The sequence below is a fragment of the Kribbella alba genome (assembly GCF_039529635.1).
Lineage (GTDB): Bacteria > Actinomycetota > Actinomycetes > Propionibacteriales > Kribbellaceae > Kribbella > Kribbella alba.
Map to the genome: position 1 here is coordinate 456,079 of NZ_BAAANE010000007.1, position 57,671 is coordinate 513,749.

A 57,671-nucleotide genomic window follows, 5' to 3' on the forward strand; every position below is an offset into this window, starting at 1 on the left:
ACACGCTGTTGCTCAACTACGACGACGAGTCGGTGGTCGTCATCCCGTCCCTGTCCCTGGATCGGGCGTCGACCGCTGGGACCGGGACCATGATGCAGGCCTACGAAGAGCGGTTCCTCTTCATGCTGGTGCTGCTGCGTCAGCCGAATCTGCGGATGGTCTACGTGACCTCGATGCCGATCGCGCCGGAGATCATCGAGTACTACCTCGGACTGTTGCCCGGCGTCATCCCCAGCCATGCGCGGGCGCGGCTGTCGCTGGTGGCCGTGAACGATGGCACCCCACGCTCGCTGAGCGAGAAGCTGCTCGAGCGGCCACGGCTGCTGCGGCGGATCGCGGCGATGATCCCGAATCGCGCCCGCTCCCATCTGATGCCTTACAACACCACCGATCTCGAACGCGACATCGCGCTCAGCCTGGGCATCCCCATGTACGGCGCTGACCCGCGGCTGGCGGAACTCGGCACCAAGTCCGGGTGCCGTCGCCTGTTCGCCGAAGTCGGGGTGCCCTACCCGCTGGGTGCGGAGAACCTGCACAGCCTGGACGACATCGCGGACGCCGTCGTCGCGATGCGCGCCGAACGGCCCTCGATGGACAGCGCGATCGTGAAGCTCAACGACGGGGTTTCCGGCGAAGGGAACGCCGTGGTCCGGCTGGGCGGGTTGCCTGCCCCGGGGGCGGCGGACGAGAGGGCCGAGGTGATGAACCGCCTTCAGGTGATGGAGCTGGAGTCGCGGACGACGCCGTTCGAGGTCTACCTGGCCAAGTTCGCCGAGGGCGGCGGGATCGTGGAGGAGCGCATCGTCGGCGAGGAACTGCGCAGCCCGAGCGTTCAACTGCGCGTCCTCCCGACCGGAACCGTCGAACTGTTGTCCACGCATGACCAGTTGCTCGGCGGCGCCAGCGGCCAGAGCTACCTGGGTTGCGTGTTCCCCGCCGCTGCCGAGTACGCCCGGCTGATCACGGTTCATGCCGAGAAGATCGGTCAGCGGGTGGCCAGGGAGGGGGCGCTGGGGCGGTTCGCGGTGGACTTCGTGGTGGTGCGCGGAGCAGGCGGCGACTGGACGCCGTACGCGATCGAGCTCAACCTCCGCAAGGGCGGCACCACGCACCCGTTCCTGACGCTGCAGTTCCTCACCGACGGGCGGTACGACCCGGTCACCGCCTTGTTCCTGACCCCGGCCGGCCACGAGAAGCACCTGGTCGCCACCGACCATCTCGAGGCGGAAGTGCTGAAGGGACTGGTGCCGTCCGACCTGTTCGACATCGTCGCGCGGCACGGGCTGCACTTCGACCAGTCGCGTCAGGTCGGTGTTGTCTTCCACATGATGAGCTGCCTGACCGAACGGGGCCGGGTCGGGCTGACAGCCGTCGGAGACACCCCCGACGAGGCCGACCGCCGCTACCGCGATGCATCCCGCATCCTGCTCGAGGAGGCCCAGCTAGCCTTGGGTGAACGTCCGCTACCGGTCTAAGAGGTCGTGTGAAGCGAGTTTGGTACGTCGCGTACGGGTCCAACCTCGCGCTGGAGCGGTTCCGCTGCTACCTGGCCGGCGGACGTCCGCTGGGCGGCGCGCGCGAGTACGCCGGTTGTCGCGACCCGCGGGATCCCGCGCAGATCGTGAGCCTCGAGGTCCCCGGCGGTCTGGTGTTCGCGGGGGAGTCGAGGGTGTGGACCGGCGGAATGGCGTTCTTCGACGCCGAGGCGGCCGGGCAGGTGGCCTGCCGGGCGTATCTGGTGACGACTGATCAGTTCGCGGATGTGGTCGCGCAGGAGATGCGGCGGCCGCCCGGCGGGGAGTTCGCGCGGGCGCTGAGTGAGGCGGCAAGCCGCGTGGAGACGGTGCACGCGATGGGCACGGGGCGGTACGAGACGATCACCCGGGTGGCGGTGCGGAACGGCGTACCGATGTTGACCATGACGCATGGCGACGCCTCGACCCTCGATCCCGCCGCGCCGAGTGCCGCCTACCTGGCCTGGATCGCGGCCGGTCTGCGGGAGTCCCACGGATGGGACGGGGAGCAGATCGCCGGCTATCTGGCCGCGGCGCCGGGTGTGAAGGGTGCTTGGACCCAGGACGAACTCGCGACGATCGCCGCCTGAGGAGGCCCATCCGGAGCCGTAGGTCGAGACAGCGCGTTCGGGTGATGCCGGGATCAGGAGCTGCTCGGACACTGGCGGAGGAGACGTCCTGAGCGAGGAGACCTGAAATGGCTGACCCGCGGGAGTTGATCATCGTCGGTGTCGATCCGGCCTGGAAGCGCAGCCGCGCGCTCGACTGGGCGGTGCACGAGGCGCTGGTCCGGGGACGGCCGTTGCGCGCGATCCATGTCGTCGACGAGGAAGTCCGCAACGACGACGTCTACGACGCTGTGGACATCGACGGCTTCAAGGTCATCCCGCTGAAGATCGACGAGGCGGCCGACCGGCTCATCGAGGAGGTCGGTCAGCACTTGGCGAAGATCGACACCAAGTTGGACCTGAAGGCGGATCTGCGGGCCGGCAAGCCGGTCGAAGTCCTCGTCGAGCTCAGCGGGACTGCCCTGATGCTGGTCCTGGGCAGGCATGGGCACGGCGTCTTCCGCCGTCTCCTGATCGGCTCGACCTCGGACGCGGTCGCCAACAAGGCGAAGGGCCCAGTTGTGGTGATTCCCGACGGTTGGCAGGCGGCTGAGCACGGCGACGAGCCGGTCCTGGTCGGGGTGGACTGGACCGAGCCGAGTGAGGACACGGTTCTGGACTTCGCGCTCGACTTCGCCGCGGTGCACGGCGTACCGCTGCAGCTCGTGGTCGTGTGGGACGCGCCATGGGCGTTCGCCTTCCACAACCCGGCGTCCGAGCAACAGCTCGAGCGATGGCGGGGGCTGGCCGAGCAGCGCGCCCGCGAGCTGACCGAACAGTGGGGAAGCAAGCGCCCGGATGTCGAGGTGCGGTACGAGCTCAGGCGTGGCCATCCGGTGGAGCGACTGGTCGAGGCGGCGGAGGAATCCAAGGCCCAGTTGCTGACCGTCGGTGGCCGACGGCGGAGCCGCGCGTCCGAGTTGATCGGGCTCGGGTCGGTGGCCGACGGCGTTCTGCATCACGCGGCCCGTCCGCTGGCGGTCGTGAACGAGCGTCGCTAGCCCGGCGGGTGTGGGGTCGTGCGGATCCACCACGCGGCGAAGAGCGCGTGCACCACGGAAGTACGCGATCCAGGGATGCCCGCTGACCAGCAGGACGTTTCACCGACCTGACGACTCGTACTGCGGGCCGTGGGCTAGACCGTGACCACGACTTTGCCGCCCGGGTGGCCGTGGCGCAGGAGGCGGACGGCGTCCGCGGCCTCGGCGAGCTGGAAGGTCCTGCCGACGACCGGGGTGAGTTCGCCGTTCTCGATGATCGTGCGGAGGCGGTCGAGATCCGCGGCGTTCTCCTTGACCAGCAGGCCGAGGAGTTTCTGACTGACGAACGGCGTGAGCAGGGCGGCCCGCAGTACGCGATCGAGGCCGCCGTGCAGGCTGCCACCGCCCTCGCCGCCGACGATGACGAGGGTGCCTTCCTGGGCCAGAGAACGCCGGAGAACCTTGAGAGAGCGGTTTCCGGCGGTGTCCAGGATGAAGTCGTAGCGGCCGTCACCGAGGTCCTCACGGGTGTAGTCGACGACCTCGTCGGCTCCGAGCGAGCGGACCAGAGCGAGCTTCGTCGTGCTGCAGACACCGGTGACGTGCGCGCCGAAGGACTTGGCCAGCTGGACCGCGAAGGTCCCGACCCCGCCGGCCGCACCGATGATGAGCGCCCGTTGGCCCTCCTGCAGGCGCTGAAGGCCTTGCAGCGCAGTGGTTCCGGAGATCGGGACGACGGCCGCCTGGTTGAAGGTGAGATTGGCCGGTTTCAGCGCAAGCTTGCTCGGGCGGGCGACGGCATACTCGGCGAACGAGCCGTCGCAGATGCCGAACACCTCGTCGCCGGGCTTGAACTCGGTGACGTTCTTGCCGGCCACCTCGACCCGTCCCGCGACCTCCCGGCCACGCGTCGGAATCTTGGGACCGCGCAGGCCGAAGCCCAGGCGCAGCAGGTATGGCTTGCCTGCCATCAGGTGCCAGGTGCCGATGTCGACGCCTGCAGCCTTCACCCGCAGCAGCACCTCGTCGTCGCCGGCCACCGGTCTGTCGATGTCGGCGAACCGGAGGACCTCGGCTTCGCCGTACGTGGTCTGGATCATTGCCTTCATCGCGTGTCTCCCGGCTACTGGAAACCACCTCGAGCGGTAGCCCGAACGCTCCGGCGAGCTGGAACGCCACCTCAAGGAGGGTGAGGAGCGTTGCCGGCCACACTGCCAGAGATCTGACCCGAGTGTGATGCTCAGAGAATGAGCAGCCGTCTCGATGGGAGAGACTACTGTATACAGTATGTGTTGGAGTGGATAACCTGGCCCGCACTGTCTGAGAACGGAGGGCTCGTTCCCCATGTACACAGTCACCGACCCGGCGACGGGTGAGTTGATCGAAGAAGTCCCGAACTCGACCGACGAACAGGTCCAGGCCGCGATCGACCGCGTCCACCGCGGCTACGCGTCCTGGCGGAGTCGTCCGGTTGCCGAGCGGGCCAGGATCGTGGCGCGAGCGGCGGAGCTTTTCGCCGAGCGGTCCGACGAACTGGCCGCGATCATGACGCTGGAGATGGGCAAGCGGATCAACGAGGGCCGCGGCGAGATCGGCATCGTGGTCGACATCTTCAACTACTACGCCGACAACGGTCCGGCGCTCCTCGCGGACGAGCCGCTGTCGATCAAGGGCGGGGACGCGGTCATCACCAAGGGCCCGATCGGCCCGCTGCTCGGCATCATGCCGTGGAACTTCCCCTGCTACCAGGTCGCCAGATTCGTGGCGCCGAACCTGGTGCTGGGCAACACGATCCTGCTGAAACACGCCTCCATCTGCCCGCGGTCGGCTGCCGCGATCGAGTCCGTACTGCGGGACGCCGGGGTGCCGGAGGACGTGTACGTGAACACGTTCGCGTCTTCGAAGCAGATCCCGGCCATTCTCGCGGACCCGCGGATCCAGGGCGTGTCCCTGACCGGTAGCGAGCAGGCCGGCATCTCGGTCGCCGCCGACGCCGGGAAGAACCTGAAGAAGTCCGTGCTGGAGCTGGGCGGGTCCGATCCGCTGATCGTGCTCGACACCGACGACCTGGACGAGACGGTCAAGGCCGTCGCGACGGCCCGGATGCGCAACTGCGGCCAGTCCTGCAACGCGCCCAAACGGATGATCGTGCTGGCCGACCTCTACGACGACTTCGTCGACCGGCTGACCAAGCGGGTGGCGTCCGTCTATCTACCCGGAGATCCCGCGGACCCCGAGACCAAGCTGCCGCCGCTGGCATCGGTCGCGGCGGCCGACGAGGTTGCCGCGCAGGTCGAGACCGCCGTTCGGCAGGGCGCGACCTTGCGGACAGGCGGGCATCGGATCGAGCCGGGCGCCTACCTGGAGGCCACCGTGCTGACCGACGTGACGCCGCAGATGGATGCGTATTACGAGGAGATCTTCGGCCCGGTCGTCATCGTGTTCCGCGCCGAGACCGAGGAGCAGGCGATCGCGATCGCGAACGACTCGCCGTTCGGCCTGGGCGCCAGTGTGTGGGGGACCGATCCCGAGCGGGGCCGCCGGGTCGCTGAGCAGATCGAGGCCGGCATGGTCTACCTGAACAGCGCCGGCGGTTCGCAGGCCGACCTGCCGTTCGGTGGCATCAAGCGCTCCGGCATGGGCCGCGAGCTCGGCCCGGCGGGGATCGAGGAGTTCATGAACAAGAAGTCCATCCGGCTGTAGTCCTGCTCGCCGACGAGCCGCGGTCATCCCGACTGGATGACCGCGGCTCGACCGCGCTTTAAGGCCACTTTAAGACCCCCGAGGTTCGCTGAGGTCGCCAGCTTCGAGGTAGGGGGAGATCGGCCATGTCAGCCACGGATTCCACCAAGACCAAGTTCGAGCTCAGCCGGCGCCAGGCTCTCGTGGCGTTCGGCCTGGCGGGGGCGGCCGGCGTCGAGGCGGTCAGGGGCACGCCGAGCGCGTTCGCCACCGACCACATCGACGTACCGTCGATCAGCGGACGGGTCGTCGCCATCGGGATTCCCGGTGCCTCGGCCCTCGCTCCGGTCGGCACGTTCCTGCCGGGTGGCCCGATCCATGACAAGCCCGAGCTTGCGGCCTTCACCCAGCCGGGCCGGGTCTGCGACCCGACCAGGATCCTCGTCGGGAGCACCTCGAACTTCGGCGCCCCGAAGGCCAATGCGGACCAGGCGGCGGGCTCGTTCCTCTCCATCGACCCGAGCGGCGCCGACCTCGCAGTACCGGGGCGGTTCGCGGACTCGGGCGGCCAGGCGTCCGCCCTGGGTGGAGCCGTCCAGCTGTACAGCGCGCAGAGCCCGAACTGGCGGAACGGCGTTTACACGCCTGGAGCTGTCACCGCGGATCAGACGGCCGTCGCGAACCCGCTCGGCATGTCGATCAACAATGCCTTCGGGCGGTTCTGGCCTGCCAACGCGCCGTACGGTCTGAACGGCCCCGGCTCGTCGTCGATCGCCGATCCGGACGGTCGTCCACTGAACAACGCGCTCAACCCGAGTACTGGCGGGGTGTACTACGACGGTGTCACCGGCCGTACTCCGACGCAGGTTATCGCCGGCGCGATCGCCAAGGCCGCGGTCGGTACCGCTCTGATCGGCCGATCACCGGATGGCAGCGGGCGAGCGGTCTTCGCTGTCGTGGTTGCCGACGGCAGCGTCGTCCAGGAACACACGGTGAAGGCACTCGACGGCATCGCGCCGCCTGGCACGGTCCAGCCACTCGTTCACCGCTCGTGGGGCCGATCGCGTGTCCCGCTTCCGCGGCTCGGGGTCGTGCTGAACTATGCGCCCGAGCTCATCCTGTACGTGAGCCAACCCTTCGACGATTCGATCAAGGTGATCAGGCTGACGACCGGTGGGCCGCCAGGCAGCGAGGTCTTCATGCCCGCCGGAACTCGGACGATCAGGTCCTCCAGTCTGGATCAGCCGCTCGACCTTGCGCCGGTGCGAATCGAGACGGCGCATCCCGATCGGGCAAGCAACACCACACTGCAGCCGAACACCGACTTCTATGCCTGCAACCGCGGCAACGACACGATTGTCCGGATGCGTCAGGACGGCACGGTCGTGGCCGTCCGTCGGGTTCTGCTGCGGCATCGCTCGCTCGGCTCCGCCCGGCTGAACGGCATCGCGACGTCGACCGACGGATCAAGGATCTGGGTGACCTTTGTCGGCTCACTGCCTGGCGGCCACGATCAGCACGGAGGCGTCCTCGAACTGCCCGCATTCTGAGCGACCGTCGTCGTTGGCGATCGCGAGCCAAGAAAGCTCGACGCCACCGACGCCCGGATGGGCCGGGTTGTGCGACGCTCAGGGAAGGACCGGGGCTCGAGCTGACCGGTTCCGGTGAAGCCGTGTAGACGGAGGGGTGGAGATCGCAGCGACAGTCCAGCCGCCTTGGGGCCTCCGGCGCCGTCTGATCGTGCTCGGTGCGGCGGTGGTCCTCGGCTCGGCCTTTGCTGGATGCCAGGCTGAGCCGACGCCGGCGCCGACGCTGCCGACGCCGCCAACGCTGCCGCCGAGTTCGGCACCGGCCACGGTGGGCAGCAGCCGACCGAGTCCGGCCACGAAGGGGGCTGTGTTGGTCGGAGCGGGCGATATCGGCGTCTGCGGCGAGACAGAGGACGAGGCCACGGCTGCCCTGCTCGACCGGACTCCTGGTGTCGTCTTCACCGCCGGCGACAACGTCTACGACGACGGGTCGGCGAAGGACTTCGGCAGGTGCTTCCAGCCATCGTGGGGCAAGCACCGGGATCGGATCCGCCCCGCGGCGGGCAATCACGACTATCAGACCGGCCATGCACGCGGGTATTTCGACTACTTCGGTGCTGCGGCCGGCGACCCCGGGAAAGGCTATTACTCGTACAACGTCGGTGCGTGGCACCTCGTTGTGCTGAACTCGAACTGCGACGACATCGGCGGCTGCGGAGCCGATTCCGACCAGGTGCGCTGGCTCCGCGCCGACCTGGCCGCCACCCCGACCCGCTGCACCCTGGCGTACTGGCACCACCCGTACTTCACCTCGGGCGACAACCACGAGCCTGCACAGTGGATGCGACCGCTGGTCGAGATCCTGTACCGGGGCGGCGTCGACGTGGTCGTTGCCGCGCACAACCACAACTACGAGCGCTTCGCCCCGCAGACCCCGGACAACGTCCGCGACGACTCGAACGGTCTCCGCGCCTTCGTCGTCGGCACCGGCGGCGCCGGCCTGTACGGCTTCCGCGATCCGGAGCCGAACAGCGAGGTCCGCAACGACGACACCCACGGCGTCATCAAGTTCATGCTGAACCCCACGTCGTACAGCTGGCAGTTCCTGCCCGTCCCCGGCAAGACCTTCACCGACAACGGCACCGACCGCTGCCACTGACACCGGCCGGTACGCCGCCGTGGTACCGCTGATCGACATGCCGCCACTGAGCGCCTCGCCGCCGGCGAATGCGCCGCGCGGGCGTACCCACGAACCAACCACTCGCCACCCAGGCGCTAGGGGTGGAGTGGGCAACGACTGCGGGTCGGAGCGGGGGACATCCACCATGTGCGCCGGGCTCCGCGCGAGCAGGATCTGAGTCATGGCTACTGGGGACAACTGGTAGCGGTTCACGCGGAACGCCGGGTCCGCGTCGGGTGGAGGTGGACGGTCATGACAGTCGTGGCAGAGTTGGCCGGCAGTCCGGCCATCGTGGCTCCCGGACGACTGGTGGCCGGCCGTTACCGGCTTGGAGCGCTCCTCGGGCGCGGTGGTATGGGCCGGGTCTGGCTCGCTGAAGACGAGGTACTGCGCCGTCGCGTCGCCCTGAAGCAGGTGGTCCTGAGCGGCCTGGTCTCCGAGGAGGTCCGTGCGAGTGCGCTCGGCGAGGCGCGGGCCGCCGCGCGGATCGACCACATCGGCGCGGTCCGGATTCACGACTTGGTCGAGGACCCTGACGGAAGCCCCTGGATAGTGATGGAGCTGCTCTCAGGGCGAACCCTGGCGGAGGCGCTGGACGCCGGCGGGCCGTTGCCGATCCTCGAGGTGACGAGGATCGCCCTCCGTCTGCTCGATGTGCTGGAGGCGGTACACCGGGAGGGCCTTGTTCATCGCGATGTCAAGCCGTCGAACGTCTTCCTGTGCGACGGCGGGCGTGTGGTGCTGACCGATTTCGGCATCGCCTGCGCCGTCGGCGGCTGTACCCTCCCGCCCGGCGGCCTGGCCGGCAGTCCGGCTTACATGTCGCCGGAGCGTGCCCGCGGCGAGGAGGACGGACCGGCGTCCGATCTGTTCTCGCTCGGCGCGACGCTGTTCGCGGCGGCGGAGGGAAGATCGCCGTTCAGCAAGGGCGACCCGTTCAGCACCCTGGTCGCGGTGGTCGAGGACTCGCCGGGCCCCTTCGTCAACGCCGGTCCGCTGCGGCCCGTCATCGAAGGTCTGCTGGCCAAGAAGCCGCAGTCCCGACCGACCGCCGACCAGGCTCGCCTCGAAGCAGTCGCGCCACGGGGTCAGCGGGTGTACGTGCCGACCAGTCGGCCGCGGGCGATGGCTGATGACTCGATCGCCTTGAGCGCCTGGTTGAGATCCGCTCCGGCTTCGAGTCCCGTCGCCGAGGACAATGCGTAGACGGTGAACCTGTAGTGGTGGGTGCCGCTTGGCGGGCACGGTCCGAAGTACGCCGCCTTGCCGGCCGAGTTGTTCGCCTGGGTGGCGCCGGCCGGCACCGAATTCTCGGCGAGCGAACTGATGCCCGGGTCGAGGTCGAGCAGCACCCAGTGGACGAAGGTGCCGCGCGGCGCGTCCGGGTCGTCGACGACGAGGGCAACCGCCTTCGCCTCCGATGGGACGCCCTGCCAGGCCAACGGGAGCGAGACGTTGTCGCCGTCGCAGCTGTAGCGAGCCGGGATCGGCTGACCGTCCTGGAAGGCCGAACTGGTCACGGTGATGGAGTTGGCTGCGGTCACGGTTGGCTCCTGTCCGGCCTGCGAGTGCGTGTCATCACACCCGGCCAGGCCCATCAGCAGGAACAGCAGCACGGAGTGCAGCACTTGCCGTCGCACGCTCACAGCGTCTCACGATCGCTGCGATTCGGAGGCAGCCCAGCGCCGACTCGTAGTACAGGCCTCGCGGCACCTCGGCGACGTGCGCGGGGTCGATGGGCCGCGGCATCCACCGATCGGGCTATCGCATAGAGTGATCGCAGGCATACACGAACGGACCGGAGGGTAGGCGGCGATGGTCGAAGAAGGCGCCCAGGGCGGCGGGGACACCGCGGTCCCCGGAGTTGATGTGACGAAGCCGAGCATCGCCCGGACCTACGACTATCTCCTGGGTGGCAAGGACAATTTCGCCGTGGACCGGGCCCTCGCGGACAAGTTCATCAAGGATCTGCCGGGCTCTCGAGCCATCGCCTTCGACAACCGTGGCGCACTCATCCGCGCCGTCCGGGAGATCGCGGTGAACACGCCGGTCCGGCAGTTCATCGACCTCGGCAGCGGGCTGCCCACCGCGGACAACGTCCACCAGGTCGCGCAGCGGCACCAGCCCGAGTCGAAGGTGGTGTACGTCGACAACGACCCGGTCGTCCTCGCCCACGGGCGCGCGCTGCTCGCGGAGAACGACCACACGACCGTGTTCCAGGCGGACCTCCGCAACCCGAAGGCGATCTACGACAGCCCGGACACCCGCGCCCTGATCGACTTCGACCAGCCGGTGGCGATCATCCTCAGCGCTGTCCTCCACCACCTCAACGACGAGGAGGACCCGGCGGCGATCGTCCGGTTCTGGTACGACCGGATCCCGTCGGGCAGTTACGTCTTCATCAGCCACTTCCGCAGCGAGGACGACGCGCGCAGCGCCGAGATGCAGGCGCTCCTCCAAGGCTCGCTCGGCCGCGGCCGCTGGCGCACCGACGACGAGATTCTCACCCTCTTCGGCGACGGCCTCACCGTCCTCCCGCCAGGCCTCGTCCCCGCCGCCGAATGGCGCCCCACCGAACCCCCCGACGACCTGACCGAGTGGGAACGCCTGATAGCCGCTGCCCTGGCCGTAAAGCCCTGACCCGCACTCAGTCGAGGGCGAGGCGCGGCGGGTCGTCACCGCGGGGCCATCGTTGCCGCCGCGCAGTGGCCGGTGCGATGTGATCACCTGTAGTTGCTGACTGACTTCGACAGGTCGGCGTGTACTGATAGCTTGTCGGCCACATCAGGTCGGGCGGCATGGCCACTGGGTACAGGCTGTGAGGGGCCTCCCGACGAGCAGTCGAGACTAGCCCAAGGTCTCTTGGAGGAGACGTCGTGGACGGTACCGAGGTAAAGAAGCTCGCCGCACTCGAGGACAAGCATTGGTGGTACCGCGAGCGGCGGGTCTTGCTGGGCCGCGAGTTGGATGCGCTGTCGCGTCGCGGCATCCAGGTCGGTCGGGCCCTCGACATCGGCGCGGCCGGCGGCGGAAATACCCGCGTACTGCGCGATCGCGGCTGGGCCGGGACGGCGTTGGAGTACGGCGCGGAAGGCGCCGAGGTGGCACACCATCGCGGTATCCCGGTGGTCCGCGCCGACGCCACGACGCTTCCGTTCGCCGAGCAGTCTCTCGATCTCGTCGTTGCTTTCGACATCCTCGAGCACATCGGCGACGACAAGAGTGCCAGCGGCGAGATGTTCCGCGTCCTTCGCCCGGGCGGCGTCGCCTTGGTGGCCGTGCCCTGCGACATGGACCTGTGGAGCGAGCACGACGTAGCAGTCGGCCACGTCCGCCGGTACGAGAGACAAGAACTCGTGGACCTGCTGGAATCGTCTGGCTTCACTCTCGAGAGTCTGGGTTCTTGGAATGTGCTGCTTCGACCGGTCGCGGCGAGGCGGCGGAAACGTAGTACAGGCAGCGATTTGACCGAGACCTCATCGCTGGTGAACGCCGGTCTCCGAGCTGTGATCGCCGCGGAGCGGTACCTGCCAGTGGGCGGATTCCCGGGGATTTCTCTGATGGCACGCGTTCGCAGGCCGGCCGGCTGATCGAGGGTCGCGTCCGGGCAAGGGTCAGAGCCAGCCGCGGCGGGCCGCGGTGAGACTGGCCTGAAAGCGCGTCGAGGCGCCGAGCTGATTCATCAGCCGGTGGATGCGCCGTTGGGTGGTCCGCTCGCTCCAGCCCTGGGAGCGAGCGATGGCCGCGTCAGTGAGACCAGCGGCGAGCAGCGTCAGCAGGCAGCGCGTTTCCGGGTCCGGCCGGCTGGCATCGGATCCGGGCGAAAGGTTGCCGACGGCAACTGGCTCGGTGTCCGACACGGCAACGGCCCGCTCCCACTCGGCTTCGAACAGGGACTCCAGCGCGGCGAGCATGGGCGACGGGTGGATCAGATAAGCCGCAGATTGGCCGCCGGCCGCGAGGCTGAAGGGGATGATGGCCACGCGGCTGTCGCTGATCACCAGCTTCAGCGGTAGCTCGGGCCGTACCCGGGCCTTCTCACCCGCTCTGATGCTCGGGCCGATGTCGTTGTGCATGCGCCCCGGCCAGGCCACCGCTTCCTGGTCGTAGATCACCCGGTGGGCAACGCCGTGTCGCTGTCGCTGGAGCTGCAGGTCGAGGTTGCTCCCCGGGCGGTCGACGTACGGCGGCCGGTCGAACGCGCGTACTTCGCGTCGCGCGTCGGCGGTCAAGCGGCCCACCGCAGAGCTGATGTCGTCGCGATCGGTGAGCAACTCGACAGCGACCTCCGGATGCGTGATCCGGGCTGCCTCCCGGTAGGTCTCCATCAGTCGGTGCACCAAGGAGCGTGCCTGGTCGAGGCGGTGTTGCTGCTCATCGATCAGGGCGGCCACCGCAACGTCGGGGACGGTGGCGGAGAAGCGGGGTGGCCGTCCGGCGGTCCGGGTGGCGAGGCCGTCCCTGACCAGAACCGCCAGGAGCCGCCCGACGCCGCTCGGAGTCAGTCCGCAGGCCTTTGCCAACTCGGAGGCGGTGCATCGCGGCCGCCCTACCAAGGTGGTGTAGACGTGCTCTGTTTCCTCCGTAAGACCCAGCACGTTAAGTTCCATGGCTCCTCCGCCGTGCTGGTGGCGACCCTCCGCCACCCGGCGTACTTCGGCCACCAGCATTCCTTGTCTCGCAACTGTCTCGGTTGACATCCTCCCCCAGGGAGCTGGCGGCGCCCTCTGCCTGCCCACCCCTCGAATTGGCCGTTCGACCCGACCCGTCGCCTGCCCGCTTCCGCCCGAAAGGCTTGCCAATGCCCCCCGCGCATCACCGCTACAAACGCCGCGGAGTACCGGGTGGTCGCCGGACGAGTCGACGCCAAGCACAACCGGGCCGCCGTACTGCTGCGCGCCATGGTCGGCAACGCGGATTCGGTTCTCCCCGTCGAGCTGGCCAACGGCACGACCGGAACCCCGATCCTTGCTGACGGCAACGGCAAGACTCAGGCCGGGACCTACAGCCTGCTGGACATCGACCAGTCCACTGGCAACGTGTTCCTGGGCAAGATCGCCACCGCGATCATCTGCCTCGGCGGTGTCCCGCCGGCTCGGGTGGACCTCGACACCGGGACCGTGACTACCTCCGAGTCGGTGTCCGCCTGCGGTCACGGCATCGTCTCGGACGGCGCGGGAACTCTCTACAACCTGGCGGCCGGCTCGGTCAGCACCAAGCTCGCGCCGACCACCACGCTCACGCCGTACGACGAAGCCGGCCAGACCACCGGTAACGGGTTCGCACTGCGCAGGGGCACTCCGTCGTCGCTCGCCGTGGACGGCGTACATCACCTCGCCCTGGTCGTTCTTCGCTCCAGAGGGCACCGTGTACTTCGGTTCACAGCAGGGCGTCGTAGTGGACAACAACGCGACGAGCCAGATCTGGGTCGTCGACCTCACCACAGGACAGCCGATCCGGACCCTGAACGCCTTCATCGTCACCAACCGCGGCGGCCTCCTCCTGCACGGCATCCAGGACCCATCCATCCAACTCGACCCGACCACCCGCACCGCTTGGACCTACAGCCCGGACGGCACCCAGATCCAGCGGTTCTCGTACTGATGACACCTAGCTGACACGCGCGGGACGGGGAGCGGCCACACCGCTCCCCGTCTCGTACTTCGTGTCGGCTACGACGTACCTGGGGGCAGGCTCACCTCGGGCACGATCGGGAGGTCGACCTGGACAGTGGTGCCCTCGTCGATCGGGCTGGGCCGGCACGTTCGTTCGAGCGGTGCGCAGGTCCAGGACGAGCGAGACCAGTCGCTGCTGGAGACCGTCGTGAAGGTCCCGCTCACGGCGGTCTTCTGGCTGTGAACCCGAGCAGGCGCACCAATGCTCCCGTCGGTGAGATGGTCACCGGGACAACTTGCAGCGACGATACAAGACCGGCAGTCACGGGTGAAGCGATGCCGCCGGGGGGACTAACCCAGCGCTGCAGGCCGCTCTACCTGCTAGCAGGTAGAGCGAAGTTCCGGCTAGCGGGCGCACCGGCTTGGCGCTGGCCCCGAAGACAGCGCCACTAGTTGGCAGCGATGCTCGTGCTGTGCGATCCCACCCGGAGGACCTGAAGGCCCGCTTCGAAGCCGAGGCGGTCCCATTGCTGCCTCGCTTGTACGGCGCGGCCAGGGGCCTGACCGGGAATCACGCCGACGCGGAGGATCTCCTGCAGGACACCTACCTGCGAGCCTACCGCGGCTTCTCCGGGTTCCAGCCGGGCACGAACCTGTCCGCCTGGCTGCACCGGATCCTCCGCAACACGTTCATCCAGGGCTACCGCAAGCGCCAGTGCCGACCGCAGACCGTCCCCGAAGACTGGAACCGGAACACCGACCCGGCCCGGCTGGATGTCGGGGAGTCCGCTGAAACCACCGTGGTCGAGCGGATCCCGGACGAGCGGCTCCGGGAGGCGCTGACGTCGCTGCCCGAGCGGTACCGGCGGGTGGTCCTGCTTTGCGACGTCGACGGGTTCAGCTACAAGGAGATCGCCGGGATCGTCGGCGTTCCACTCGGAACGGTGATGTCGCGGCTGCATCGCGGCCGGAAGGCCCTCAGGGAGCGGATGTCTCCACCGGAAGCCGGGGCGGGCCTCGCCGCCTGAGTCCCAGGCCGCTCACCGGATTCCAGCTAGCAGGTAGGGACCGTGGGCGCTGGCGGTGAAGACCCGGGAGGGTCTGGGCGGGGATCGTTGCCGCAGGATCGCCGAGCGGCAGACAGCCGAGGGGAATGATGGTCCATGTCAGAGTCGAAAGCAGTGCAGACCAGGCGGGATGCCCGCGGTGGGACACCACCCACCACGGCAGGCATCCGGCGGCAGGCGGGCTGGTGGCGCAGCGCGGTGATCTACCAGGTCTACGTGCGCAGCTTCCAGGACTCCGACGGCGACGGCGTCGGCGACCTGGCCGGTGTCCGCACCAGGTTGCCGTACCTGCGGAGCCTCGGCGTCGACGGCATCTGGCTCAACCCGTTCTACCCCTCGCCACAGCACGACCACGGGTACGACGTGTCCGACTACTGCGCGGTACACCCCGACTACGGCACGCTCGAGTGCTTCGACCGACTGGTCCGCGATGCTCGCCGGTTGGACCTCAAGGTGATCATCGACATCGTTCCGAACCATTGCTCGATCGAGCACCCGTGGTTCGCCGAGGCGCTGGCCGCCGGTCCCGGCAGCCCGGAACGCGAGCGGTTCCACTTCGCCGGCGGCCGGGGCGAGTACGGCGAGCTGCCGCCGAACAACTGGCGCTCGATCTTCGGCGGATCCGCCTGGCATCGCGTCATCGAACCGGACGGCGTGCCGGGTGAGTGGTACCTGCACAGCTTCGCGCCCGAGCAGGCCGACTTCAACTGGCGCCACCCGGACGTGGCGACGTACTTCGAGCAGGTGCTGCGCTTCTGGTTCGAGCGGGGTGTGGACGGGGTCCGGATCGACGTCGCGCACGGGCTCCACAAGGCTGACGGGTTGCCCGACCACGAGAGCGCGATCGACGACGAGTTCACCGGCGACCCGCTGAACCCGCATGCCTGGAACCAGCCCGAGGTGCACCGGGTGTGGCGCCGGTGGCGGACCATCGCCGAGGGGTACACCGCGCTGACCGGCCGCGAACGCGTGCTGATCGGGGAGGTCGGCGTCCTGGACACCGAACAGCTCGCGCTGTACCAGCGCCCGGACGAACTGCACCAGAACTTCTACTTCGAGTTCCTGCGCGCCCACTGGGACGAGCAGACCTTGTACGACGTGGTGGATCGCGGCCTGGGCACGATCGCCGTCTCCGGTTCGTCGGTCGCCTGGGTGCTGAACAACCACGACATGCCCCGGTCCGTGACCCGGTACGGCGGTGGAGCACCCGGCATCGACGCCGGCGATGTGGACCTCGGCACGATCCGGGCCCGGGCGGCCGCCCTGCTCATGCTCGCGCTGCCGGGTTCGGCGTACGTCTATCAAGGCGAGGAGCTCGGCCTGCCCGAGGTCACCGACCTACCCCTCGAGGTCCTTGCCGACCCGATGTTCCACCGAACCGAAGGTGCTCGGCGCGGCCGGGACGGCTGTCGGGTCCCCCTGCCCTGGGCGGCCGCCCAGGACGGCTTCGGCTTCTCCGCTGCCGATCCCTGGCTGCCCCAGCCCCGCTGGTTCGCTGACCACGCCGTCGACCGGCAGCTGAGCTCGGGTGAGTCGATGCTGCACCTCTACCGGGAGACGCTCGCGTTGCGGCGGCGGCTTCCCGCGCTTGCGGCGAACGAGTTCCGCTGGTTGCGGACCGAGCCCGGCGTACTGGCCTTCACGCGAGGCGATGACTTCGCCTGCGTCGTCAATTGCTCCTCACGGGTCGTCTCTGCGCCAGTGGCCGGCGAACTGCTGCTCGCCAGCCACCAGGAAGCCGGGGACAAGCTCCCGCCGAACAGCGCCGCCTGGTACCTGCTGGCGCCGGAGGCCGAACCGATGTGTGCAGCGGCATGAAAGTCCACCAGACCGGCGGACCTGGCGTCCTTGAGCCCCTCCACTCGGCGCCAGGTCTGCCCCACAACCACCTGGGAGGGTGAGATGCGACAAGTTCGCGTCACGAAGGTCACTCGTACGAAGAGTTCGCGACGGCGGCAGGACGCAGTGCTGCGTGCGCTCCCGCCCGATCTCCGGGATCCCGACGTCGTCAGGGCCAAGCAGTTGCAGCGAGACGGGCAGCGGGGAGGTCGAGCGCGGTGAACTGGCTGCTCCGGGGCGAGTGCGTGGACAAGGACCCCGAGTTGTTCTTCCCGATCGGAAGCAGCGGGCCGGCACGACTGCAGATCGATGATGCCAAGCAGGTGTGCCGCCGCTGCACCGTGGCCGATCTCTGCCTGCAGTGGGCGCTGCAGACCGGCCAGGACGCCGGCGTCTGGGGCGGCCTGTCTGAGGACGAGCGCCGGGCCCTGAAGCGCCGGACCTCGCGCTCGAGAACGCGGCACGAGGCACAGCCCGCGACTTCCCGGCTGTGAGATCCAGGCACGCGAGAGCTGAGGCTGTACTGCGGTCAGAGCAGTAGCAGCACTGCTGCTTCGGCATGTTTGAGGCGGGGCCGCGCTGTGGTGTGCTCGAAGGCATCCTCCAGTGCGCCGTTGGGATAGGCGTCCAGCACGCGTGGGTCGACGTAGCTGCTGCGGCAAACCGCTCGCGTGTTGTTCAGCTTCGCCGCGGCGGCGTCGATAGCCGCGATGACCTTCTTCTTCGCGTCCGCGGCAGTGCGCGGCGGACCTAGCCGGGCGAGCGTCTCGGCTGCGGTCACCGAGCCGCCCCAGGTGCGGAAGTCCTTCGCGGTGTAGACCGCTCCGGTGATCGCGCGCAGATAGTCGTTGACGTCACCGGACCCCACGTCGACCACCCGGCCGTCGTCGTCGACGTACTGGAACAACTCCTGACCTGGCAGTTCATGGCAGGCATGCACCACCGCAGCGAGGCGCGGATCGGTGAGCTGCACCTGCTGCTGTTTGCCCGACTTCGCGCGGAACTCGAACCTGATCGTCGCTGACCCGTCGGTTCGGACGTGCTCGTGCCGCAGCGTGGTCAGCCCGTACGACGAGTTCTGGCGGGCGTACTCCTCGTTCCCGATCCGGATCAGGGTCTCGTCCATCAGCCGCAGCACGGTCGCGAGCACCTTCTCGCGGGGGAGACCGGCCCGCTCGAGGTCGGCGTCGACCCGTCGCCGGAGTTTCGGCAGGCCACGTCCGAACGGGCCCAGCCGGTAGTACTTGGTGCGGTCGCGGACCTCATGCCACCGGGGGTGGTAGCGGTACTGCTTGCGGCCCCGGGCGTCGCGTCCCGTCGCCAGGATATGGCCGTCGGGTACGGGGCTGATCCACACGTCTGTCCACGCCGGCGGGATGCCGATGGCGTCGATCCGCGCGCGTTCGGCGGGGTCCGTGATCAACGTGCCGTCCGGGCGCTTGTACCGCCACCCGTTCCCCGACCGCTGCCGCGTGATCCCCGGCGCCGCGTCGTTCACATACCGCAGCCCCGCGGACTCCGCCTGCTCCACCGGTTCGGCTACCGAAACCATCCCGTGCCGTACCCGGCTCAGCCCCGCGATACACCCCAGGCGGCCCGCGCACAGAAGCCCAGGTCGGCGACCTGGGCTTCTGGGGTTCGGAGTGGGGCTGTCACCAGGTGTTGTTGGAGATGTCCTGGCCGAGGATCACCTGGTCGAAGGTGTTGCTGTCGTTGTCGTCGGTGTACGCGACGGCCACCTCGGCGTACGGCGAGACCGCGACCGTCAACTGCTCCTGGCGCCCGGCGGTGAGCTGGCTGAGTCGCTGGGCCGACAGCCTGCCCGTGTCCGTCCCGTCGGTGCCGAAGCCGCGGACCCAGACATCGAGGTCGGCCGCCTGGACCGTCCAGCCGACGACCGTGTTCGCCTGGTCGTCCAATCCCACTGACGGGTCCTTGCCCCCGGCGGCGACCTCGACATCGGAGAAGCGAGGATTGCCGGCCGAGTCGAAGGTGCGGGTCCATGCGCCCGCAGTACCGGTGTGGTCGGACTCCCAGGCGACGGCGAAGTCGCCGTTGAAGTTGGCGGCCACCGACGCGTGGATCTGTTGCCCGCCTCCGTTGAAGTTCGCCGTACGGCGCGAGAGGGCTACTGCGCCGTTGCTGCGGGCCAACCGGACCAGGCCGACGTTGTAGAACGCGTTGGCGTCGCCGTCCTCGTCCCAGACCACGTCAGCCTCACCGGAGGCCGAGACTGCGACATCCGGGTTGTGGTGCTGACCTGTCGTCTGCGAAGCCGTGACCTCCCAGGCGCGAGTGGTCGGCCCGGTGAACCCGGCCGCCTTGATCATCGCCTGTGCGCCGGTCTGGATGTCCTCCCACACCGCGGTGAAGGCGACCGCGCCACCGGACGGTGCCCCGTCCGGGTCGACGGCCACGCGTGGGTTGATCTGCTGCCCGGTCGAACTGCTGTTGGCGTTGCCAGAGGCGGTGACTGTGCCCGCCGTGTTCACCACCCGGTAGGGGACGTTGTAGAAGCCGTTGCCGTCGGGGTCGTCGGACCACACCACGACGGCGTTGCCCTTGTCGTCCAGGCCTACGTCCGGGCGAAGGTGGCGCCAGCTGGTCACGCCGCTGCTGCCGCCCCCGGACAGCTTGACTTCGTACACCGCGGCGCCGTTGCGGAACAAGCGGAGGTAGATCTCGCTGTGTGCGTTGTCGGTCGCGTCTGTTGTGTCCCGGTCGTCCTCCCAAACCACCGCGACATAGCCGTTGCGGTTGGTCGCGACCGAGGGACCGTCCTGGTCTCCCGTGGCCACGCTGTTGGCGGTCTGCCAGGTCGGTGCCGCTGGGGCGGCAGTCGCGCTGGTGGCGGTGAACCCGAAGGATGACGCGGCCAGCACCGCAAGAGCGAGGACCTTCTTCTTCATCTGCGTTCCCCTCACGCCGGCTGAAGGCCGGGCCGGCCCTCTTCGATCACGAACGACTTCACCGTGGACGCCGCGGCACCGTGCTCCGACACCTTCGCCACGGCGCGGAAATCGGCGTGCAGCTGGGTCGGGCTGATCGCAGTACGGACGTAGCCGCGTCGGTTGTTGTAGAACTTCAGCCACGGGTTGGTGCCGACGTCGGGAATGGCGGTGGCACCGTCACCGTCGCCGCTGGAGGTGACCGAACTGGTGACCAGTTCGCTGCCGATGACGGCCGAACCGGCGTTGTTGTAGTCGGCCACCAGATTGCTCGCCCACGCGCGGTGGACGTCGCCGGTGAGTACGACGGGGTTCCGGACGCCGCGGTCCACCCAGCCCTGCTGGATCCGGGCCCGGGAGGCGCGGTAGCCGTCCCACGAGTCCATGCTCGCGCCGGTGGAGTTGAACCGCCGGGCGAAGAAGACCTGCTGCCCGATGATGTCCCAGGTACCGGTGTGCTGGGCGAGACCGTCGAGAAGCCAACTCTCCTGAGCGTTGCCGGGGAGGCTTCGCGACGCCAGATCCGCGTCCGAGCAGATCTTCCAACCGTCGCCGCAGGCCTGGTCGTTGCGGTACTGCCGGGTGTCGAGCAGGTGGAAGGTGGCGAGGTTTCCCCACCGGAGCCGGCGGAACAGCGGGATGCCGTTGCCGTTGTTCGCCTGGGCCGGCCGCAACGGCATATTCTCGTAGTACGCCTGGTAGGCCTCGGTCCGCCGCGCGGTCCACTGGGCTGCGGTCAGCGCCGGAGTACTGTCCGCGCGCACCATGTTGGCGTAGTTGTTCTCCACCTCGTGGTCGTCCGGTACGACGATCCAGGGCGCGACCGCATGCGCCGCCTGGAGATCCGGGTCGGTCTTGTACTGCGCGTACCGGCGGCGGTAGTCCGCCAGCGTCACGATCTCGGTGGTGCCGGCGTGGAGCCGCGGGCGGCCCGACGTCGCGCCGTACTCGTAGATGTAGTCGCCGAGGTGCAGCACGAGGCCCGGGTTGTCTTCGGCCAACCGCCGGTAAACGGTGAAGTAGCCCTCCTCATAGTGGGAGCAAGACGTGAACGCCATGACCAGGTCGCGTCCGCTGGTGCCGAGTGCCGGGGCGGTGCGGGTTCGGCCGACGCCCGAGAGGTGGCCCTGCGCACGGAAGCGGTAGTAGTAGTCGGAGTCGGCGTTGAGGCCGCCGGCGATGACGTGGACGGAGTGGGCGGTCGCGTAGGTCGCCGTGACGGATCCTGAGGCAACGAGCGTCGTGAAGCGATCGTCGGTGGACACCTGCCAGTCGACGGTCACGTCGGCGTTGGCCATGCCGCCGTGACCATCGGCGTTGAGGGGCGACGGGGCCAGCCTGGTCCACAGCACGACGCTGGACGGGTCGGGTTCACCGGAGGCGATGCCGAGCTGGAACGGATAGGGCACCGCTGCGGTAGCCGCGATGACGGTGGAGCGGACGGGCAGCGCGGTGGCACCGGCTGCGGCCAGTCCGCCGAGGACGAGAGTCCTGCGACTGATGGGTTTCATGGGCCTCACCTTCAGGAATGCTCATGGCGTCAGAGCCCTCACGGAGATGAAGCAGGCGAAAACAGCGGGGAACCTCGAGGGCGGTGGGTTCATGCCCATGGTGGCCGCATTCACGTAAGTTTTCTACGACGCGCCCGTGACAGCTTGCTGCTGCGGCCACACCTTGCCTCGAAGGGACCGAATCATGGATGACCAGGCCTCCTTGCTCACGTCGGAGCAAAGGCTGATCCTCGCCCGGCTGGCGGAGCTGGCCGTCCCGGCAGATGACTTCCCGTCAGCTGCGGACACCGGTGCCGTCGCGTTCGTCGAGCGGGTTGTCACCGTGGATAGGCCCGACTGGGGGCCGCGGGTGATGCGGGCACTAGAGGTAGCCGGGGTTGAACCAGTGCTCGACAAGGTGCTCGCCGACGTCGACGGGGCTTGGCTCGTCCACCTGGTGGTGCAGGGCTTCTACGCCGGGGATGGGCACCTGCCCGGCGCGTACGGCAACCGGCCGCCGGCGTGGACGATGGTGGGTTGGCAACCCGACAGAGCCGGAACCTGGAAGTCGGCCGGGACCGAACTGACGATCACGCCGCGGTCTGCGCTGGGTGATCGCTACGACTGCGTGATCATCGGCTCCGGTGCCGGCGGTGGAGCAGCGGCACAGGTGCTTGCCGAGTCGGGCCGGTCAGTCCTGGTGGTGGAGACTGGTCGCTACCCGTCCACGGCATCGCTGACTCATGATCATCTGCGGAATCCCCGCTCGGTCGCCGGGCTGCCGGCCGTGACCGACCCGGATCCTCAAGGGCGGCCGCGGGTCTCAGTGGTCGACGGCGAGCCGCGGGTGGTCCTGCCGCCGGACGCCGGCTGGAGCAACAACGCGTTCACCGTTGGCGGTGGCACCCGGGTCTATGGCGCGCAAGCCTGGCGGTTCGTCCCGCGCGACTTCGCCATGGCCAGCACGTACGGGGTTCCCGAGGGTAGCGGACTGGCGGACTGGCCGATCAGCTACGCCGACCTGGAGCCGTACTACAGCCTGGCCGAGCAGCGGTTCGGTGTCAGCGGTGGCGGGGTGGACCCGTGGCATGAGGCTCGCTCGATCCCGCTGCCGATGCCCCCGCTGCCGCGCCCTGGTCCCGCACGGCGGCTGGCGGCTGCGGCCGAGCGCCTGGGTTGGGGAACGCTGGACGTGCCGCTGCTCATCAACTCCGTGTCCTACCAAGGTCGGTCCGGCTGCGTGCAATGCGGTCAATGCGTCGGATTCGCCTGCCCGGTGGAGGCCAAGTCCGGCACGCACAACACCGCGTTGCCAGCCGCGCTGGCCACAGGGCGGTGCACGCTGGTCACCGAGACGACAGCCGAGCGGCTGGTCACCGACGGCGGCGGGCGGGTCACCGGGGTCGCGCTGGTCGCGGCCGAGAACGGCCGGAGCTGGCGACGGACGGTCGACTGCGCGGAGGTAGTGGTCGCCGCCGGCGCCACCGAGACCCCGCGACTGCTACTCAACAGCGCGCACGACCGCGAACCCCACGGGCTCGGCAACAATCATGACCAGGTGGGCAGATACCTGCAGGCGCATGTGTACGCGGGAGCAGTCGGATTGTTCGACGACGAGGTGGTCGATCTGGTGGGCCCCGGCGCATCGATCGCGACCTGCGACTTCCGGCACGGCAACGACGCGATCGTGGGTGGCGGCATGCTGGCCAACGAGTTCGTCCCGACCCCGGCCGCCAGCTATGACTACCTCACCGCGGCGGGCCTGATCCCGCCGGCTGGTGCGGCCGGGAAGCAGGCGATGCGGCACGCGGCGCGGCGGATGCTGCGGGTGGTCGGGCCGATCCAGGAGGTGTCGTCGGCGGAATCCAGGGTGGGGGTCGACCGCGGCGTCACTGACCGGTTCGGCAACCCGGTCGCAATGATCAGTGGGTCGATTCACCCCGAGGACGTCCGGGCTCAGGCGTACATGAGTGAGAAGGCCAGGCAGTGGTTGGCCGAGGCAGGTGCAGTCCGCACCGCCGTTGCCGGGGTCAGCAATACCCGGCAGGCCAGTGGGGGCCAGCACCAGGCGGGAAGCTGTCGGATGGGGGACGACCCGGCGCGGTCGGTCACCGATCCGTACGGCCGGGTCTGGGGACACGAGAACGTTCGGATCGCCGACGGCTCGGTGCACGTGACCAACGGGGGAGTGAACCCGGTACTGACCATCCTTGCCGGCTCCCTGCGAATCGCCTCGCACCTCGCCGGCACCCCGCTCTGAGCCGGAGGGGTTCGGCGTGAGCTCAACGGCGCCGTGCGTTCAGGCGACCTTCTGGAGCGCGTAGGCCGGCAGCGGCGCCCCGGGGTCGCAAGAGTCGTGCCGGGGCTGGTAGTCGTCGTCGACCAACTGGTGCGGGGGGATGGGGGAGTGACAGACCGCGCAGATTCGATACGCGAAGTCGTGCAGTATGGGCCGCGCGAAACTGACGACATTCGCTGTGCTTCCGGTGTCGACACTTGTGGTCATGGCCCGCTCCTCTCACCTGCTTCACGGTGCTTCCGCGACAAAACCAGCGTCGCGCTGTCCCCGTGGCACGGCAGCCCGGCCAGCGGCCGTCCGCCAGTGTTGCTGACGGGAGTCCGGGATTGCCGCTGGCAGGTATGCGCCGTCGGGTGAAGACCGCCCGCGCGGTCAGACGCTGCGTAGTACCGAGACGACGATGCCCAGTACTACGGCCCGGTCGCCGTCGATGACCTCGTAGTCGGGGTTGCGCGGTTCGAGGTAGACGTGGCCGTTGCGCCGGCGGTAGACCTTCACGGTCGCTTCGTCGTCGATCATCGCGGCGACGATCTGGCCCGAATGCGCTTCGGTCTGCTGTCGGACTACGACGATGTCGCCGTCGCAGATCGCGGCGTCGATCATCGACTCACCGCGCACGCGCAGCCCGAAGACAGTCCCGCGCCCGGTCAGTCCCCGGGGCAGGGTGAGGGTGTCGTCGACGTGCTCGACCGCCGAGATCGGCGTACCCGCGGCGATATCACCGACCACCGGCACGGTGACCGAGTCGTCGGTGGACGTCCGGGTCGGGGACTCCTGGAGGAACGCCCGCACATCGATCGCGCGCGACACCGTCGAGCTGCGCCGGAGAAACCCCTTCTCCTCCAGACTCGCCAGGTGTTTCGACACCGACGACGATGACCGGAGGCCGACCGCATCGCCGATCTGCCGAGTGCTCGGCGAATACCCGTGTTTGACCACCCAGTCCCCGATCACACCCAGGATCCGCTGCTGACGCGGCGGCAGGCCGGACGTATCCAGGTACTCGAAGGAATCGCTGTAGGTAGTCACCAGCGAAATCGTAGAGGTTGGCCAACCCTGCCTGCGGGTAGGGCGGCTGATCCCGTGATGGGTCTGGGGAGCCGGCCGGCCTCAGCAGGCGGCAAAACTGCTGTACCCCGGCAGCCCCTTGCCGATTCGAAGGCTCGTCCCCTCCTTCTGCATGAACTTTCCGACTGTCCACCGGCTACAGGTCTGGCCGTCGGGACCGTCGGCCGCGTTCTGCGTGCTGACGAAGGACACTGTGGCCAGTAGTCGGCCGTCCGGAGCGGTTCCCAGTTCTTGGACCAGGATCTGTGCGTCGTGGGTCGAGCGGTAGCCGGTGGAGAATTGGCTGCGACTGAGCTTCGCCCGTTCGGCCCGCGTGTGGAGCAGACGGAATCCCGCGTAGTCCCGCGCGTTGATGGCGACGAAGTATTTGCTGAGCAGCGCCACCACGGCGCGTGCCGATGGATGGTTCGAGGCTTGCGGGGCCACCGCGACCGTCGCGTTCCCGGCGTACGGCGTGGAGGTGGCACTCGGCGTGGGGCCGACCGGCACCGTCGGCGTGGTCGGTTCGAACGTCGGCAAGGTGGATTCCTCCGAGAGCGTCGGCGAGGTGTCGAACTCTGTCGGATCCGGGCTCGGAATCGTGGTGCCGCCTGGTGTCGTCACGAAGGTGGTCCCCGCATCGGGCGGTCCCGAGGCACTGCCGCGCTGTCTGAAGAGGGCGTTGGCTCCAACGAGTCCGGCGGCGACGATGACAGCAAGGGCCACGGTGAGAGCGAGGTACCACCCGGCGCCGTGCCCGGACGGTTCGCTGGTCGAATCCTCGGTCCGGGCATCTTCGGCGTCGGGGAATCTGGCCGCACAGGTGGTGCAGAACGTCTCGCCGTCGCCGCGGAGGGTGCCGCATTCGGTGCAGTAGGAAGGCATCGGATCATTCCTCGCAGTGCGGGACCGCAGGTCAGAGGATCGCCGCGACAGCCTGCTCGATGGCCGTGATCGCTGCGGCGACGGAGCTGACCGACCCGGCACCGGTCGCGACGATCTTGAGCCAGCGAAGGACGGAGAGCTTGTCGGGCTCGTCCTCGCCGAGTTCCCGCTCGGCGAGTTCGGCCACGGCGATGGTCTCCTCGGGCCGGTCCAGCTTGTCGGACTCGCCGCGCAACAACTCGAGAAGCTCCGACATTCCGGCTCTGATATCGGGCAGCGAATCGGCCGAACTCGACGAGACATTCGTCGCCCGGGCATCCCTGCCGGCCGCCATCGCCCCCGCAGAAACATTTCCGCCGGTGATGTTGATTCCGTAGTTTTTCTCCATCTGCTGGCTCAGCCCCTTTTCGCGGTAGCGCTGGTGAGTCGTTGCCTGGCGGTGCCCGCCTCTTTCGCCGATCCGGAGGTCGCCCGGGCCCCGGCACCCGCGGCGACACTGCCGGCGATGAGGGATCCGCCCCCGGCGATATAAACTCCGTGGTTCTGGATTGTCGATTGACGCTCGACCAGCTCGGCCGTGTCGATTCCCTTGAGCTCGAAGAACTCCACCAAAGCCTTCAGCAGCCGCTTCTCGAGCACCTTGGCATAGAGGTCCTTGTCGAGCTTCTGGAAGTACCGCTGGTACTGCGGATCGCTCACGGTTTCTCGTGGGCTGATGGGTGCGCCGTAGTTGAAACGCAGTCCGCTGAGGATCTCCCGGCGTTGCCGAGCCATTCGCCGGCCGCCGAAGACCGGACCGAAGAGAAACCGGACAACCGCGCCCGGGGCGCGGAACAGACTCCGCGGCAGCCGCATCAACGAACGCCAGGCGATCCGGGCAGCCTGGCGGGCGGTGGGCTGCGGCAGCAGCCTGTCCACCTCCTGGAACTCGTCTCGCACCGGCGTGAGCAGTGAATGACTGACCTCGACGAAGAGTTCGAGTGGCGTCACCACGAAACGCAGGAAGGTCGACAGGACCAACTGGCCACGCCACCCGCTCACCTCGAAGGTGAGATAGGTCCGCGCGCGATCCTCGGGCACGAGCGTGAGGCTGCGCACCAGGCCGGGATCGACCTGCGCCCTGGGCGCCGACAGCTGCGTCGGGAGGAAGCGGCGATCGCCTCGGATGTCTCGACCGTCGACGAAGATGCGGTCTGTGATCTCCACCTTGGTCGGATGCCCGTCGCGCAGGGCTGCCAGGACGAAGTCATGGATGTCCAGCGCGGTGAACGGTTCGGCCACCCGGCCCTCCGAAGGTCGGTGGATATCCAGGGCGATCGACCAGGCCTGGATGGGTAGCCCGCTGCCGACGAAGGGGCTGTAGGAGCTGTAGACAGTGACATTCGCCCGGCCGAACGCGGCGATCTGCTCCAGCCGCTGCCGCACCTTCGCGCGGTTCGGCACCGAGACCGCGTCAGGCCGGAACACACCCGCCCGGAGATCATGAGCGACGACGCCGTACGTCGCCACCAACGTCTCGCCGACTACGACGACCCAGGTCAGGGCCAGTGTCACCCAGAGCCCGAGCGGCCGCGCGGTCAAGAAGCAGTACAGCGCGAAAAGGATCAGCAAGGTCAGGATCACGTCCCGGACCAGATGCCGGGCGCGGGCGGCCAGAGCGTGCAGCACCACGGGCACGAGGTCCACATCCGGCGACGACGGCGGAGCCTTGTACTCCTGCTCCAGGATCTCGCTGATGACCTCTTCGGCGAGTCGGCTGTCCAAGTGGACCGCGGCGCAGAGGTAGCGGGTGGCGTCGGACGCCTGAGTCCCCGGCTTGACCACTGGTTCTTCTTGCTCGGCGGCGGTCGCACGGGGCCATGACGGCGCCGTATCGACCGGTAAGGCCGCATCGACAACACGCATGGATGTTCCCGAGCCGGCACCGTCGTGCCTGACTTGGCTGGTCGCTCGTCCACATGAGCCGCAGAACGCGGCGCCGGGTCGATTGGTCGCACCACAGGAGTCACACTGCATCTTTGGATCCCGCCCCCTCATACCGTACGGCGATCGGTTCGCCGGAACGCGGATGATTCAGCCGGCTCGGCCGGACCCGACAGGTCATCGGCAGAACCATCCGTGAAATGCAGCCGTCAACCAGCCGTATCGCGCCCCCCGGCGGTGATCGGAAGTGTTTTCCAGCCGCCACCGCCAGCGTCCGGAAACCCCCGGACTAATACGCCAGCATAGGTCTTGATACCTACCGGCACCATGGCTGCGGGCGCCATGGCACGAATAGCCCCGGAAATATTGTCCAGCCTTATCTCATCGCCCCCAATCTTGGGGCTGGAAAAGCAGGCGGGCCGGGGGATCAATCGGCTGTTCTGGGCTCTCCCGGTGGTTCAGGTGCTACGACCGGCGTCGCGGCTTTCGGCCTTTGCCACTTTGGGGAGCGCGGGCGCCTCGCTGCTGGTTCTTGGCGGGCGACTTGGCTGGCGACTTGGCGGGGGAGTTGGCCGGGGATTTGGCGGGTGCGGGGCCCCGGGTGCTGTTGACGGTTCGGCCGCGGACGATGCCGATGAACTGCTCCATCAAGTCGGTGGTCTCCTCCTCCGGCCAGGACAACGCGACGCGCGACTCCGGGGCGTCTACGAGCGGGCGGTAGGTGAGGTCGCGGCGGTGGTGCAGGCGAGCCAGCGACTGCGGTACGACGAGCAGCCCCACTCCCGCCGCGACCAGTTCGACCGCCTCTGCTGTCGTGGCGGGGCGGTCGTCCAGCTGACGCCCGGGCGGCCCTGCCCAGTCGAGGGTGTTGTCGAGAGGGTGCAGCATGAGCTCATCGGCCAGGTCCTCGGCAGTCACCTCTTCCACCGCTGTCACGACGTGGTCCTTGGGGACGACGACCACCGTCGTCTCGGAGTACAGGGGTATCGCGTGCAGGCCCGTCTGGTCGATCGGCAACCGGAGCAGAGCGGCGTCAGCGTCGTGGTTCCGCACCAGGGCGGCGGCCTCCGCGGCCGTGACCTGGATGAGGTCCAGCGGGATCCGCGGCAACCGCTCGTTCCAGCTCCGCACCCACTTGGTGGGCGTCACTCCAGGGACATACCCGAGCCTGAAGGAGGAAGGCGGTACGCCGGGGCCGGTCACCCGGCCAGATTACCGGGCGTGATCGGCGTGGTCGCAGCCGCTCGATACCCTGCTGTCATGATGTCGCAAAAGACTCCCCAGACGATGAAGCCCGCGACGGCGGCGAAGAAGCTGGGCGTGTACCTCGAAGCCACTCCGGCGGAGTTCCAGGAGGGCGTCGTCTCGCGCGACGAGTTGAATGCCCTGCAGGCCGATCCGCCCGAGTGGCTGCGGGAACTGCGCCGTACCGGCCCGCATCCTCGTCCAGTCGTCGCCGCGCGGCTGGGCATCTCCATCAGCGGTCTCGCGCGCGGCGGTGTCACCGAGCCGCTGACCACGGAAGAGATCGACGCCCTGAAGGCCGACAACCCCGACTGGCTGGAGCGCGAGCGCGCGACCCAGGCCGAGGTGCGCAAGGAAGCAGTCCGAATCAAGGAAGAGAACGACCGCCCCCGCACCTGACGGCGAGAGGCCCGACCAGGCCGCCGGCCCGACTGGGGGAGTTCGGCCGAGCGGGATAGTTGAAGAGTGACCGCAGACGAAGGACAGGACCGCGCCGGACCATCGGGTCAGCTGACGATCTCGCCCCGACAGAGCAGACGTGTCCTGGTCAGGGAGGTCTGGCTGGTCCTCGCACTGTCCCTCGGCGCGTCGGCCGTCGCGGCGGTGATCTCCTTCACCGGCGTGCTGACCTCACACCAGTCCCTCAGCAGTCAGACGACGGTGATCGTCGGGTCGCGTGCTCCGGGCCGGCCGTGGCTGGACCTGGCCTGGCAGCTCTTCGCGATACTGACGGCGCTGGTGCCGGTCGCGCTGGTCGCGCACCTGCTGGCGCGAGGTGGCGATTCGCTGCGGACGCTCGGTTTCGATCTGAGTGACCGCCTGCGCGATGTGGCGCGTGGAACGGCTGTGGCTGCCTGCGTCGGCGGGGCCGGCCTGGCCTTGTATCTCGCGGCTCATGCACTGGGTGCGAACCTGACCGTTGATCCGGCACAGCTCCCCGACACCTGGTGGCGGGTACCGGTGCTGGTCGCGGTCGCGGCGCAGAACGCAGTACTCGAGGAGGTCATCGTCCTCGGCTACCTCACCCACCGCCTGGAGCAACTGGGCTGGTCCAGCCGTCGCAGTACTGCGGCAAGCGCACTGCTACGTGGTTCGTACCACCTGTATCAGGGCGTCGGTGGTTTCGCCGGCAACGTGGTGATGGGTGTGATCTTCTGCCACCTCTATCGGAGATGGGGCCGGGTGATGCCGTTGGTGGTGGCGCACACCCTCATCGATGTCGGCGCGTTCGTCGGTGCGACGTACCTCATCGGCAAGGTGGGCTGGCTGCCCGGCTGAGCGAACCGCTCGGGTACCAGTCATTGACCTCGCCTGGCGGCTGCCGGAGACTCGATAGAGCCTGGGGGCCCGGGGGAGCGGCAAGCTAGGGGCGAGGGGTGCGCCATGCCGGACATGGTGAATCAGCGGCAGTTCCAGGACAGGTTCAAGGGGCGGGCGATCGTACTGACCGACCTCCCGCAGGGGCGGCCCAGGGCCATCGCCGAGGAGGTGAACGAAGCGGTCGGCCGCGGCGATGCGACGTTGTACACCAAGGCCGAATACGTCGCGCTGTTCCAGGCGCTGCTCAGAGAGCCGGACTCGCGCGACCCGTCGGGCGGCACGCTGTTGTTGACCACCGCCACCGGTGATCCAACTGTTGCCGGGCTGTCGATGACGCAGTACACGAGGGCCTCCGTCCGTTCCGCAGACTTCTTCGCGGAGCCGATGTACGTCGTCAGCATCAGCGGCTGGCCACGGGACAACCTGAAACCGCAGGACCCGGTGACGGCACCCGACGGCGCCTCGCTGAGGGTGTGGAGGACCGATCCGCACGACGAACGTCACGTTCCACCCGAAGGTGCGTCCGGCACGCTCTTCGCCAGCAGCACCTTCTCCCTTTCGAACAGCGGCAACCGCACGGCGTACGCGCCCAAGCGGTCCTGGAAGATCAACCTCGGCCCGGGCGAGGACGAGGACCGCATCGCCGGCATGACCCGTCTCAATCTCAAGGCGATGTGGAACGACCCGTCGCAGCTGCGCGAAGCCGTCGCATGGAGCATGTTCGCCGGCGCGGCTGTGCCCGCTCCTCGGCACACCTTCGCCAAGCTGGCGCTGAACGGCGACTACAAGGGACTTTTCAGCGTCATCGAGGAGGTCGACCGCGCCTTCCTCAAGAACCACTTCGGCTCCAACGATCGAGGAAATCTCTACAAGGCCTATTGCGGCAACCTCGGCTGCGCCACGCTCGAGTACCGCCGAAACGGTGAGGGGAGCGCCTATCAGGCCGACCCGAGCAACCCCGACGACCCGACATACCGCCTCAAGACCAACGAGGACGACCCGGCCCGCAACACCTACGACGACCTGGCAACGCTCATTCGCACCATCAACGGCGTGGACCTGCCCGGCGGCACGGAGCGGTTCGGCACCGACGCCTTCCGTACTTCGGTGGAGGACCGCCTCAACGTCAAGGCGTTCCTGCGCTGGGCAGGCGTCAACCTGCTGCTGGGCAGTTGGGACAACTACTTCGCGACGCCGGCGAACTACTACCTCTACAACTCCGGCCGGCAGGGTGACGAGGACGGGGCCGTCGCGGATCCGTACTTCACCTTCATCCCCTGGGATTACGACAACAGCCTCGGCATCGACCGGTTCAACACTCAGTGGCAGTACGCCGATCTCCTCGACTGGCCGCCGTCGACCCGTGGATATTGGGCGGTCCAGGGGCACGACGGCGTGTCCCCGATTCCGCTCGTGACGAATTTGTTGGCGAACCACGACTTCGCGCAGTACTACCTGGACCATCTGGAGCACCTCCTCGACACCCGCTTCAACCCGGACGCCGTGAGCCGCGAGCTGGGGATGGGAGCCGGCGACGGGCTCTGGCAACGGATCAGCCAGGCGGCCTACCTGGAGTCCGACTCGCCGTCCGGCAGGCCGTTCACCGAACGGCAGTTCACCAACGACGACGTCTACCGAGCGGGCCACGAACAGCAGGAGTTGCACCAGGACGGGGCGGCGATCCTGGGGATCTACCACTACGTGCGGATGCGCTACGACCGCGCTCGCAGCCAGCTGAAGCAGCTCCGTACCGAGTACCCGGCCGGGGCCAGCGGCGCGTCCTTCCCCGCGGCCGAGGAAACCCTGCCGGCCCGGCGCTGAAGGTGGTCTTCTCAGCGCAAGAACTGCTGCTGGTGCGCGAATCACCACTGGCGGCCCTGCTTCCTACCGGGCATTCCCACCGGTGGGAGGCGTCCGGCGTGCTGGCGCTTGACGGTCGCTTGTACGTCGTGTGCGACGACCTGCGGGCGATCGCCCGGCTTGGGGAGAACCTGCTGCCCACCGACGACGTGGTGACCCTGCCGGACGGACGGGGCCGCGGGTACGAGGATCTCGCCCACGATCCCGCGACCGGTCGCTTCTACCTGCTGGTCGAGTCGCTGCGGCACGGGAGCCGCTGGATGGCCCGCGTCGAGGAGTACGACGCCGATCTCCAGCCGGTGTCGCACGGGTGGCTCGACTTCGACCTGCCGTCGTCGAACAAGGGCATGGAAGGGCTCACGTGCGTTCGCCGCTCCGGAACCACCTACCTGCTCGGCCTCTGCGAAGGAAACTTCTGCGCCGATGGTTCGCGCGGCCGGACACCGGGTGGCGGTCGGATCCAGGTTTTCGAACAGCGCGGCACCGAGTGGGCGCAGGTCGCGTCGGTCCGGCTGCCGTCCACGTTGCCGTTCAGGGACTACAGCGCCCTAGGTGCGAGGAACGAACAGCTGGCGGTGGTTTCACAGGAGTCGTCGGCGCTGTGGGTCGGCAGACTCGAGCCGGGGGAGTGGGCAGTTCGGGACGCCGGCACGCTCTACAGCTTTCCGCGCGACCAGCACGAGAAGGTCGTCTACTGCAACGTGGAAGGCGTCTCCTGGCTCAGCGATCACGACCTGGTGATGGTCTCGGACCGGGCAAAACGGGATGAGCAGCCAGACCGCTGCCGTGTGAAGGAGGCGTCGATCCACGTGTTCGCCCTTCCGGAGGTGGGGCCTCGACCCTCACCATGAACGGGTGACTCTTGAGCCGCCGTCGCGGGGAGGCGAGCCGCCCGGTGTGCGCGGGTTGTTCCAGCAGCGCGTCGCTGGGGACGACGCCCTGTTGCGGCTGGCTTCACTACGTTTCGCCCAGGCGGCGATGCCGGCGGAGTTGTACGCGGACACACCTCGCGATGCCGAGCGCCTGCTGGACTACCTGCCGGATCACGCGACTCGGCCGACCGTCCACCTGAACCGCGGTACAAACCTGCTCGATCCGGACTCGCGAGCGACCATCCTGGCGTTCGTCGACCGGCTGGGCGACCGGGTCTCCGGGCTCATCGTCCACGACAAGCGGGACATGATCGACCGCGTGCCCGACCTGGTCGAAGCTCTGCGAGCAGTGGGTGACCGCACGCAGGGGCCGCACGTCTTCATGGAGTACGCCGCGGGCGCGCCGCTTGACTGGTTCGCCGACGTCGCCCGTCGTGCCCGGAGCTTCGAGCGCGCCGGTGTCTGCGTGGACATCGGCCACGTTGGACTGGCCGAAGTACGCCGCCGACTCGGTACGACGTTGCCGCCGTCGGCGCGCGTGACCGCCGGCGATCCGGGGCTGCAGGATGTCGTCGCCGAGGTTCAAGCGGCGACTCGCGAGGCACTGCCGTCTGTACTCTCCCTGATCAGCGAGCTCGGCCGGCTCGGAGCAACGGTGCACTTCCACCTCCACGACGGGCACCCGGCGATTCCCGGCCTTTCCGACCACTTCAGCTTCCTTACCCGCGTCCCGGTGCCGTTCGAGGTCGACGGTGCCCGCTCGCTGACGCAGATGTTCGGCCCGGCGGGGTTGGCGGCGATCCTGCACGAGGCAACCAGCCGGATCACGCCGGACCGGCTGTCCCTCACGCTCGAGATCCACCAGGCGGAAGGTCGGCTTCCACTGGACCCCGAGGCGCAAGAGCTCTTCGCGCACTGGCGAGACCGCACGAACGCCGAGCGCCTGAACTACTGGCTGTCAGTCGTCACCAGCAACCACGTACTCGCCACGTCGTACCTCAGCAAGCTCGCACCCCGGGCAAGTGGCGGCGTCAAGCAGCGTGACGAGAGGCTCTGACCCTCGCTGCGTTCGCGGTGGCGTGGAAGGCGGAGGCCTTGCGGCGGAAGAGGAGCGCCGTGATGAGCGTTCCGAAGGCGAAGAAGCCGGCCGCCCACCAGTAGGCGGTTGAGTAGCTGTGCAGCGTGGCGTCAGCCGCGACGACCGGGTCGGTCTGATGCTGCCGGATGTAGAGGGTAGCGGCGCTTGCGGCCAGGGTGTTCAGCAATGCAGTGCTGATCGAACCACCGATCTGCTGGGCGGTGTTCGCCGTCGCCGACGCGACACCCTGGTCACTCATCTGTACGCCGAGTGTCGCCTGACTGATTGCCGCTGGCATCGACATGCCGATGCCCGCGCCGATCAGGAGTAGCGGAGGCAGGACATGTTGCGGGTAGTTGCTGTGTAGTCCTAAGCGGGTCAGCAAGGCCATACCGCACGCTGCCAGCAGCATGCCGACAGGTACGACGACCTTCGGGCCGAGCTTGGGCACCAGCCAGTTGGTGGACAGTTGCGCAAGCACCATCACCATGCCGACCATCGGCAGGAATGCGACGCCGTTCTTGAGCGGGGAGTAGCCCAACGTCCCTTGCAGGTAATAGGTGAGGAAGAGGAAGACACCGAACATCCCGGCCGATGAGATCAGCGCAGCGGACAGCGCGGCGCCGCGGTTGCGGTCGGCCAGCACACGCAGCGGCAGCAAGGGATGAATGGCGCGTGCCTGCCAGCCGACGAACGCGACCAGCAGCACGGTGCCGGCAGCCAGGAAGCCCCAGGTCGTCCAACTGCTCCACGGGTTTGTCTCCGCGTTAGCGAAGCCGTACACGACGCAGAACAAGCCGCCCGAGACGAACAGGACGCCAGGGATGTCCAGCTTGGGCCGCTGCGCCGGTACCGACCGGTCGAGGAACACGATCGCACTGGCCAGTGCGACGACCGCGATGAAGTCGTTGACGTACAGCGTCCAGCGCCAGTCCAGATACTCCGTGAGCACGCCGCCGAGCACGAGGCCGATGGCGGCGCCGGATCCGGCGACGGCGCCGTAGACTCCGAACGCCTTGGCACGTTCCTTGGGGTCGGTGAAGGTCGTGGTCAGCAACGACAGAGCCGTTGGGGCGAGCAGCGCCGCGAAGCCGCCCTGGACCGCGCGTGCGACGACCAGCATGGTGAAGGTGGTGGCCGCGCCGCCGATCGCCGACGCGGCAGCGAAGCCGATGATGCCGACGATGAACGTCCGCTTCCGCCCGAACAGGTCAGCGAGGCGCCCGCCAAGCAGCAGCAGGCTACCGAACGCCAGCGAGTAGGCGGTGACGACCCATTGCCGCCCGTCATTGTTGAAGTGCAGGGCCTGCTGGGCGGACGGCAGCGCAATGCTCACGATGGTCGCGTCGAGCACCACCATCAGATAGGCGAGGCTGATCACACCCAGCGCCCACCACCGATGCCTGGGCCCCACCCCAAAGGCCTTGCGGGGCAACCCGGGGCGGGTGCGATCGACGTGCGCGGCAGCCCGACTCGATGACATATCCCGACCATCGCACCGTGCACACCTCCCGTCATCGAAGCCAGCAGGCGGCCCCCATCCCTCCTGACCGCACCCTCACCTTCCCGCTAGCGCCCATCCGCCGGTGGCGGCGAGCTGGTTGAAGTACGGCGCCTTCGTGTTGCCGATGATCGAGCTCGCAGAGGTGTTCTCGAACCCGCCGCTGACGTCGAGCACGCCACGACTTCACGGCTGAGGGCTCTTGACGCCTCCCTTGACGACCTTGGCGGTCGGAGGTACGAACCGTCGGAGTGGCATGCCTTTCAGAGCACTTCGCATCGCGCTCTGCCACAGCGGCCCGGCTGTGCCGGAGCCGGTCGGATCGGAGATGTCCCGGCCATCGAGGGTATGGCCGTATTTGAGGTTCGTGTACGGAAGGTTCGCATCGGCGACCACGGCGGCCGCCGCGAGGTTCGGTGTGTAGCCGGCGTACCAGACGGCCAGGTTGTCCTGGATGGTCCCGGTCTTGCCGGCCAGATCCCAATTGCCGAAGTTGAGTCGTCCGCCGGTGCCGCCGGGCTCCATCACGGCGCTGAGTACGCGGTTGACTCCGTCGGCCACTTGCGGCGCGATGGCCTGCCGGCACTCGGTGCCCGGCGTCTTGATCGGCCTGCGTGCCTTGTCCTGGACGGAGGTGATGACGACGGGTCGACAGTACTTGCCGCGGGCCGCGAAGGTCGCGTACGCGTTCGAAAGCATCAACGGCGTCACGTAGCCGACGCCCAGGGTGAACGACACGACCTGCTGGAGCGGCTCGAGGGTCTGCGCGTCGTACATGCCCAGGTTGCGCGCGATCGTGGCCGGCGCGCAGAGACCGGTTCGCTGGGAGAGTTGGAGGAAGTACGTGTTCGTCGACGCTCTGGCGGCCTCGATCAGCGTGAGGTTGCCGCTTCGGGTCGAGTTCTTCGGGTGATAGTCCGGATCCCGCGTCCAACCCCTGCAGGTCCTGAACCTCTTGCCGCTGAGGTCGATCCGGGCGGGTGAATTGATCCGGTAGGACAGCGGAAAGCCCTTCTGGATCGCGGCCGCGATCGTGAAGGCCTTCATCGTCGAACCGTTCTGGAACCCGCCGTACCCCCCGGCGTACGACTTCTCGACGTTGAGGTTGTAGTAGGTGTGGTTCTTGCTGCTGCCGTACGGCTTGCTCTGCACCATCGCCTTCACCATGCCAGTGCCGGGCTCGACGATCGTGATCGCGGCGATGGCGGTGTCGCTGATCCTGCTGTGCTGCCTGATCGACGCCTGCGCGGCGGCCTGGATCCGTGGGTCCAGCGACGTCCTCACGGTGAGCCCGCCGGTCTTCAGATAGTGGTCCCGCTCCTTGGTGGTCGTTCCCAGGGCCGGGTTGTCCAGGAGCTTGGACACGACGTACTCGCAGTAGAACGGGTAGCGCGAATTGGCGCAGCCGTTCGGGACCTTGTGAATCTTCTTCTGGTCGATCACCGGTGCCTTGATCGCGTCGGCGGCCTGTTTCGCGGTGATCAGGTCGAGTGCCAGCATCCTGCGGATCACCAGGTCCCGACGGTCCTTGGCCCGCTTCAGGTCGTTTGTCGGGTCGTAGCCCGTCGGGTTCTTCACCAGACCGGCAAGCATCGCGGCCTGCGGGAGCGTGAGCCGCGCGGCGGAGGTGCTGAAGTAGTGCTGGGCGGCGGCCTGTACGCCGTACGTACCGCCGCCGAAGTTCGCCAGGTTGAGGTATCCCTCCAGGATCTGGTCCTTGCTGAACTCCTCCTCCACCGCGGCCGCGTAGCGCAACTCGGCCAGCTTGCGCTGGTAGGTCACCGCCGTGGCCGCCTCCCGCTCCTGGGCTGTGCGCGCCTTCTCGATCAAGCTCATCTTCACGTACTGCTGGGTGATGCTCGAACCGCCCTGCTGAACAGCTCCCTTGCTCTGGTTGCGGATCAGCGCGCGCATGGTTCCCTGGGCGTCCAGAGCGCCGTGCTCGTAGAAGCGCGAGTCCTCGATCGCGATGATCGCCTTCCGAACGATGGGGCTGATCTGCTCCAGCCGCACCGGGACGCGGTTCTCCTCGTACAGCGTGGCGATCCAGCTGCCGTCCACCGCAACGACCCTGCTCCGCACCGCAGGCGGATCTGGCTTCAGCTCCTGCGGCAGGCTCTGCACCGACACTGCCGCCTTCTCTGTGACCAGCCCGGTGAGGCCTGCCAAGGGAATCGCGAGACCGGCTACGAGGGCGCCGGCGAGCACGCTCACGCCGAGGAACACGATCAACGACCGAGCACGGTTGCGAACACCCTCGTCGGCTGTGCGCATACCTCCAGGCTAACCCCGCCGGCCTGCTTGCGGTGCGGTCGTCCCCGGTCAGCTGATGCGGACGCGGAGACGGCGGAAACCGCGGCCTTTGCTCTCCATCTTGACCACGTCCATCCGGCCGATCATGGCCGTGGAGGCCACATGCGTGCCGCCGTCGGCCTGGGCATCCAAGCCGACGATGTCGACGATACGGACGACCTCGATGTCGGGAGGCAGCAGGTTCGTGGCGGTGCGGATGATGTCCGGGATGGCGAAGGCCTCTTCGCGCGGCAGCGTGCCCACGGTGATCCTGCGGTCCTTGCGGATCTCCTCGTTGGCTGCTTCGGCGACGCGGTCCTTGAAGTCGGGCGGGACCTCGGCCAGGTCGAAGTCCATCCGGGCGGTCAATGGTTCCATGTTCCCGCCGGTCACCAGTGCGCCGAAGTCACGGAACACCACACCGGTCAGGACGTGGAGTCCGGAGTGTGTCCGCATGAGATTCGTCCGGCGTTCGTCGTCGAGCGCGCCACGCACGGCGGTCCCGGTCGGCGGCACGGGATCGTCATGATGAGGTACCAGGTAGAGGTCGTCACCCTTGACCGTTCCTACGATGCGGGTCCGCACTCCGCCCCACACCAGGATGCCCTCGTCCGGTGGCTGCCCGCCGCCACCGGGATAGAAGGCCGACCGGTCGAGCACGATGCCGCGCTCGGGATCGACGGCAACGACAACCGCGTCCCAGTCCCTGACCGAGGCGTCTTCGAGATCCAGCCGGTGGGTGTGTCCGTGGCGATTCGGTGCGGTACTCATGCTCAGTTCGCTCCTCGTCAGCGTGTCAAGGCCGACCTACGGTGTACCTCCGGTCGCGACGACCTCGAGCGGGCATTGCGTCAGTGAGCTCCAGCGTCCAGTGCTCAGGTTCCGTAGCGGTCCACGAGGGTGTCCATCGCCGCGTCGACAGTGTGGTCGACTTTGTGACGTGCCGGGTCCTCGTCGTGCCACGCGATGATCTCGCGTGCGCCTTGTTCGAAGGGGATCGTCGCGACGAAGTCCGGCACCACGCGGCGGAGCTTGCTGTTGTCGAACACCGCCGAATAGGTCTTGTCGCCCAGGAGTGACTCCCCCCAGCCCGGGTGGACGGCGGCGATGGCGTCTGAGGGAACATGGACGATGCGTGGCACGGTCCCGGCCGCCGCGGCGAGTGCGTTCGCGATCTGGTCCCAGGTCGGCGCGTCGTCGGAGGTGATGTGGAAGGCCTCGCCCAACGTGCGGGGGTGGCCGAGCAGCGGCACCAGCCCGCGGGCGAAGTCGCGATGGTGAGTCAGCGTCCACAGCGAGGTTCCGTCACCGTGTACTACGACAGGTTGGCCTCGGCGCATCCGCTCGACGATGGTCCAGCCGCCGTCGAACGGGACGAGCGTGCGGTCATAGGTGTGCGAGGGCCGCACGATCGTGACGGGGTAACCCTCCTCGCGGTACAGGGTGTTGAGGAGGTCCTCACAGGCGATCTTGTTGCGCGAGTACTGCCAGACAGGGTTTCGTAGCGGCGTCGACTCCGTGATCGGCAGCCGCGCCGGCGGGGTCTGGTATGCCGAGGCGGAGCTGATGAAGACGTATTGGCCGATCCGTCCCCGAAGTGCGTCGGTCCGGGCGCGCACCTGGTCCGGCGTGAAGGCGAGCCAGTCGACCACCACGTCGAAATCCCGGCCGACGACCGCTGCGAGGGATGCCGCGTCGTTGACGTCCGCCGTGACCCGTCGCGCCTCGGGAGGGAGGGCGCGGATCGACGTCTGACCTCGGTTGGCGACCGTGAGGTCGAATCCCAGCTCGACGGCACGCCAGGAGCAAGCGGAGCTGATGATTCCGGTGCCGCCGAGAAAGAGGACTCGCAGGCCGGCCATGAGAACAACTCCTTGAGGTAGAGGCCTCGGAGGCGCTCCGAGGGGTCGGGCGGGTAGGGCTGTTGTGAGCAGGCCTCCCCGGCGGTAGCGGAAGTCGGCGAAAGGGATACGGCCTTCCTTGGCGAACATACCTGTCCCGGTCGGCCGGCTGGCTCATGGGCGACCCGCCGGTGCCGGGCGCATTTTGTGGCGGGCCTTGGCAAGGTACTCAAGGGAGACCGCCTGTGACTTCATCGCGACTGTACGGTGGGTCGCGGTCGGCCGCTGGATGTCGAAGCGACCTCGTGCGAGGAGGAGATGGTGTCGAAGCCGCTCAAGATCGCGGTCCTGGGGTTCTGGCATGTTCATGCGAAGGATTACGCGAGGCAGACTCAGCAGCATCCGGGCACGGAGCTGGTCGCGGTGTGGGATGACGACCTGGCACTCGGGCAGGCCGGTGCCGACGAGTTCGGTGTTCCCTTCACCGATGATCTGGAGGCTCTGCTTGGCCGAGCCGACGTCGACGGCGTCATCATCACCACGGCCACGAGCGCGCATCGCGAGGTCATGGTCAGGGCGGCGAACGCGGGTAAGCACATCTTCACCGAGAAGTTGCTCGCGCCGACAGTGACGGAGGCGGCGGAGATCATCGCCGCGGCCGACGACAACGGCGTGAAGCTGGTGGTCTCCCTGCCCCGCCTCGCGCATGGCTACACGCATGCGATCCGTGACGTGATCGGCAGCGGCGACCTCGGACAGCTCACCTACGGCCGGATACGGCTCTCCCACGACGGGGCTGTTTCACGAGGTGGGGCCGACGGCTGGCTGCCTCAACGCTTCTTCGACCAGAAGACTGCCATCGGTGGGGCCCTTACCGACCTTGGTTGCCATCCGGTCTACCTGCTGCAGCTGTTCCTCGGCGCCGATCCCGAGACGGTCAACGCAACCTATCGCTCCGTGGCGGGTCGGGGCCTCGAGGACAATGCCGTCGTCACTGTTGGCTATCGCGACCAGAAGATCGGCGTGATCGAAGCAGGCTTCGCCAGCCGGAACCCTTTCACGATCGAGATCTTCGGCACCGACGGCAGTCTGACCTACACCGAGACCGGCAACGTACTGCGCGTGTCGGGTCCGGCGTTCGGCGGCGACGATCTGCAGCTGCCGGTTCCTGACCACGGCAAGGGCCCCTTCGCTCAGTGGGTCGACCACATCAATCAGGACACCCGGGCCGACGACAACCTGGCCCGCGCCCTGGAGCTGACCCGGATGGTCGTCGCCGCCAACCAGGCTGCTGAACAGGGCCGGACCACCTCCTACGCGGGGTCGGAGAGCCACCTTCCGACGCGTTGACCTTCCGAGCAGCCGAGGAGAAGACTTCCATGCCAGAGATCAAGGTCGGGCTCATCGGGGGCGGCGGCATCGCGTCCGCCCACCTGCGTGGCTATCGCCGGCACGCCGAGAAGATCGGCGTCACCGCCGTGGCCGACGCGTTGGAACAGACAGCTGTCGCGCGCGGCGGCGAGCTGGGCGCCATGCCGTACACCGATTATCGTCAGATGCTCGAGGCCGAGGATCTCGACGCTGTCGACATCTGTCTGCCCCACCACCTGCACAGGGATGCGATCGTGGCCGCCGCCCAGGCCGGCAAGCACATCTTGTGCGAGAAGCCGCTCTGCCTCACCGTGGACGAAGCAGCGGACGTCCGGGAGGCGGTCCGCGCCAACGGCGTGACGCTGATGTGCGCGCACAACCAACTGTTCCTGCCGGCCGTCGCCAAGGCGAAGGAGCTTCTCGACGCCGGGACCATCGGAACCGTGTACGAGGTGCGCACCACCGACAGCTTCTACAACGACTTCGACCCGAGCACCATGGGCTGGCGCGCGAGTAGTACGACGAGTGGGGGTGGCGAGCTGATCGACACCGGGTACCACCCGACGTATCTGATGCTCCACCTGGCAGGTGGCTCTCCGGTCGAGGCCACCGCGATGTTGTCCACCCATCGCCTGAAATTCATGGAAGGCGAGGACTCCGCGCAGGTCCTGATCAGGTTCGACAACGGCGTCGTAGGCCAGCTGGTGACAAGTTGGGCCTATCAGCCGCCCGCCGCAACCGAGCGCTTCTCCGTCGTCGGAGAGCTCGGGTCGCTGCACAGCGACGGCAACTCCCTGACCTACCAGCTTCGGTCCGGGCTGACCCGCACCTTCGACCTGGAACCAGTCGACACCTTCGTCGCCGAGATCGGTCACTTCGCCGATTCGTTGCTCAACAAGACCCGCCCGCTTCATACCGAGGACGAGGGCATCGCCGTGCTCGGGATCCTGCTGGCCGCCTATGAAGGCGCGCGGGCGAAGACCATCGCCCCAGTCCTCCAGACCTAAAGTCCGTCGCTGAGCTGGCGTGAAGGCGCCTGGCCGGGCGGCGGCGGCCTGTACGACGACCACCGCCCCTGCGCAGGCCGCAGCTCAGCCGACCGAGGGGCCGAGCCCGAGGGATTGTGGCGTGCTGGCGTCCGGCGACGGCTGGTGCAGGCCTTCGTCGAGTGGGCCGAACTCGGTCATGAGCGAGGCGCTTCCGCCCCACGGGGTCTGCTCCTCGGCGATCAGCGTGTTGGTGGTGAGCAGCAGGCCGGCCACCGACGCGCCGTTCTGCAGGGCCGATCGGGCCACCCTGAGCGGGTCGACGATGCCCATCTCGAGCATGTTTCCGTAGCGGCCTTCGAGCGCGTCGAAGCCGTCGTCCGGGCCGAGCTGTCCGATGCGCTCCAGCACCTCCTCCCCGGAGTAGCCCGCATTCACGGCGATCAGGTAGGCCGGCTCGCGGAGCGCGCGTCGTACGATCTCCACGCCCGTCGCATAGTCGTCCTTCACCTCGAGATCGTCGAGTGCTGACGCGGCGTGCAGCAGCGCCACCCCGCCACCGGCGACGATGCCCTCGGCCATCGCAGCCCGGGTCGCCGAGAGCGCGTCCTCGACGCGGTGCTGGAGCTCCTTCAACTCGGCGGGTGTCGGTGCTCCCACCCGGATCACCGCGACCCTGCCGGACAGCGCACCGATCCTCTCGGTCAACACATCCTCGTCGACCCCGAACGTAGCCCGCTCCAGCTCGGACCGTAGTTGCTTGGTCCGGAAGGCGACATCTTGCTCATGGCCGGCGGAGGCGATGATGGCTGTCCGATCGGCGGTGACCCGGACCTGGTCGGCCCGGCCGAGCTGGCCGACACCCATCGTCTCCAGCGTGAAACCGGAGTGCCGGCTGAGGACGGCACCACCGGTGATCGCGGCGATGTCCTCCAGTTTGTGCAGCCGCCGGTCGCCGAATCCCGGTGCTTTGACGCCGACGCACTGGAAATGCCCGTTGACGTGGTTGTGCACGAGCATGCTGAGCGCCGTGCCTTCCAGGCTTTCGGCGATGATCACCAGCGGCCTCGGAGCACGCATGATCTTGTCCAGCAGCGGCATCAGCTCCTGCACCTTGGTGATCTTCTCGCTGCACAGCAGGATGTAGGGGTCGTCGAGCACCGCCTGCAAACTGCCGGGATCGGTCACCATGTACGGCGAGAGGTAGCCGTTGTCGAACTCGAACCCCTCGACGAAGTCCACCCCGATCCCGTGCGCGGCCGACTCCTCGACGGTCACGATGCCGCCGTCGCCGATCGAGTGCAGGGCCTTGGCGATCACCGCGCCGACGACGTCGTCGTCGTTCGCCGAGATCGCCGCGACCCGGGCGAAGTCGTGCTCGGTGGCGACCGGGTGCGCGACCTGGCGCAGCCGCTCGACCAGGCGCGCGACCGCCACGTCGATGCCGCGCTTCACCAGGACCGGGTTGCCGCCGGAGCCGATCGCCAGCATGCCCTCGCGGACGATGGCGTGCGCCAGCACCGTCGCGGTGGTGGTGCCGTCGCCGACGATGTCGTTGGTCTTGATCGCCGCTTCCTTGACCAGCTGGGCGCCCATGTTCTCGAACTGGTTCTTGAGGTGGATCTCCCGGGCGATGGTGACGCCGTCGTTGGTGACCACCGGTGAGCCGGTGATCTTCTCCAGGATCACGTTGCGGCCCTTCGGGCCGAGCGTCGACTTCACCGCTTCCGCCAGCTGGTCGACGCCGGCCAGCATCAGCTCGCGCGCCTGCTCACCGAATCGCAGTTCCTTGGCCATCGGTCCCTCCTCCTTCGACTGCCCGGTCAGGGCGAACGGTGTGCTGGAACAGTGCGCTAGGGAACCAGGATCGCGCGGCCCCGGACCCGGCCGGCGTCGAGATCCGCGACCGCCTCGACGGCGGCCTCCAGCGGGTAGGTCCTGGTGTGCAGCGTGACCTTGCCGGCCTGCGCGAGCGTCATCAGCTCGGCCAGCTCGTTGTACGTGCCGACGATGTTGCCGATGATGTTGCGCTCGGTGGAGATGATGTCCAGGGTCGGGATCTGCAGTTGGCCGCCGTAGCCGATCACGAAGTACGAACCGGCCCGGGCGGTCATCGCGAAGCCGTCCTGCTCGGCGCCCTGCTCGGCGACGAAGTCCAGTACGACGTTCGCGCCGGCGCCGCCGGTCAGGTCCTGCACCGCCCGCACCTGGTTGCTGTCAGCAACGACCGTGTGGTCGGCGCCGAGCTGCTCGGCGAGCTTCAGCGCGTCCGGGCTGCGGTCGACCACGATGATCGTGGTGGCGGTCAGCGCGGCCAGGCACTGGATGCCGATGTGGCCGAGCCCGCCGGCGCCGATCAGCACGCAGGCCGTCCCCGGATACAGCAGGGGGATCGCCTTGCGGACCGCATGATATGCAGTGATGCCTGCGTCGGCCAGTGCGGCGACGTCCTTCGGCTGCGTACTGGGGTCGAGCTTCACGCAGGCCCGCGCGGAGGTGAGAAGGTACTCGGCCATCCCGCCGTCGCTGTCCAGGCCGGGGAAGCTGCTGGCCGCGCAGTGCATGTCGTCACCGGCCCGGCAGGCGTGGCAGAGCCCGCAGGTGGGCGTCGGGTGCAGGATCACCGTGTCGCCGACCTGCACATTGGTGACGGCAGAGCCGATCTCGTGCACCCAGCCGGCGTTCTCGTGGCCGATCGTGTACGGCAGCGTCGGCTGCATCGCCTGCGCCCACTGACCCTCGATGATGTGCAGGTCGGTGCGGCACACCCCGGCGCCGCCGATCTTGACGACCACGTCCAGCGGGCCTTTGACGTTCGGCTCCGGAACGTCCTCGACCACTGGTTGCTGGTGGTACCCGTGCAGTCGAACGGCCTTCATTCCTCGTCCTCCTCCTCACCCGCACCGGTGGTTCCGTATCGGTGTCGCAGCATTCCCCGGCAGATGCCGGTGTTGGCCTCGATGCCGACCCTGGAGGTCCGCGCCTTGCTCAGGTGCAGCGACACCGCGGCGCCGGTGATCGGGTCACCGGTGCCGGGGTCGACGAGCAGAGGCGCAGCGGGGTCGGTGCGCAGGCCGAGCTCAGCTCGCCGCCGGCACAGCCTGTCCAGCTGTGCGGACGGGGGCGTCTGCCCGAGCGTCATCGTCGTCAGCGCCGCCGGGTCGAGACCTGCCGCCAGCAGCGGACGGCAGACCTGGTCGGTGCCGGCGAGCACCGCCTTGGACAGGAACGTCCGCCGCAGCTCGTCGAGCTCGCCGAGTGCCTCGCCGGCGAACGACACGGCGAAACCGGCCCGGGCCGCCACACCGGCGTTGATCTCCGCCGACGCGAAGTGGTCCTCCAGTGCGATGTCGGCACTGCGTACCTCCGGCAGCGCCGACACCACGTCGTAGGCGTCGGCGACCATCAGGAACGCGAAGTTGGGCGCGCAGAAGTACGTGGGCAGCCGGAGCCGGACCACGACGTCACCGGCCGCCGACACGACGCACGACGACACGAATCCCAGCGTGGTGATCGGCTCGTCGAGCTCCGGGTCCCGCACCGCGTCGAGCGCGTTGAGGACCCGGGACCGCTCCGCGACCGCCGCCGTCATTACTGCGTGACCAGCTTCGCGTCGTCCTGCGCGGCAGGCTTCCCGTAGCCCAGCTGCAGCTCCTCCGGCACCTCGATGTCGTAGAGCTTCGCTGCGTTCAGCCCGAGGATCTTCTTCTTGCCGTCGACGCCGAGCCGCGGGTAGTCGGAGTACTGCTCGTCGTCGGGGAAGTCCCAGTCGACCAAGCCTTCGACCTGCCACTTGGGCTCCCAGATGGCGTAGTCGCTGCCGAAGGTCATCTTGTCCTCGCCGACCCAGAACAGCAGCTCGCCCATGCACCGGGCGAAGAACCGGGGCCGCGCGTGCATCAGCGCGCCGACCACCACGGACAGGCCGGCGTACACGTTCGGCTCCTGCGTCGCCATGTAGCAGAAATCGTCGATACGCGGGATCCCGGAGTGCTCGACGATGAAGTTCAGACCGGGGAAGTCGGTCGCCGCGTGGTCGACATCGGTCATGTCGAACGCGTCCTTGTCCAGCGGCCAGATCGTCGGTCCCTTGTGGGCGTGGATGTTCTTGATGCCGAGCTCCTGGCACGCCTCCAGGTACTTGTACGCCTCCGGGTCGGTGAGCTTCCAGCCGCGTGAGCCCTGCCGCCACTCCGCGGTGTAGAGCTTGACGCCCTTGCAACCCCAGCGTTCGACGCTGTGGCGCAGGGTCTTGAGGCCGTCCTCACCCTCGCGGGGGTCCCACCGGGTGTTGAGGATGAACTTACCCGCGTGCTTCTCGTACAGGATCGAGTCCCGCTCCGTGGTGTTGAAGCCCTCCTTGTACCACTCGGTCAGGTCGGTCGGCTGGAAGATCGCCACGTCCACGTGACCGTCGTCGAAGACGTCCTTCATGAGGTCTTCCTCGGTGTACTTCTGGTACTTGTCCAGCGGCCACCGGGTGTCCTCCGGGCCCAGGCCGTGATAGCCGTAGAAGCACTCGATCCAGCCCTTGGCGTACTGCTCGGCTCCTTCCACCCAGTTGTCGGGCGCGGCGTTCCAGTAGTGCATGTGCGTGTCGACCACGAAGTACTTCTCGCCATCCTTCTCGTACACGGTCGCCTCCCGGTGCTCTCAGACCGCGGTGAGGTCGAAGCCGAGATACTCGGCGGCGTCCTCGGGGTTGGCAAACATGATCGTGCGGTCGTCAAGATGGATCATCCGGCCGTAGTGCGTGGACATGTTCTCCTCGAACTCGGCGGCGTCGAAGTAGCCCGGCTCCTCACCCAGCGCTTCGGAGATCTCGTCGTAGACGACCTCCATCTTGCCGACCGCGTCGACCCTGATCATCGACGGCAGCGGCGTCACGGTGACGTTGTCCTTCGTGCTCATCACCTCGGCGACGACGGCGCCGACCTGGTTGTTCATCAGGGTGAAGCCGCACCGGTTGGACGCGGTGTTGTCGGACTTGAACGGACTCTCTGCGGTGGTGAACGTGGTGGTCACTGTGCCAGCTCCTTGGGCTCCTCGAGGCCGAGTCCGGTGACGATGCCGCTGAAGCGGCTCTTCGCCCGGTCCAGTCCGTCTTCGAATCGTGGCGGCTTCGTGTCCGGCTGCGACCAGAGCGGTTGCATCGTTCGGGCCGCGGCGATCGCGCGCGTCGTCCAGGTGGACAGCCAGTCCTGCAGGATCGCCTTGTTGTGGTCGGCGAACTCCTTGTCGGCGGTCAGCAGCTCGAACATCGCCCTGGTGTAGCGCAGGTCGCGCTCGGCGAAGTCGTACTCCGCCGCGCCGACCACGGTCGGCGTCACGAAGTCGCCGTTGCCGGGGGAGGCCTGCTGGACCAGCTGGCTGCGGAACAGCTCGCCGACGAGCGGTTCGAACACGACGTTGGCGGCGAAGATCGCCTCGCACCAGTCGTCGATCGCGGTGAGCTGCTCGGCCACGTCACGCACACCCTGCCAGGCCGGGTCGGAGTTCCAGGTCTCCAGGTGCGCAGTGCCGTCGAAGTCTGCGAGCTCCTCGCTGAGGGTCAGGTTGTAGAGCGCCAGGTCCTGCGCCGCGCGGATCCGGTGCATGCTGTTCACCGAGATCGCGTTGTTGTGCATGTTGGTGGGAGCCCGCCGGTTCGCGTTCGCGAACAGGTACAGACCCAGGCCATGGTCCACATGCATCCAGGCGCCGACATGCTGCTCGATGAACCGGACCCAGTTGCGGTTCCACTGCTCGAAGGCCTTGGACTGCCGGGCCGCCTCGACGTTCTGGGTGACCTGCCGTACGACGTTGGAGTTGTACCGGTAGAGGGTCATCTCCCATTCTTCGTTCGGGTCCCGGAACTCATGCCAACCGGTCGCCGGCCAGTCGTAGCCCTTGCCGCCCGTGCCGGGACCGCGTTCCGGTTCCGGCCGGTCCGAGCCCCATGCCTTCAGCGCGGTCCAGTCCAGCGGGTAGCCACCGCGGCCGTCGGAGAACCCGTACAGCCAGCCCTGGCTGAGATAGTGCCGTGGATCCGGCTGCACCTCGACGGTGACGTCCTCGTAGTGGCTCTGCTTGCGCTTCTGTGGCGTGTAGTAGTTGTACCGGCGCGACGTCGAGTCCGGGAACACCTTGGCACCGGCCTCGGCATCGGTGAAGACCGGCTTCGGCACGCTCCGTTCTTGAATGGAGTCCTGTGTGGTCGTCATCTGGTCTCTGCCTCCAGCACCTCGGGGTCACCGGCGTCACCGGTGGTGGTGAACTTGTCGTAGAAGATTCGCTTCTGCGCGACGCCCAGCCGTTCCAGCAGGGGTAGCGCGGCCTCGACCATCGGCGGCGGGCCGCACACGTACGCGTCGGCGCCGGCGAGGTCTGCCTCGTGCCGGGCGACGACGTCGGTGATCAGGCCGACCTCGCCGTCCCATTCGTCATCGTCGGCCGGCTCGGACAGGGCCGGCACATAGCGGAAGTTCGGCAAGGTGCCGGCCAGCGCCCGGAGCTCCTCGTCGAAGCACAGGTCACGCTTGGTGCGCGCCCCGTAGTAGTAGGTGGCCGGCCGGTCGACAGCGCGCTCGGCCATCGAGCGCAGCAGCGACAGGATCGGCGCCATCCCGGCTCCGCCGCCGAGGAAGACCAGCCGCGCATCGGGGCTGTCCCGCAACGTGAAGACCCCGAACGGGCCGGTCAGGTCGAGTCGGTCACCGACTGACAGCTGCTTGTCCAGGTACGACGAGAACAGCCCGCCCGGATAGATCTTGATCACGAACTCGAGCAGGCCACCGTCGCGGCTGGACGTGTTCGCCATCGAGAACGACCGGGTGGCCTCGGACCCCGGCACCGCGATGTCGACGTACTGGCCGGGGAAGTACCTCAGCTCGCCCGGCTCCAGCAGTCGCAGTACCAGGTGCCGCATGTCGTGCGTGACCGCGACGTTCGCGACCACTTCGGCGACGGCCTCCTGGATCGGCAGCCCCGAACGGATCATGTCCTCGTCGTAGTTGAGCAGCTCGATCGTCAGGTCCTCGTACGGATGCGCCCGGCAGAGCAGCGTGTAGCCCTCGTCCAGCTCGTAGTCCGGCAGCGCGAACGTCGAGTACCGGTCGAGCTCGATGTCGTCACCGTCGAGCACGAACGACTTGCAGGACGAGCACTGGCCCTCCTTGCAGCCGTGCATCAGCATCACGCCCTGCTCGGCCGCGGCCCGCAGGATCGTCTGCTTCTCGTCGACCTCGATCTCGATGCCGACGGGCTCGAACCGTACGACGTGCTTGTCGCCCATGGCTCCTCACAGCAGTGCGGACAGGACTGGTCGGGAGGGCAGGAAGATCTGCCCTCCCGTGGCGTTGCGCCGTCAGCCGTCGGCCGGAGCTCGTCCGGCAGGACCGCCGCGGACGTAACGGGCCGCGAAGGCCGTCCGCTCGTCGTCGGTCATCTCGTTCAGCAGCACGTTCGGGCTCTGCAGTGGCGGGCAGCGCCGCAGGTGGTCCAGGGTCCACATCTTGTCCGGGTTCAGATCGAGATGCGGCTGCGCGACCATCGTCTTGCCGTCGTCACGCACGAAGCCCATGTCGGACACCACGTCGGCCCAGTTCCAGCCGTGGTAGAGCGTCTCCCACTCGCGGTGGCCGATCAGCTGGCCCATGTTCGGGGTCTGCCGGCCCTGGTACGTCGGGCGGAACGCGGTCTCGTCGGTCCACCTGCACATCTCGTGGCAGTACGTGCGCCACTGGCCGTCGACCTCCGCCATCACCATGTCCTCGCGGACCAGGCACGGCACCATGCAGGTCCAGCAGCGGTGCGGGTACTCGTAGTCCACGTCCTCGAACACGATCGGGTTGTGACCGTTGGGCGTGGCGAGCCGGTTGTAGTTCTCCCACCACTTGCCGTACTTGTCGTACCAGCCTGGGTACTTGTACTCGAACCACTCGAAGTCCTTGTCGGTCATCGGGTCGATCCGCCAGTAGTTGGCGAGCCAGCCGGTGGCGAAGAACTGCGCTACCTCGTGGACGTAGCCCTTGTTCCAGATCTGGTTCCAGGACTCCTCGATCAGGTCGTGCGGGATCTCCAGGCCGTACTTCTCCAGCGGTACCAGGTAGCTGCGGTAGTAGTCGTCATAGATCCACCGGCGCCACATCTCGGCGTAGCTCTCCCGGTCCTTGCGCCGGTCCTTGGTGCCGTACTCGATGAAGGTGCCGATCGCCGCGTCGACAACCCGGTGGTTGTTCCACCAGGCGTACCGCAGGTCGCGGGCGAGCAACTGGTGGTTTCCCTCGTCGGACAGGGCCATCAGGAGCGTCGCGTACCCGTTGCTGATGTGCCGCGACTCGTCGGACTGCACCGAGTGGAACACGGTCGGCAGCAGGTAGTCGCCGTTCGCGGCCGCCTCGGCGGGCATCGCGACGAACAACGTGTTGGTGAAGGCGGTCTCGGCCACGATGGTGAGATAGATGCTCGCCGCCGTGATCGCGTCACCGGTGATGAAGCCTTCCGCGAACTGCCGGCCGATGGTCCCGCAGTAGTCGTTCTGGAAGTTGCGCAGGCTGGAGTTGAAGCCTGCCGGGTCGATGTAGTTGTTCATGTACACGCGCTTGAGGTTCTGCTGGATCGTCGAGTGCCTGACCTCGTCGATCATCTGGATCGCCTGGCCGTTGTGCAGCTCGGGGTTCGGCACTGTCCGGAACAGCAGCGGCATCGCCCGGGCCGCCGAGATCTCCGGTAGCGGGATGATGCTCAGGAACAACTTCTGCCACTCCAGCCAACGCTCCTGGACCTGGCGGAACATGTTCCCGCGGATGGCTCCGTCGGCGGCGCCGTACACCCGGTGATCCTTCTCCTCCTGCATCGGGAAGTACGACCGAAGGACCTGCTTCAGGGGGTCCTTCTTCTGAGCCTTCTGGAACGAGTAGTCGGTCCCGTACTGAGAGACGGGCTCGTGGTACGCGGGCTCCCAGGAAAGTTCCTGGATCTTCTGGTGAGCCTTCGCCACACTCTGGCGACTCATGACACTCCTCACGCTCGCTGTGGCCACTGGCCTGGCCCAGCCGGCGGTCCGGCAGCTAGCTGCCGTCCCAGGCCGCGGGGCCGTGCGGGCGTGGGCCCTCGCCGCGAGCCCACGTCTTGCTTGCGTTCGCAGGACAGACACTGTCCCTGCGTTTTGAAGTACATCGCCGCCGCGCTCGCCGGGAGGTCTCAAAATGAGACAGCCGACCTCACGGGTCGCCGAACACCGCCTGCCGGAGCTGGGCGAGTTCTTCCTCCGAGTCCCGTAGACCCGGCGCATCACCTGGGGTGGACGGTCGAATGCCGAGTGTGACGAGCAGGGCGGCGGCCGCCTCGCCCGGATCGCCCGCCGCTCCCAGCACCGGGTGCAGTCCGGCAGCGGCGAGCTGCTGGAAGACCGCGTTGACGATCGTCCACGGGTTGTAGGTCTCGTCGGCCGGAATGTCGTCGTCCATCCGGCACCTCCCCATCCGCTCTTCGCCCCGGACGCCGCGTTGACGGGCCCGGCTGTCTCAATCTAGCGACCGGATGCCCGCGAAGCATTAGTCTGGGAATGCGAGCCACCGGTGGGGGAGGCGTGCACATCCATCACAGCTCCCGGCCGGTCGCCAGGAGGACTCGTGGACGAACTGGAATCTGTGTCAGGCGGCAGCCGGACTGCCCGGGCCCGGCTGAGTTTCCTGACCTGCGACGAGTTGCCGGCGGGCGAAGTACGCCGTCCGGTCCTGGCGTCGTGGGTGCGTTCCCGGCGGTGGAACCTTGCCGCCGACCGGATCGATCTGCCATACATCGCGGACCCCGACCTCGACCTGCCCCTGGCCCGCAGCGCGACCCCGGTGCTGCGCCGGCTCCACGAGCACCTCGATGGACAGCCGATCAGCGTTATTCTCACCGAACGCAACGGGCTGGTACTCCGGCGGCTGACCGCCGATGCCCAGCTGAGCAGGCACCTGGACCGGGTGCACCTCGCGCCGGGCTTCAGCTACTCCGAACGGTTCGCGGGCACCAACGGCATCGGCACGGCTCTCGAGCGCGGTGCTCCGATGCACGTCTTCGGGCACGAGCACTACGCGGAGGATCTGGAGGACCTCGCCTGTGCCGGAGTACCGATCAAACATCCGATCAGCGGCAAGACCGTGGGTGCCATCGACCTCACCTGCTGGCGCAAGGACGCCGGATCACTGCTGATCACGCTGGCAAAGACCACCGCGGACCAGATCCGTGCGGCACTGCTGAGGGACAGCTCGGCCCGGGAGCAGGAATTGCTCCAGGAGTACCTGCTGACCGGACGACGGTCCAGTGACATGGTGCTCGCGGTCAACGAGGACCTGCTGCTGATGAACGCCAACGCACAGCAGAACCTCGACGGCAGCGATCAGGCGGCTGTCCTCGCCCACGCCGCCGACCTACTGGGCCAGGCCGGAACCAGCGCCCTCGCGGTCGAGCTCCCGAGCGGGCGACGGGTCCGCATCACCTGCCGGCCGGTACCCGATGGTGGACGTGGCGCGGGTGCCGTCATCCAGGTCACCCAAACGCCTGGCCACAGTTTGACTAGTGTCAGCGCGAACCGGCCGCCGCCACGCGCCGTGCTGCCAGGCATCGTCGGCAGGAGTGCGCCATGGCTGGCCACCAGCCGGGAGGTGGACAACGCCTATCGCGCCGGGCAATGGGTCGTGCTCAGCGGCGAGCCGGGAGCGGGGAAGGTGGCGCTGGCCCGGGCGGCCCACCAGCAGAACAACCCGGCCGGATCGTTCCACCTGTTTGATGTCGCCCTGTTTGATGTCGCCGAAGCACCGGATCACTTCGCGGACGACCTCGAAGCGGAGCTGACCGACGACACCGTCCAGGCGTTGGTGATCCGCCACGCCGAGCGGCTCGGCCCGATCCGGCTTGACGAACTGGTCGGCGCCCTCCTCAGCGGGCGCGAGCGGCGGCCGTCAAATCCGCCGTGGGTCGCGCTGACGCTGACGACCGGAGGCGCGAACGAGGCCGATCTGAGCGAGTTGCTGACTCTGTTTCCCACCACCATCGACGTGCCACCGCTGCGGCACCACATCGATGACGTTCGTGAGCTGGTCCCGTTCTTCCTGAGCCAGTTGAGCCACGGCGACCTGAGCTGTTCGCCGGAGGCGATGCATCAGCTGCTGCGCTCGGCCTGGCCGGGCAACACCGCGGAGCTGCACCAGGTCATGAAGCACATTGTTCAGCACCGGCGACGGACCGGCGTCATCGTGTTGGCCGACCTGCCGGCCGACCTTCAAGCGACCAGCCGCCGGAGGCTCAGCCAACTGGAGGCCCTGGAGCGCGACGCGATCGTCCGGAGCCTCGTCGACAACAACGGCAACAGGCGTGACGCCGCGCGGTCGCTGGGGATGTCCCGGGCCACCATCTACCGCAAGATCCACGACTACGGGATTCGGTGACCCGGGCGCGACTCGCGGGCATGAGACGGCAGCCAACATGTTGCCCTCGGCAACTTTGCGTTGCTCGAGCATGCCGTCAGTGACCGGGGCCCGACCCCCTGGCGGACACCAGTCATCTCTCGTTCTTTGAACGTTCAACCGGCCGTCCTCGCCTGCGTTCCTTTCCTTCCTTAAGTTTCCAGTCAGGAAATGCGAAGAAGGGAACCATGAACACACCGCTCGCAGTGCGGGCTCGCGGCATCAGCAAGTCCTTCGGCGATGTGGTCGCACTCGACGGCATCGACCTGGATGTACCGCAGGGGCAGATCCACGGGTTGGTCGGGCCGAACGGCGCGGGCAAGACCACCTTGCTCGGCCTGCTGCTGGGTCTGGCTGTCGCCGACAGCGGCAGCCTCGAGATTCTCGGTACGCCGGTCGGTCGGGCGCTCGCCGCTACCGACGGTGTCGCGGGTTTCGTCGACGGCCCCGGCCTCTACCCCTCGCTCACCGCCAGGCAGAACCTCGCCGCGCTGGCCGCGCTCCGCGGACGCGATGCCCGGAAAGCGGGGATCGACGAGGTGCTAGACCAGGTCGGGCTCACCGATGTCGCCGACGATCGGCTCCGCGGCTTCTCCCTCGGCATGCGTCAGCGCCTCGGGCTCGCCGCCGCTCTGCTCACCAAGCCCCGGCTGCTGGTGCTCGACGAACCGTCCAACGGCCTCGATCCAGCCGGCAAGAGGCAGGTACACGGCGTCCTCACCCGGCTGGTCGCGGACGGAACCTCCGTGGTGCTCTCGAGCCACCGGATGGACGACCTCGAGGTGCTGTGCTCCGAGGTCACGATTCTGGCCACCGGACGGGTCGCGTTCTCCGGCCCGCTGAGCAAGCTGGCCGCCGAGACCCGTGAACTCGACTACCGGCTGCTCGCCTCCGACCCGAAGGCCGCCCGCCGGATCGCCGGGGAAACGGCCGGGATCCGAGTCGTCGAGGACAGCGCCGTACGGCAGGGCACCGAAATGCTCGTGGTGTCCGCGCCGGTGGCGGCCCTCGACGAACTCGTGGCGGGCCTCGTGCACGCGGGCGTCGCGGTGCGCGAGCTCGCACCGGTGGTGTCGCCACTCGAAGCCGCGTTCCTCGAACTCACCGACCAGGAGCAGGAGTCGGACCGATGACCGCCACCGTCGCCGAAGCCACCAAGGACCCCGCGGCTCCCGTCGCCCGCAGCGTCTCGGTCGCGCGCGGCTACCGCTTCGAGCTGGTCAAGCTGCTCTCGCAGTGGCGCGTGCGCGTGCTGATCGTCGCGTGCTGGCTCGCGCCGGCAGTGTTCGTCGCGGTGATCAGCCAGCAGGCATCGCTCCCGGTCGACACGCTGTTCGGCCGCTGGATGCACGCCACCGGCTGGGCCGGACCGCTGGTGCTGCTCGGCTTCTCGGGTTCGTGGGCGCTCCCGCTGCTGACCTCGCTGATCGCCGGCGATGTGTTCGCCTCCGAGGACCGGCTCGGCACCTGGCGCCACCTCCTGGTGGCGGTTCGTTCGCCGCGGCGGATCTTCGCGTCGAAGGCGCTCGCCAGTCTCACCGTGATCGTGCTCCTCGTGATCGGGCTGGTGGTTTCGGCCACGACCAGTGGGCTTCTAGTGGTTGGCAACCGGTCCCTGATCGGACTCGACGGTCATCTGCTCCCGCCGGGAGACGCGGCCGGCAAGGTTCTGCTCGCCTGGGCGTGCGCACTCGCCCCGACCCTGGCTCTTGCCGCGATCGGCCTGCTCGGGTCCGTCGCGTTGGGCCGGTCGCCGATGGGCCTGCTGCTGCCGGCCGTTGTCGCCTTGGCGATGCAAATCGTTCAGCAGCTTCCGGTGCCCGTCGCCATCCGCTACGCGCTGCCTGGCTACGCCTTCATCAGCTGGAACGGCCTGTTCACCAGCCCGGCACAACTCGGACCACTCCTGATCTCCGTCGCGGTCAGTCTGGTGTGGGCCGTCGTCGCGACCGCCCTGGCCTACTTCCTCTTCGTGCGGCGCGACTTCACCAACTCGACCCACGACGGGTCCGGCCGCCTGGCGATCACCGCCGGCCTGCTGCCGCTCGTCGTACTGTTCGGCCTCACCGCCGGGGTGCTGACCCCGGTGACCGGGGTCGGCTCCGGAATCGACCAGGACAAGGTGCAGCGCTCGGTCGCCACGGCCTTCGCCCATCTCTATCGCCTGCAGACCAAGCAGCTCAACCGGCCCGACGTCACCGAGCAGCAACTGAACACCTCGGCCGCGTGTACCAAGGGCGGCGACCAGGTCGCCGCCGTCGGTCCCGGCAACGACTGGCGTTGCGTCGTGAGCTGGCACATCCCTGGTGTCGAAGCGGCCGGTTCGGCCATCTACCAGATCGACATCACCCCACTCGGTCGGTACGTCGCCGACGGGGACGGACCGAAAGAAGTGAACGGCTTCTTCCTGGTCCGGACCCCGGCAGGCGACGAACCGAACCCCCTCTGGCAGTTCGACGGCAACATCGAACTGCTTCCGTCCACCCCGAAGGGATAATCCCCATGCAGGTAACACGCCGCCGCAGGCGTGACGAGAAGGGCCTCACAAGCCTTCTTCGCCGCCGGCTACCACTGGTCACGGCGGGGACAACCGCCGTTGCCGTGGCTCTCGCCGGCACTGCAGTCGCCTCGACGCACCAGTTCGGGACCGAACAGGTCGGTCAGGTCACGAACAAGGGCCAGGTCGTCTCGAGCGATCAGTACATCGCTCCGTACGGCGATCGCCTGGTGCTCCAGAAGGGCAAGATCATGTCGTCCACCGTCAGCCCGGACGGCAGCCACCTGGCCGCCTCCGTGACCGACGGCGGGATGGCGCTGGCGATCATCGACCTGAAGAACTGGAAGGTGCAGCAGTACGTCGGCAACAACGCCGCTGCTGACCTGAGGATCCCCGGCAACGACGTCGGTCAGGAAGGCCCGACGTACTCGCCCGACGGTTCGCAGGTGTGGCTGGGCCAGTCCGACGGCTACCGCAAGTTCACGGTGAACCCGGACGGCTCGCTCGCCAACCCGACGTTCGTCACGATCCCGGCCGACGGCTCGAAGCGCGCGCTCGTCGGCGCGGCCGTCTTCTCGCCGGACAGCTCCACCGTGTACTCCGCGGTGAACGGCCAGAACCGGGTCGTCGCGATCGACACCGCGACCGGCACCATCAAGCAGAGCTGGGCCGTGGGCAACGCGCCACGTGGCATGGTCATGGTCGGCAGCAAGCTCTACGTCAGCAACGAGGGCGGCCGTCCGGCCAAGCCCGGCGAGCCCACGATCAACTCGTACGGCACCCAGGTGCCGGCCTCGCAGGTCACCGCCGCCACCACCACCGGTACCGTCAGCGTGATCGACGTGTCGAACCCGGCGGCCGCACCCGCGAGCATCGACGTCGGCTTGCACCCGACCGCGGTATACGCCAAGAACGGCGCCGTGTTCGTGACGAACACCGCCACCAACAACGTGTCGGTCATCGACACCCGGCGCGGCAAGGTCGTCCAGACCATCGCCACCCAGCCGTGGCCGGAGGCCTCGGTGGGTTACGAGCCCGACGGCGTGACGCTCACCGACGACGGCCACCTGCTGGTGTCGCTCGGCCGGGCCAACGCGGTCGCCGTCTACAAGTACAACAACCCGCTGGAGCCGGTCAGCTACATCGGTCTGCTGCCGACGGACTACTTCCCGGCGGAGATCGCGACCGTCGGCAAGGACATCGTGGTGTCCAACACCCGCGGAGTCGACGCCCGCCGTACGACGACCGCGGCCGGTCACGCCACGCACGACACGACGTCGAGCCTGACCAAGTTCAGCCTGCCGGACGACCACACCATCCGGGCCAACACCGGCAAGGTCTTCGACCAGAACGGCTGGACCAAGGGATCGGCCCAGGTTGCCACGGACAAGGGGCACCGCAACCCGGTGCCGGTTCCGGCGAAGCTCGGTGACCCGTCGACGATCAAGCACGTGTTCCTGATCGTCAAGGAGAACCGGACCTACGACCAGCTGTACGGCGACATCCCGGCAGGCAACGGCGACCCCGCGCTGGCGCAGTACGGCGAGAACGTGACGCCGAACCAGCACGCGATGGCCAAGCAGTTCGGGCTGTACGACAACACCTATGACGTCGGCACGAACTCCGCCGAGGGTCACAACTGGCTGATGCAGGCCGACAACCCGGAGTACACCGAGTCCACGGCCGGTCAATATACCCGCAGCTACGACACCGAGAACGACGCGCTCGGCCACCAGAAGAGCGGCTTCATCTGGACCGGCGCGCAGG

General features: G+C 67.9%; 51 protein-coding genes (2 of these 51 only partly in view). 25 read left to right on the plus strand and 26 right to left on the minus strand.

Annotated elements, in window-relative coordinates; all coding sequences use genetic code 11:
• From ABD210_RS20100 to ABD210_RS20110, 3 genes are all read left to right on the plus strand, one after another.
• Window positions 1-1,475 carry the 3' portion of a peptide ligase PGM1-related protein gene (locus ABD210_RS20100; RefSeq protein WP_344113318.1) on the plus strand. It extends 115 nt beyond the left edge of the window, so the window shows 1,475 of its 1,590 coding nt (coding positions 116-1,590); the start codon falls outside the window, past its left edge; the stop codon is at window positions 1,473-1,475.
• A gap of 8 nt (window positions 1,476-1,483) precedes the next feature.
• Window positions 1,484-2,104: a histone deacetylase gene (locus ABD210_RS20105; RefSeq protein WP_344113320.1), complete on the plus strand. Its 621-nt coding sequence runs from the start codon at window positions 1,484-1,486 to the stop codon at window positions 2,102-2,104.
• 107 nt (window positions 2,105-2,211) lie between these two features.
• Window positions 2,212-3,123, plus strand: a complete 912-nt coding sequence (locus ABD210_RS20110) for a universal stress protein (RefSeq protein WP_344113321.1) — start codon at window positions 2,212-2,214, stop codon at window positions 3,121-3,123.
• 134 nt (window positions 3,124-3,257) lie between these two features.
• Here ABD210_RS20110 and ABD210_RS20115 read toward each other — a convergent pair whose 3' ends face one another.
• Window positions 3,258-4,211 (minus strand): NAD(P)-dependent alcohol dehydrogenase, encoded by a 954-nt coding sequence (locus tag ABD210_RS20115; RefSeq protein WP_344113322.1) that lies wholly within the window; start codon window positions 4,209-4,211, stop codon window positions 3,258-3,260.
• Window positions 4,212-4,446: 235 nt separating this feature from the next.
• Here ABD210_RS20115 and ABD210_RS20120 point away from each other — a divergent pair, with 235 nt between their 5' ends.
• The 4 genes from ABD210_RS20120 (at window position 4,447) to ABD210_RS20135 (ending at window position 9,699) form a co-directional block, all read left to right on the plus strand.
• On the plus strand, window positions 4,447-5,805 hold the full coding sequence (locus ABD210_RS20120) for an NAD-dependent succinate-semialdehyde dehydrogenase (protein ID WP_344113323.1): 1,359 nt from the start codon (window positions 4,447-4,449) through the stop codon (window positions 5,803-5,805).
• Between the two features lie 125 nt (window positions 5,806-5,930).
• Entirely contained in the window at window positions 5,931-7,334 is a 1,404-nt protein-coding gene (locus ABD210_RS20125) for a hypothetical protein (RefSeq protein ID WP_344113325.1), read from the plus strand.
• A gap of 136 nt (window positions 7,335-7,470) precedes the next feature.
• Window positions 7,471-8,472 carry a metallophosphoesterase family protein gene (locus tag ABD210_RS20130; RefSeq protein WP_344113327.1) on the plus strand — a complete coding sequence of 334 codons (1,002 nt, stop codon included), beginning with the start codon at window positions 7,471-7,473 and terminating at the stop codon, window positions 8,470-8,472.
• A 273-nt stretch (window positions 8,473-8,745) separates the two neighbouring features.
• On the plus strand, window positions 8,746-9,699 hold the full coding sequence (locus ABD210_RS20135; RefSeq protein WP_344113328.1) for a serine/threonine-protein kinase: 954 nt from the start codon (window positions 8,746-8,748) through the stop codon (window positions 9,697-9,699).
• Here ABD210_RS20135 and ABD210_RS20140 read toward each other — a convergent pair.
• A complete protein-coding gene (locus ABD210_RS20140; protein ID WP_344113329.1) occupies window positions 9,582-10,133 on the minus strand; it encodes a YbhB/YbcL family Raf kinase inhibitor-like protein in 552 nt (183 codons plus the stop codon). The genes ABD210_RS20135 and ABD210_RS20140 overlap by 118 nt on opposite strands.
• 175 nt (window positions 10,134-10,308) lie before the next feature.
• Between ABD210_RS20140 and ABD210_RS20145 the strand changes: the two genes are divergently transcribed.
• The gene (locus ABD210_RS20145; RefSeq protein WP_344113330.1) at window positions 10,309-11,133 is read left to right on the plus strand and encodes an SAM-dependent methyltransferase; all 825 of its coding nucleotides are present in this window, start codon (window positions 10,309-10,311) and stop codon (window positions 11,131-11,133) included.
• 236 nt (window positions 11,134-11,369) lie between these two features.
• Window positions 11,370-12,083: a class I SAM-dependent methyltransferase gene (locus ABD210_RS20150; protein WP_344113331.1), complete on the plus strand. Its 714-nt coding sequence runs from the start codon at window positions 11,370-11,372 to the stop codon at window positions 12,081-12,083.
• 24 nt (window positions 12,084-12,107) lie between these two features.
• Here ABD210_RS20150 and ABD210_RS20155 read toward each other — a convergent pair whose 3' ends face one another.
• The gene (locus ABD210_RS20155; protein ID WP_344113332.1) at window positions 12,108-13,103 is read right to left on the minus strand and encodes a TrmB family transcriptional regulator; all 996 of its coding nucleotides are present in this window, start codon (window positions 13,101-13,103) and stop codon (window positions 12,108-12,110) included.
• Window positions 13,104-13,860: 757 nt separating this feature from the next.
• On the opposite strand from ABD210_RS20155, the gene ABD210_RS20160 reads away from it, so the two are divergent.
• Window positions 13,861-14,097 (plus strand): hypothetical protein, encoded by a 237-nt coding sequence (locus tag ABD210_RS20160; RefSeq protein WP_344113333.1) that lies wholly within the window; start codon window positions 13,861-13,863, stop codon window positions 14,095-14,097.
• A gap of 6 nt (window positions 14,098-14,103) precedes the next feature.
• Here ABD210_RS20160 and ABD210_RS32500 read toward each other — a convergent pair whose 3' ends face one another.
• A complete protein-coding gene (locus tag ABD210_RS32500; RefSeq protein WP_425552713.1) occupies window positions 14,104-14,298 on the minus strand; it encodes a hypothetical protein in 195 nt (64 codons plus the stop codon).
• 283 nt (window positions 14,299-14,581) lie between these two features.
• Between ABD210_RS32500 and ABD210_RS20170 the strand changes: the two genes are divergently transcribed.
• The 3 genes from ABD210_RS20170 to ABD210_RS20180 all read left to right on the plus strand — a co-directional run bounded on the left by ABD210_RS20170 (window position 14,582) and on the right by ABD210_RS20180 (window position 17,508).
• Entirely contained in the window at window positions 14,582-15,136 is a 555-nt protein-coding gene (locus ABD210_RS20170; protein ID WP_344113335.1) for a sigma-70 family RNA polymerase sigma factor, read from the plus strand.
• Between the two features lie 135 nt (window positions 15,137-15,271).
• Window positions 15,272-16,993: a glycoside hydrolase family 13 protein gene (locus ABD210_RS20175; RefSeq protein WP_344113336.1), complete on the plus strand. Its 1,722-nt coding sequence runs from the start codon at window positions 15,272-15,274 to the stop codon at window positions 16,991-16,993.
• Window positions 16,994-17,232: 239 nt separating this feature from the next.
• A complete protein-coding gene (locus ABD210_RS20180; RefSeq protein ID WP_344113337.1) occupies window positions 17,233-17,508 on the plus strand; it encodes a WhiB family transcriptional regulator in 276 nt (91 codons plus the stop codon).
• Window positions 17,509-17,543: 35 nt separating this feature from the next.
• Here the strand turns inward: ABD210_RS20180 and ABD210_RS20185 are convergent, their stop codons facing one another.
• The 3 genes from ABD210_RS20185 to ABD210_RS20195 all read right to left on the minus strand — a co-directional run bounded on the left by ABD210_RS20185 (window position 17,544) and on the right by ABD210_RS20195 (window position 21,473).
• The gene (locus tag ABD210_RS20185) at window positions 17,544-18,566 is read right to left on the minus strand and encodes a DNA topoisomerase IB (RefSeq protein ID WP_344113339.1); all 1,023 of its coding nucleotides are present in this window, start codon (window positions 18,564-18,566) and stop codon (window positions 17,544-17,546) included.
• 100 nt (window positions 18,567-18,666) lie between these two features.
• Window positions 18,667-19,923: a hypothetical protein gene (locus ABD210_RS20190; protein ID WP_344113340.1), complete on the minus strand. Its 1,257-nt coding sequence runs from the start codon at window positions 19,921-19,923 to the stop codon at window positions 18,667-18,669.
• 11 nt (window positions 19,924-19,934) lie between these two features.
• Window positions 19,935-21,473: an alkaline phosphatase D family protein gene (locus ABD210_RS20195; protein ID WP_344113341.1), complete on the minus strand. Its 1,539-nt coding sequence runs from the start codon at window positions 21,471-21,473 to the stop codon at window positions 19,935-19,937.
• Window positions 21,474-21,657: 184 nt separating this feature from the next.
• Here ABD210_RS20195 and ABD210_RS20200 point away from each other — a divergent pair, with 184 nt between their 5' ends.
• Window positions 21,658-23,712: a GMC oxidoreductase gene (locus ABD210_RS20200; protein WP_344113342.1), complete on the plus strand. Its 2,055-nt coding sequence runs from the start codon at window positions 21,658-21,660 to the stop codon at window positions 23,710-23,712.
• A 39-nt stretch (window positions 23,713-23,751) separates the two neighbouring features.
• Here ABD210_RS20200 and ABD210_RS20205 read toward each other — a convergent pair whose 3' ends face one another.
• From ABD210_RS20205 to ABD210_RS20230, 6 genes are all read right to left on the minus strand, one after another.
• Window positions 23,752-23,958 (minus strand): hypothetical protein, encoded by a 207-nt coding sequence (locus ABD210_RS20205; RefSeq protein WP_344113343.1) that lies wholly within the window; start codon window positions 23,956-23,958, stop codon window positions 23,752-23,754.
• 165 nt (window positions 23,959-24,123) lie between these two features.
• Entirely contained in the window at window positions 24,124-24,780 is a 657-nt protein-coding gene (gene lexA, locus ABD210_RS20210; RefSeq protein ID WP_344113344.1) for a transcriptional repressor LexA, read from the minus strand.
• Window positions 24,781-24,861: 81 nt separating this feature from the next.
• Window positions 24,862-25,683: a hypothetical protein gene (locus ABD210_RS20215; protein WP_344113346.1), complete on the minus strand. Its 822-nt coding sequence runs from the start codon at window positions 25,681-25,683 to the stop codon at window positions 24,862-24,864.
• 31 nt (window positions 25,684-25,714) lie between these two features.
• Entirely contained in the window at window positions 25,715-26,071 is a 357-nt protein-coding gene (locus ABD210_RS20220) for a hypothetical protein (RefSeq protein ID WP_344113347.1), read from the minus strand.
• Between the two features lie 8 nt (window positions 26,072-26,079).
• On the minus strand, window positions 26,080-27,588 hold the full coding sequence (locus tag ABD210_RS20225) for a hypothetical protein (protein WP_344113349.1): 1,509 nt from the start codon (window positions 27,586-27,588) through the stop codon (window positions 26,080-26,082).
• Between the two features lie 483 nt (window positions 27,589-28,071).
• Window positions 28,072-28,809 carry a LysR substrate-binding domain-containing protein gene (locus ABD210_RS20230; protein ID WP_344113351.1) on the minus strand — a complete coding sequence of 246 codons (738 nt, stop codon included), beginning with the start codon at window positions 28,807-28,809 and terminating at the stop codon, window positions 28,072-28,074.
• Window positions 28,810-28,827: 18 nt separating this feature from the next.
• On the opposite strand from ABD210_RS20230, the gene ABD210_RS20235 reads away from it, so the two are divergent.
• From ABD210_RS20235 to ABD210_RS20255, 5 genes are all read left to right on the plus strand, one after another.
• A complete protein-coding gene (locus ABD210_RS20235; RefSeq protein WP_344113352.1) occupies window positions 28,828-29,250 on the plus strand; it encodes a DUF5997 family protein in 423 nt (140 codons plus the stop codon).
• Window positions 29,251-29,316: 66 nt separating this feature from the next.
• Window positions 29,317-30,129 (plus strand): CPBP family intramembrane glutamic endopeptidase, encoded by an 813-nt coding sequence (locus ABD210_RS20240; RefSeq protein ID WP_344113353.1) that lies wholly within the window; start codon window positions 29,317-29,319, stop codon window positions 30,127-30,129.
• A 105-nt stretch (window positions 30,130-30,234) separates the two neighbouring features.
• Entirely contained in the window at window positions 30,235-31,992 is a 1,758-nt protein-coding gene (locus tag ABD210_RS20245; protein ID WP_344113354.1) for a CotH kinase family protein, read from the plus strand.
• Window positions 31,993-31,994: 2 nt separating this feature from the next.
• On the plus strand, window positions 31,995-32,882 hold the full coding sequence (locus ABD210_RS20250; protein ID WP_344113355.1) for a hypothetical protein: 888 nt from the start codon (window positions 31,995-31,997) through the stop codon (window positions 32,880-32,882).
• A gap of 4 nt (window positions 32,883-32,886) precedes the next feature.
• Window positions 32,887-33,960, plus strand: a complete 1,074-nt coding sequence (locus ABD210_RS20255; protein ID WP_344113356.1) for a hypothetical protein — start codon at window positions 32,887-32,889, stop codon at window positions 33,958-33,960.
• Here the strand turns inward: ABD210_RS20255 and ABD210_RS20260 are convergent.
• The 4 genes from ABD210_RS20260 to ABD210_RS20275 form a co-directional block, all read right to left on the minus strand.
• Complete coding sequence (locus ABD210_RS20260; protein ID WP_344113358.1) at window positions 33,935-35,464, minus strand: MFS transporter; 1,530 nt, start codon at window positions 35,462-35,464, stop codon at window positions 33,935-33,937. The genes ABD210_RS20255 and ABD210_RS20260 overlap by 26 nt on opposite strands.
• A gap of 204 nt (window positions 35,465-35,668) precedes the next feature.
• On the minus strand, window positions 35,669-37,756 hold the full coding sequence (locus ABD210_RS20265; RefSeq protein WP_344113359.1) for a transglycosylase domain-containing protein: 2,088 nt from the start codon (window positions 37,754-37,756) through the stop codon (window positions 35,669-35,671).
• A gap of 48 nt (window positions 37,757-37,804) precedes the next feature.
• Window positions 37,805-38,545 (minus strand): alanyl-tRNA editing protein, encoded by a 741-nt coding sequence (locus ABD210_RS20270; protein ID WP_344113360.1) that lies wholly within the window; start codon window positions 38,543-38,545, stop codon window positions 37,805-37,807.
• A gap of 104 nt (window positions 38,546-38,649) precedes the next feature.
• Window positions 38,650-39,636: an NAD-dependent epimerase/dehydratase family protein gene (locus ABD210_RS20275; RefSeq protein WP_344113361.1), complete on the minus strand. Its 987-nt coding sequence runs from the start codon at window positions 39,634-39,636 to the stop codon at window positions 38,650-38,652.
• A 300-nt stretch (window positions 39,637-39,936) separates the two neighbouring features.
• Here ABD210_RS20275 and ABD210_RS20280 point away from each other — a divergent pair, with 300 nt between their 5' ends.
• Window positions 39,937-40,965, plus strand: coding sequence for a Gfo/Idh/MocA family protein (locus tag ABD210_RS20280; protein ID WP_344113362.1), 1,029 nt, complete (start codon window positions 39,937-39,939; stop codon window positions 40,963-40,965).
• 29 nt (window positions 40,966-40,994) lie between these two features.
• The gene (locus ABD210_RS20285) at window positions 40,995-41,993 is read left to right on the plus strand and encodes a Gfo/Idh/MocA family protein (protein WP_344113364.1); all 999 of its coding nucleotides are present in this window, start codon (window positions 40,995-40,997) and stop codon (window positions 41,991-41,993) included.
• 84 nt (window positions 41,994-42,077) lie between these two features.
• Here ABD210_RS20285 and groL read toward each other — a convergent pair whose 3' ends face one another.
• From groL to ABD210_RS20330, 9 genes are all read right to left on the minus strand, one after another.
• Entirely contained in the window at window positions 42,078-43,769 is a 1,692-nt protein-coding gene (gene groL / locus ABD210_RS20290) for a chaperonin GroEL (protein WP_344113365.1), read from the minus strand.
• Between the two features lie 56 nt (window positions 43,770-43,825).
• Window positions 43,826-44,851 carry an NAD(P)-dependent alcohol dehydrogenase gene (locus ABD210_RS20295; protein ID WP_344113366.1) on the minus strand — a complete coding sequence of 342 codons (1,026 nt, stop codon included), beginning with the start codon at window positions 44,849-44,851 and terminating at the stop codon, window positions 43,826-43,828.
• On the minus strand, window positions 44,848-45,564 hold the full coding sequence (locus ABD210_RS20300; protein ID WP_344113367.1) for an iron-sulfur cluster assembly protein: 717 nt from the start codon (window positions 45,562-45,564) through the stop codon (window positions 44,848-44,850). The genes ABD210_RS20295 and ABD210_RS20300 overlap by 4 nt, the downstream gene beginning before the upstream one ends.
• Window positions 45,564-46,607 (minus strand): amidohydrolase family protein, encoded by a 1,044-nt coding sequence (locus ABD210_RS20305; RefSeq protein ID WP_344113368.1) that lies wholly within the window; start codon window positions 46,605-46,607, stop codon window positions 45,564-45,566. The genes ABD210_RS20300 and ABD210_RS20305 overlap by 1 nt, the downstream gene beginning before the upstream one ends.
• Before the next feature lie 18 nt (window positions 46,608-46,625).
• Entirely contained in the window at window positions 46,626-46,997 is a 372-nt protein-coding gene (gene mimD / locus ABD210_RS20310) for a propane 2-monooxygenase effector subunit MimD (RefSeq protein ID WP_344113369.1), read from the minus strand.
• On the minus strand, window positions 46,994-48,175 hold the full coding sequence (locus ABD210_RS20315; protein ID WP_344113370.1) for a ferritin family protein: 1,182 nt from the start codon (window positions 48,173-48,175) through the stop codon (window positions 46,994-46,996). The genes mimD and ABD210_RS20315 overlap by 4 nt, the downstream gene beginning before the upstream one ends.
• Window positions 48,172-49,245, minus strand: coding sequence for an NADH:ubiquinone reductase (Na(+)-transporting) subunit F (locus ABD210_RS20320; RefSeq protein WP_344113372.1), 1,074 nt, complete (start codon window positions 49,243-49,245; stop codon window positions 48,172-48,174). Before ABD210_RS20320 ends, ABD210_RS20315 begins: the two co-directional genes overlap by 4 nt.
• Before the next feature lie 72 nt (window positions 49,246-49,317).
• On the minus strand, window positions 49,318-50,967 hold the full coding sequence (locus tag ABD210_RS20325) for a ferritin family protein (protein ID WP_344113373.1): 1,650 nt from the start codon (window positions 50,965-50,967) through the stop codon (window positions 49,318-49,320).
• A gap of 208 nt (window positions 50,968-51,175) precedes the next feature.
• The gene (locus ABD210_RS20330; protein ID WP_344113374.1) at window positions 51,176-51,421 is read right to left on the minus strand and encodes a hypothetical protein; all 246 of its coding nucleotides are present in this window, start codon (window positions 51,419-51,421) and stop codon (window positions 51,176-51,178) included.
• A gap of 165 nt (window positions 51,422-51,586) precedes the next feature.
• Between ABD210_RS20330 and ABD210_RS20335 the strand changes: the two genes are divergently transcribed.
• The 4 genes from ABD210_RS20335 to ABD210_RS20350 all read left to right on the plus strand — a co-directional run.
• A complete protein-coding gene (locus ABD210_RS20335) occupies window positions 51,587-53,389 on the plus strand; it encodes a sigma-54-dependent Fis family transcriptional regulator (protein WP_344113375.1) in 1,803 nt (600 codons plus the stop codon).
• 206 nt (window positions 53,390-53,595) lie between these two features.
• Window positions 53,596-54,540, plus strand: coding sequence for an ABC transporter ATP-binding protein (locus tag ABD210_RS20340; protein ID WP_344113377.1), 945 nt, complete (start codon window positions 53,596-53,598; stop codon window positions 54,538-54,540).
• Complete coding sequence (locus ABD210_RS20345; protein WP_344113378.1) at window positions 54,537-55,904, plus strand: ABC transporter permease; 1,368 nt, start codon at window positions 54,537-54,539, stop codon at window positions 55,902-55,904. Before ABD210_RS20340 ends, ABD210_RS20345 begins: the two co-directional genes overlap by 4 nt.
• 5 nt (window positions 55,905-55,909) lie before the next feature.
• Window positions 55,910-57,671: the 5' portion of a phosphoesterase gene (locus ABD210_RS20350; protein WP_344113380.1), read on the plus strand. It continues 983 nt past the right edge of the window; the window shows 1,762 of its 2,745 coding nt (coding positions 1-1,762); it begins with the start codon at window positions 55,910-55,912; its stop codon lies beyond the right edge, outside the window.

Coding starts and splice junctions, on each gene's coding strand:
- ABD210_RS20120 (WP_344113323.1), top strand. CDS start 4,447: ATGTACACAGTCACCGACCCGGCGACGGGTGAGTTGATCGAAGAAGTC.
- ABD210_RS20245 (WP_344113354.1), top strand. CDS start 30,235: ATGCCGGACATGGTGAATCAGCGGCAGTTCCAGGACAGGTTCAAGGGG.
- ABD210_RS20265 (WP_344113359.1), bottom strand. CDS start 37,756: ATGCGCACAGCCGACGAGGGTGTTCGCAACCGTGCTCGGTCGTTGATC.
- ABD210_RS20190 (WP_344113340.1), bottom strand. CDS start 19,923: ATGAAGAAGAAGGTCCTCGCTCTTGCGGTGCTGGCCGCGTCATCCTTC.
- ABD210_RS20185 (WP_344113339.1), bottom strand. CDS start 18,566: ATGGTTTCGGTAGCCGAACCGGTGGAGCAGGCGGAGTCCGCGGGGCTG.
- ABD210_RS20215 (WP_344113346.1), bottom strand. CDS start 25,683: ATGCCTTCCTACTGCACCGAATGCGGCACCCTCCGCGGCGACGGCGAG.
- groL (WP_344113365.1), bottom strand. CDS start 43,769: ATGGCCAAGGAACTGCGATTCGGTGAGCAGGCGCGCGAGCTGATGCTG.
- ABD210_RS20270 (WP_344113360.1), bottom strand. CDS start 38,545: ATGAGTACCGCACCGAATCGCCACGGACACACCCACCGGCTGGATCTC.
- ABD210_RS20325 (WP_344113373.1), bottom strand. CDS start 50,967: ATGAGTCGCCAGAGTGTGGCGAAGGCTCACCAGAAGATCCAGGAACTT.
- ABD210_RS20175 (WP_344113336.1), top strand. CDS start 15,272: ATGTCAGAGTCGAAAGCAGTGCAGACCAGGCGGGATGCCCGCGGTGGG.
- ABD210_RS20320 (WP_344113372.1), bottom strand. CDS start 49,245: ATGGGCGACAAGCACGTCGTACGGTTCGAGCCCGTCGGCATCGAGATC.
- ABD210_RS20195 (WP_344113341.1), bottom strand. CDS start 21,473: ATGAAACCCATCAGTCGCAGGACTCTCGTCCTCGGCGGACTGGCCGCA.
- ABD210_RS20115 (WP_344113322.1), bottom strand. CDS start 4,211: ATGAAGGCAATGATCCAGACCACGTACGGCGAAGCCGAGGTCCTCCGG.
- ABD210_RS20260 (WP_344113358.1), bottom strand. CDS start 35,464: ATGTCATCGAGTCGGGCTGCCGCGCACGTCGATCGCACCCGCCCCGGG.
- ABD210_RS20135 (WP_344113328.1), top strand. CDS start 8,746: ATGACAGTCGTGGCAGAGTTGGCCGGCAGTCCGGCCATCGTGGCTCCC.
- ABD210_RS20345 (WP_344113378.1), top strand. CDS start 54,537: ATGACCGCCACCGTCGCCGAAGCCACCAAGGACCCCGCGGCTCCCGTC.
- ABD210_RS20200 (WP_344113342.1), top strand. CDS start 21,658: ATGGATGACCAGGCCTCCTTGCTCACGTCGGAGCAAAGGCTGATCCTC.
- ABD210_RS20205 (WP_344113343.1), bottom strand. CDS start 23,958: ATGACCACAAGTGTCGACACCGGAAGCACAGCGAATGTCGTCAGTTTC.
- ABD210_RS20285 (WP_344113364.1), top strand. CDS start 40,995: ATGCCAGAGATCAAGGTCGGGCTCATCGGGGGCGGCGGCATCGCGTCC.
- ABD210_RS20155 (WP_344113332.1), bottom strand. CDS start 13,103: ATGGAACTTAACGTGCTGGGTCTTACGGAGGAAACAGAGCACGTCTAC.
- ABD210_RS20275 (WP_344113361.1), bottom strand. CDS start 39,636: ATGGCCGGCCTGCGAGTCCTCTTTCTCGGCGGCACCGGAATCATCAGC.
- ABD210_RS20220 (WP_344113347.1), bottom strand. CDS start 26,071: ATGGAGAAAAACTACGGAATCAACATCACCGGCGGAAATGTTTCTGCG.
- ABD210_RS20110 (WP_344113321.1), top strand. CDS start 2,212: ATGGCTGACCCGCGGGAGTTGATCATCGTCGGTGTCGATCCGGCCTGG.
- ABD210_RS20295 (WP_344113366.1), bottom strand. CDS start 44,851: ATGAAGGCCGTTCGACTGCACGGGTACCACCAGCAACCAGTGGTCGAG.
- ABD210_RS20330 (WP_344113374.1), bottom strand. CDS start 51,421: ATGGACGACGACATTCCGGCCGACGAGACCTACAACCCGTGGACGATC.
- ABD210_RS20300 (WP_344113367.1), bottom strand. CDS start 45,564: ATGACGGCGGCGGTCGCGGAGCGGTCCCGGGTCCTCAACGCGCTCGAC.
- ABD210_RS20315 (WP_344113370.1), bottom strand. CDS start 48,175: ATGACGACCACACAGGACTCCATTCAAGAACGGAGCGTGCCGAAGCCG.
- ABD210_RS20145 (WP_344113330.1), top strand. CDS start 10,309: ATGGTCGAAGAAGGCGCCCAGGGCGGCGGGGACACCGCGGTCCCCGGA.
- ABD210_RS20125 (WP_344113325.1), top strand. CDS start 5,931: ATGTCAGCCACGGATTCCACCAAGACCAAGTTCGAGCTCAGCCGGCGC.
- ABD210_RS20340 (WP_344113377.1), top strand. CDS start 53,596: ATGAACACACCGCTCGCAGTGCGGGCTCGCGGCATCAGCAAGTCCTTC.
- ABD210_RS20225 (WP_344113349.1), bottom strand. CDS start 27,588: ATGCGTGTTGTCGATGCGGCCTTACCGGTCGATACGGCGCCGTCATGG.